43 protein-coding genes and 1 pseudogene (2 of these 44 running past the window's edge) are annotated in these 57,671 nt (G+C 41.7%); 26 read left to right on the top strand and 18 right to left on the bottom strand.

What is annotated here, in order from left to right:
* Positions 1-561 carry the start of a YifB family Mg chelatase-like AAA ATPase gene (locus ACQY1Y_RS08425; protein WP_430014369.1) on the bottom strand. 966 nt of this gene lie to the left of the window's left edge, so only the first 561 of its 1,527 coding nucleotides appear in the window; it begins with the start codon at positions 559-561; its stop codon lies off the left edge, out of view.
* 181 nt (positions 562-742) lie between these two features.
* Between ACQY1Y_RS08425 and ACQY1Y_RS08430 the strand changes: the two genes are divergently transcribed.
* Positions 743-1,084 carry a histidine triad nucleotide-binding protein gene (locus tag ACQY1Y_RS08430; protein ID WP_430014370.1) on the top strand — a complete coding sequence of 114 codons (342 nt, stop codon included), beginning with the start codon at positions 743-745 and terminating at the stop codon, positions 1,082-1,084.
* Between the two features lie 83 nt (positions 1,085-1,167).
* Positions 1,168-1,728, top strand: coding sequence for a retropepsin-like aspartic protease family protein (locus ACQY1Y_RS08435; protein WP_287233942.1), 561 nt, complete (start codon positions 1,168-1,170; stop codon positions 1,726-1,728).
* A 228-nt stretch (positions 1,729-1,956) separates the two neighbouring features.
* On the opposite strand, the gene hppD is transcribed toward ACQY1Y_RS08435, so the two are convergent.
* Together hppD and ACQY1Y_RS08445 are read right to left on the bottom strand one after the other, a co-directional pair.
* Complete coding sequence (gene hppD / locus ACQY1Y_RS08440) at positions 1,957-3,042, bottom strand: 4-hydroxyphenylpyruvate dioxygenase (RefSeq protein ID WP_430014371.1); 1,086 nt, start codon at positions 3,040-3,042, stop codon at positions 1,957-1,959.
* Positions 3,043-3,161: 119 nt separating this feature from the next.
* Positions 3,162-3,866 (bottom strand): SDR family oxidoreductase, encoded by a 705-nt coding sequence (locus tag ACQY1Y_RS08445; RefSeq protein WP_271992776.1) that lies wholly within the window; start codon positions 3,864-3,866, stop codon positions 3,162-3,164.
* 131 nt (positions 3,867-3,997) lie between these two features.
* Here ACQY1Y_RS08445 and sat point away from each other — a divergent pair, with 131 nt between their 5' ends.
* The 3 genes from sat (at position 3,998) to ACQY1Y_RS08460 (ending at position 9,305) form a co-directional block, all read left to right on the top strand.
* Positions 3,998-5,167 carry a sulfate adenylyltransferase gene (gene sat / locus ACQY1Y_RS08450; protein WP_430014372.1) on the top strand — a complete coding sequence of 390 codons (1,170 nt, stop codon included), beginning with the start codon at positions 3,998-4,000 and terminating at the stop codon, positions 5,165-5,167.
* Positions 5,168-5,515: 348 nt separating this feature from the next.
* On the top strand, positions 5,516-7,591 hold the full coding sequence (locus tag ACQY1Y_RS08455; protein WP_430014373.1) for a caspase family protein: 2,076 nt from the start codon (positions 5,516-5,518) through the stop codon (positions 7,589-7,591).
* Positions 7,592-7,667: 76 nt separating this feature from the next.
* The gene (locus ACQY1Y_RS08460; protein WP_430014374.1) at positions 7,668-9,305 is read left to right on the top strand and encodes a DUF6930 domain-containing protein; all 1,638 of its coding nucleotides are present in this window, start codon (positions 7,668-7,670) and stop codon (positions 9,303-9,305) included.
* Between the two features lie 212 nt (positions 9,306-9,517).
* On the opposite strand, the gene ACQY1Y_RS08465 is transcribed toward ACQY1Y_RS08460, so the two are convergent.
* The gene (locus ACQY1Y_RS08465; protein WP_430014375.1) at positions 9,518-12,610 is read right to left on the bottom strand and encodes a Calx-beta domain-containing protein; all 3,093 of its coding nucleotides are present in this window, start codon (positions 12,608-12,610) and stop codon (positions 9,518-9,520) included.
* A gap of 1,140 nt (positions 12,611-13,750) precedes the next feature.
* On the opposite strand from ACQY1Y_RS08465, the gene msrA reads away from it, so the two are divergent.
* Positions 13,751-14,413, top strand: a complete 663-nt coding sequence (gene msrA, locus ACQY1Y_RS08470) for a peptide-methionine (S)-S-oxide reductase MsrA (RefSeq protein WP_430014376.1) — start codon at positions 13,751-13,753, stop codon at positions 14,411-14,413.
* A 177-nt stretch (positions 14,414-14,590) separates the two neighbouring features.
* Here msrA and ACQY1Y_RS08475 read toward each other — a convergent pair whose 3' ends face one another.
* Positions 14,591-16,990, bottom strand: coding sequence for an ATP-binding cassette domain-containing protein (locus ACQY1Y_RS08475; RefSeq protein WP_430014377.1), 2,400 nt, complete (start codon positions 16,988-16,990; stop codon positions 14,591-14,593).
* Positions 16,991-17,186: 196 nt separating this feature from the next.
* Between ACQY1Y_RS08475 and sir the strand changes: the two genes are divergently transcribed.
* The 3 genes from sir (at position 17,187) to ACQY1Y_RS08490 (ending at position 21,595) form a co-directional block, all read left to right on the top strand.
* On the top strand, positions 17,187-19,124 hold the full coding sequence (sir, locus tag ACQY1Y_RS08480) for a sulfite reductase, ferredoxin dependent (RefSeq protein WP_430014378.1): 1,938 nt from the start codon (positions 17,187-17,189) through the stop codon (positions 19,122-19,124).
* A 129-nt stretch (positions 19,125-19,253) separates the two neighbouring features.
* Entirely contained in the window at positions 19,254-20,513 is a 1,260-nt protein-coding gene (locus ACQY1Y_RS08485; RefSeq protein ID WP_430014379.1) for a DUF262 domain-containing protein, read from the top strand.
* A 2-nt stretch (positions 20,514-20,515) separates the two neighbouring features.
* On the top strand, positions 20,516-21,595 hold the full coding sequence (locus ACQY1Y_RS08490; protein ID WP_430014380.1) for an MAE_28990/MAE_18760 family HEPN-like nuclease: 1,080 nt from the start codon (positions 20,516-20,518) through the stop codon (positions 21,593-21,595).
* A gap of 118 nt (positions 21,596-21,713) precedes the next feature.
* Here ACQY1Y_RS08490 and ACQY1Y_RS08495 read toward each other — a convergent pair whose 3' ends face one another.
* Complete coding sequence (locus ACQY1Y_RS08495; protein WP_430014381.1) at positions 21,714-22,643, bottom strand: NAD(P)H-dependent glycerol-3-phosphate dehydrogenase; 930 nt, start codon at positions 22,641-22,643, stop codon at positions 21,714-21,716.
* A gap of 276 nt (positions 22,644-22,919) precedes the next feature.
* Here ACQY1Y_RS08495 and ACQY1Y_RS08500 point away from each other — a divergent pair, with 276 nt between their 5' ends.
* Entirely contained in the window at positions 22,920-23,351 is a 432-nt protein-coding gene (locus tag ACQY1Y_RS08500) for an NUDIX domain-containing protein (RefSeq protein WP_430014382.1), read from the top strand.
* Between the two features lie 210 nt (positions 23,352-23,561).
* Here ACQY1Y_RS08500 and ACQY1Y_RS08505 read toward each other — a convergent pair whose 3' ends face one another.
* The 3 genes from ACQY1Y_RS08505 to ACQY1Y_RS08515 are packed head-to-tail and all read right to left on the bottom strand — an operon-like array spanning position 23,562 to position 26,447.
* Positions 23,562-24,779, bottom strand: a complete 1,218-nt coding sequence (locus ACQY1Y_RS08505; protein ID WP_430014383.1) for an ABC transporter permease — start codon at positions 24,777-24,779, stop codon at positions 23,562-23,564.
* A gap of 22 nt (positions 24,780-24,801) precedes the next feature.
* Positions 24,802-24,927 carry a hypothetical protein gene (locus ACQY1Y_RS08510; protein WP_430014384.1) on the bottom strand — a complete coding sequence of 42 codons (126 nt, stop codon included), beginning with the start codon at positions 24,925-24,927 and terminating at the stop codon, positions 24,802-24,804.
* Between the two features lie 35 nt (positions 24,928-24,962).
* On the bottom strand, positions 24,963-26,447 hold the full coding sequence (locus tag ACQY1Y_RS08515) for an efflux RND transporter periplasmic adaptor subunit (protein WP_430014385.1): 1,485 nt from the start codon (positions 26,445-26,447) through the stop codon (positions 24,963-24,965).
* On the opposite strand from ACQY1Y_RS08515, the gene ACQY1Y_RS08520 reads away from it, so the two are divergent.
* From ACQY1Y_RS08520 to ACQY1Y_RS08545, 6 genes are all read left to right on the top strand, one after another.
* Positions 26,389-26,535, top strand: coding sequence for a hypothetical protein (locus tag ACQY1Y_RS08520; protein ID WP_002740204.1), 147 nt, complete (start codon positions 26,389-26,391; stop codon positions 26,533-26,535). The two genes, ACQY1Y_RS08515 and ACQY1Y_RS08520, sit on opposite strands and share 59 nt — an antisense overlap.
* A 34-nt stretch (positions 26,536-26,569) precedes the next feature.
* Positions 26,570-27,451 carry a tetratricopeptide repeat protein gene (locus ACQY1Y_RS08525; RefSeq protein WP_430014386.1) on the top strand — a complete coding sequence of 294 codons (882 nt, stop codon included), beginning with the start codon at positions 26,570-26,572 and terminating at the stop codon, positions 27,449-27,451.
* A gap of 209 nt (positions 27,452-27,660) precedes the next feature.
* Positions 27,661-28,428 (top strand): hypothetical protein, encoded by a 768-nt coding sequence (locus ACQY1Y_RS08530; protein WP_430014387.1) that lies wholly within the window; start codon positions 27,661-27,663, stop codon positions 28,426-28,428.
* Positions 28,421-29,242, top strand: a complete 822-nt coding sequence (locus tag ACQY1Y_RS08535; protein WP_430014388.1) for a hypothetical protein — start codon at positions 28,421-28,423, stop codon at positions 29,240-29,242. The genes ACQY1Y_RS08530 and ACQY1Y_RS08535 overlap by 8 nt, the downstream gene beginning before the upstream one ends.
* A gap of 261 nt (positions 29,243-29,503) precedes the next feature.
* A complete protein-coding gene (locus ACQY1Y_RS08540) occupies positions 29,504-29,743 on the top strand; it encodes an antitoxin (RefSeq protein WP_002793069.1) in 240 nt (79 codons plus the stop codon).
* A gap of 9 nt (positions 29,744-29,752) precedes the next feature.
* Complete coding sequence (locus tag ACQY1Y_RS08545; protein WP_430014389.1) at positions 29,753-30,181, top strand: type II toxin-antitoxin system VapC family toxin; 429 nt, start codon at positions 29,753-29,755, stop codon at positions 30,179-30,181.
* A gap of 4 nt (positions 30,182-30,185) precedes the next feature.
* Here the strand turns inward: ACQY1Y_RS08545 and ACQY1Y_RS08550 are convergent, their stop codons facing one another.
* Positions 30,186-30,452 (bottom strand): hypothetical protein, encoded by a 267-nt coding sequence (locus tag ACQY1Y_RS08550; RefSeq protein WP_103111475.1) that lies wholly within the window; start codon positions 30,450-30,452, stop codon positions 30,186-30,188.
* 240 nt (positions 30,453-30,692) lie between these two features.
* A complete protein-coding gene (locus tag ACQY1Y_RS08555) occupies positions 30,693-32,789 on the bottom strand; it encodes a caspase family protein (RefSeq protein WP_103111476.1) in 2,097 nt (698 codons plus the stop codon).
* Positions 32,790-33,323: 534 nt separating this feature from the next.
* Here ACQY1Y_RS08555 and ACQY1Y_RS08560 point away from each other — a divergent pair.
* Entirely contained in the window at positions 33,324-37,097 is a 3,774-nt protein-coding gene (locus ACQY1Y_RS08560) for a CHAT domain-containing protein (protein WP_430014390.1), read from the top strand.
* Between the two features lie 154 nt (positions 37,098-37,251).
* Positions 37,252-38,013 (top strand): annotated as a pseudogene (locus tag ACQY1Y_RS08565) (CHAT domain-containing protein); the annotation flags it as partial.
* A gap of 259 nt (positions 38,014-38,272) precedes the next feature.
* Here the strand turns inward: ACQY1Y_RS08565 and ACQY1Y_RS08570 are convergent.
* Entirely contained in the window at positions 38,273-39,460 is a 1,188-nt protein-coding gene (locus ACQY1Y_RS08570) for a glycosyltransferase (protein ID WP_430014391.1), read from the bottom strand.
* Positions 39,461-39,758: 298 nt separating this feature from the next.
* Here ACQY1Y_RS08570 and ACQY1Y_RS08575 point away from each other — a divergent pair, with 298 nt between their 5' ends.
* The 3 genes from ACQY1Y_RS08575 (at position 39,759) to ACQY1Y_RS08585 (ending at position 44,639) form a co-directional block, all read left to right on the top strand.
* Complete coding sequence (locus ACQY1Y_RS08575; protein WP_430014392.1) at positions 39,759-40,982, top strand: NAD(P)/FAD-dependent oxidoreductase; 1,224 nt, start codon at positions 39,759-39,761, stop codon at positions 40,980-40,982.
* 30 nt (positions 40,983-41,012) lie between these two features.
* A complete protein-coding gene (locus ACQY1Y_RS08580) occupies positions 41,013-42,230 on the top strand; it encodes an S-layer homology domain-containing protein (protein ID WP_430014393.1) in 1,218 nt (405 codons plus the stop codon).
* Positions 42,231-42,413: 183 nt separating this feature from the next.
* Entirely contained in the window at positions 42,414-44,639 is a 2,226-nt protein-coding gene (locus ACQY1Y_RS08585) for a heavy metal translocating P-type ATPase (RefSeq protein WP_430014394.1), read from the top strand.
* A gap of 10 nt (positions 44,640-44,649) precedes the next feature.
* Here ACQY1Y_RS08585 and ACQY1Y_RS08590 read toward each other — a convergent pair whose 3' ends face one another.
* Positions 44,650-45,021 (bottom strand): four helix bundle protein, encoded by a 372-nt coding sequence (locus ACQY1Y_RS08590; RefSeq protein ID WP_430014395.1) that lies wholly within the window; start codon positions 45,019-45,021, stop codon positions 44,650-44,652.
* 194 nt (positions 45,022-45,215) lie between these two features.
* On the opposite strand from ACQY1Y_RS08590, the gene hemE reads away from it, so the two are divergent.
* The gene (gene hemE, locus ACQY1Y_RS08595) at positions 45,216-46,265 is read left to right on the top strand and encodes a uroporphyrinogen decarboxylase (protein ID WP_002739516.1); all 1,050 of its coding nucleotides are present in this window, start codon (positions 45,216-45,218) and stop codon (positions 46,263-46,265) included.
* Positions 46,266-46,411: 146 nt separating this feature from the next.
* The gene (locus tag ACQY1Y_RS08600; RefSeq protein ID WP_430014396.1) at positions 46,412-47,359 is read left to right on the top strand and encodes an NAD-dependent epimerase/dehydratase family protein; all 948 of its coding nucleotides are present in this window, start codon (positions 46,412-46,414) and stop codon (positions 47,357-47,359) included.
* 296 nt (positions 47,360-47,655) lie between these two features.
* Here the strand turns inward: ACQY1Y_RS08600 and ACQY1Y_RS08605 are convergent, their stop codons facing one another.
* The gene (locus ACQY1Y_RS08605; protein WP_272082123.1) at positions 47,656-49,383 is read right to left on the bottom strand and encodes an ABC transporter ATP-binding protein; all 1,728 of its coding nucleotides are present in this window, start codon (positions 49,381-49,383) and stop codon (positions 47,656-47,658) included.
* Between the two features lie 439 nt (positions 49,384-49,822).
* Entirely contained in the window at positions 49,823-50,368 is a 546-nt protein-coding gene (gene cysC, locus ACQY1Y_RS08610) for an adenylyl-sulfate kinase (RefSeq protein ID WP_002740078.1), read from the bottom strand.
* A 330-nt stretch (positions 50,369-50,698) separates the two neighbouring features.
* On the opposite strand from cysC, the gene ACQY1Y_RS08615 reads away from it, so the two are divergent.
* A complete protein-coding gene (locus tag ACQY1Y_RS08615; RefSeq protein WP_430014397.1) occupies positions 50,699-52,867 on the top strand; it encodes a transglycosylase SLT domain-containing protein in 2,169 nt (722 codons plus the stop codon).
* A gap of 209 nt (positions 52,868-53,076) precedes the next feature.
* On the top strand, positions 53,077-53,907 hold the full coding sequence (locus tag ACQY1Y_RS08620) for an energy-coupling factor transporter transmembrane component T family protein (RefSeq protein WP_016514550.1): 831 nt from the start codon (positions 53,077-53,079) through the stop codon (positions 53,905-53,907).
* Between the two features lie 9 nt (positions 53,908-53,916).
* Here the strand turns inward: ACQY1Y_RS08620 and coaE are convergent, their stop codons facing one another.
* Both coaE and purC read right to left on the bottom strand, forming a co-directional pair.
* Positions 53,917-54,498, bottom strand: a complete 582-nt coding sequence (gene coaE, locus ACQY1Y_RS08625) for a dephospho-CoA kinase (RefSeq protein ID WP_430014398.1) — start codon at positions 54,496-54,498, stop codon at positions 53,917-53,919.
* A 61-nt stretch (positions 54,499-54,559) separates the two neighbouring features.
* Complete coding sequence (gene purC, locus ACQY1Y_RS08630; protein ID WP_430014399.1) at positions 54,560-55,285, bottom strand: phosphoribosylaminoimidazolesuccinocarboxamide synthase; 726 nt, start codon at positions 55,283-55,285, stop codon at positions 54,560-54,562.
* A gap of 337 nt (positions 55,286-55,622) precedes the next feature.
* On the opposite strand from purC, the gene ACQY1Y_RS08635 reads away from it, so the two are divergent.
* Complete coding sequence (locus ACQY1Y_RS08635) at positions 55,623-55,919, top strand: DUF7219 family protein (RefSeq protein ID WP_151694659.1); 297 nt, start codon at positions 55,623-55,625, stop codon at positions 55,917-55,919.
* A 261-nt stretch (positions 55,920-56,180) separates the two neighbouring features.
* Here ACQY1Y_RS08635 and thrS read toward each other — a convergent pair whose 3' ends face one another.
* Positions 56,181-57,671 carry the 3' portion of a threonine--tRNA ligase gene (gene thrS / locus ACQY1Y_RS08640; RefSeq protein WP_430014400.1) on the bottom strand. 309 nt of this gene lie beyond the right edge of the window, so 1,491 of the gene's 1,800 nt are visible here — the last part of the coding sequence; its start codon lies beyond the right edge, outside the window; its stop codon occupies positions 56,181-56,183.

A 57,671-nucleotide genomic window follows, 5' to 3' on the forward strand; every position in this document is an offset into this window, starting at 1 on the left:
CGATCGCCCAAATTCCTCGGCAGCGTTAAAAGTCATCGGTGAATGGCGATCGGGTTCATTTAAGAAATTTACCACTTCCGATAGATGACGAAACCCATACACTTGTACGCCTTTGACCACGGCCGCTTCTTTGGCATTATCGGCGGGAACCACTAAACCCTTAATCCCCATTTTTTCGGCAGCGGCAGCAATGGGTAAAACCCCCGCCACGGGACGCAAACTACCATCGAGGGATAATTCGCCTAAAAAGAGAAAATCCCCCAATAAATCGGCTTCTACCTGTTCGGAAGCCCCTAAAATGCCGATACTAATCGGTAAATCATAAATTGGACCCTCTTTGCGGATATCGGCAGGACTTAAATTGATGACAATTTTGCGGATGGGAAAGGCAAATCCGGCATTTTTTAGGGAAGCTTTTACCCTTTCTTTCGACTCCTGCACGGCGGTATCGGGTAAACCCACCACGGCAATTCCGGGCAATCCCCCCGATACATCCACCTCTACCCCGATTTTAATGGCATCGATGCCGATAATTGCCGCACTCCAAACCCTTGCTAACATTTTGGCTCAAGTAAAAATAAAGTGAGTTCTTAGGAAAATGAAACAGGATGTTAGGCTAGTTTTCCGCATAAAAATGATTTTATCTGGGAATTTACCCTGAAAATCAGCCTATTTCTCGGGATAACCTAGCCAGAAAAGCTGAGAGCTTAATGGTATAGTTGAAAAAAAAAGCAATTTGTCTATGAGTGAGACTATTTTTAGCAAAATTATCCGGAAAGAAATTCCCGCCTCGATCGTCTATGAAGATGATCTGGTTCTCGCTTTTCGAGATGTTAATCCCCAAGCACCCACCCATATCCTCATTATCCCCAAAAAACCGATTCCGAAACTAGAGGAAGCCAGTGAAGGCGATCAAGATTTATTGGGACATTTGTTACTAACTGTTAAAAAGGTGGCCGCCGAAGCTAAATTAAGTCAAGGTTATCGAGTAGTGATCAATAATGGGGAACATGGAGGTCAAACCGTCGATCATCTTCATGTCCATCTTTTGGGCGATCGCCCAATGGACTGGCCTCCGGGTTAAACCCTCTTATTTTCCCGCATTTTTGGGGAATTATAGAGCTAGAAGCGTTTTTTTCCTGAGTCGGTCTTCTCGATGTTAAACCCATGAATAGGTCTCTTTCTGCGATCGCTTTGTCCAGCACCCTGCTGTTATTTCCCTTCACCCCCACGACTCTCGCTCAATCGCAATGCTTTCTACCAGAATGTTTTCTACTATGCTTTCTCCAAAGAGCAGATGGACAACACATAGATCTTAGCCGTCTCTGTGGCGGTTCATCTAGAAATAGGAAAAATTCCCCGCAAGTTTATCAGCTACCGATTCAACGCCGGGTTAAAGGCATTCCCACGGTGATGGTAGTTTTTAATCACCGTCACTCCTATGAAATGCTTTTTGATACAGGTGCTAGTGGCATCGTCCTCACCGATGCCATGGCGAAAGCGATGAAAGTCAAACGGGAAAGGAAAGTAATCAATAATACCGCCGGCGGTGTCGTTACTGGTTATCTTGGTCGCATTAATTTTGTTAAAGCTGGCGAGATGACTTTATATAATCAGATTGTTAATATTTCTCCCCAAATGAAAGGGTTAGGACTCTTGGGACAAACCTTTTTTGGTTCCTATGATGTCACGATCAAAAAAGATGTGATTGAATTACGTTATCGTTGATAAGTAGCTGGTTATAATTAAATTAAAAATGGATTTTAGGTTCGATCCCCCCTGCCCCCCTTGATAAGGGGGGTGCCGATAGGCGGGGGGATCCCCCCTGCCCCCCTTGATAAGGGGGGTGCCGATAGGCGGGGGGATCCCCCCTGCCCCCCTTGATAAGGGGGGTGCCTGAAAACTTTTAACACCTACCTACTTAGTCTCATGGGAAAAATGCTCGCTTTCCTGACTTTAATCTAAAGTTCCTCGCTGTATTTGCTCCCGTTCGATCGCTTCAAATAGGGCCTGGAAGTTGCCTTCTCCAAAACCTCTAGCGGCATGACGGCGCTCGATTAATTCAAAAAAGAAAGTCGGCTGGGAAAAAATTGGTTTAGTGAAAATTTGCAGTAAAGTCGGCTTTTCTAATAGGGAATAACTATTTTGTTCAAAATCAATGAGAATTTCCTGTTTTTTGATTTCTGACCATTCCCAATCAGCAATATTAAAATCTTTTTTTTGATAGTCAATTTGTTGATAATAACTGTTGGGAACTGATAGAAATTCTACTTTCCTTTCTTTTAATTTTTGAGTTAATCTTAAAATATTTTCTGTTTTTAAAGCAATGTGTTGAATGCCAGATTTTTGATTAATATCTAAAAATTCTTGAATTTGAGAACTGTTACTATCTGGTTCATTAATTGGTAATTTTAATTCAGTTTCGGGGTGAACAAGTACCTGGGAATAAAGACCAGAACGCTCCGTTTTAATAGTAAAAGTTTGCCTTTTTTTAAAGCCTAAATTTTCCTCATACCAATTGGCTGTTAACTCTAAATTTCCCTGAAAAACATTTAAAACTAAATGATCAATTGCCAGAATATCCTGATTATATTGTTCCTTGCTATCATACTCAATCAGATTAGGATCGGCTAAAATTGGCGTGATTCCCTGTCTTTCAATTAACGTATGTTTGAGATCAGCAATGCTAGAGATTTGACAGCTTTTTATCTTACCCCTAGCCAAAACAGTTTCCTGAATAAAAATATCCTGTTTAATTTTCCTAGCTAAACTGTCTAAATCCTCCACTTGAAAAGCTACATCCACCACACCTTCAGGATATTTACTTAAAAATTCCGCCACGGGACTAAGGGAATTTAAGGGAGAAGATAAGATAAAAATAATCTGTTTAGTTTTATCTTTTTGGATTCCATTGCCAACTATTTCCGTGTGCGTGTGGAGATTAACTAAACTTGCGATCGCCTGAAAATCCATCACCCGCACCAACCAATCTCGCCATTTTTTGGCCGATTCTACATAAAAATGAATATGATCAACAAACATAGATAAAGTCAAAAAAAGGTTTTTTTCAGTGAGCAGTAAACAGTGAAAATAAAACTCCGAACTTGCCACTTAATGCTATTCACTGATAACTGATAACTGATAACTGAAAAAGCTGACGACTAAAAAAAGAGATGACTATCGGGTTGAATATTAATTTCCATGGGGACGGCTTGGGGTTCAGCATTCATGGCAAAATAGATAGCATCAGCGGCAGTTTGAGCGGTTAACATTTTATTGCGATCAACTTTTAAACTCACCTGATCCCAAAAAGGAGTATCGACACCACCAAAATAGAATAAAGTCATTTTAATACCATAGCGTTTTAACTCATCGGCCAAACATTTACTAAAACCGACCACCCCGTACTTAGAAGCACAATAAGCGGCAGCCATAGCCATAGAATGCTTACCCAAAATTCCCACCACATTACAGATATGACCAGCCTTATTTTCCTTCATCACATTAGCGGCAGCCTGACAGGTATAAAAACTCCCCTTCAGATTGAGGTCGAGCATTTTATCTAAATCTTCCGGCGTGATTTTATTATATTGTTTCATCACACCGGCTCCGGCCGCATTAACCAACACATCCAACCGGCCGTAATGGGAGACAATTTTTGCCATCAAAGTTTCCACCTGAGTGGGATTGGTGATATCCGTCGGCACAATTAACGAGGGACAAGACAACTCACCAGCTAAATTAGATAAATTATCGGCATTTCTGGCCACTAATACGAGTTTATGACCATTAACAGCTAGTTTACGCGCTAAAGTGGCACCGATACCCCCCGTAGCACCGACAATCAGGACAACTTTTTCGCTCATAATTATTGATAATTCTTTACAAATCTTATTGTAAACTGTTCCGACTGGAAAATCATCGCTAGTCCCAACCCCTTGATTAAGGGTTAACCAACTTCTGATAGGATAAACCGTGACAATGTAAAGAAATTTTTATGACTGTACTGACCGAAGGAATCGCGCCCCACGGTGGGCAATTAATTAATCGTATTGCTACCGCTGCCGAAAAAGCCGAATTTCTGGCCCTAGCTGAAAAACTACCGCGAGTTTCCCTAGATGAACGAGCGCTTTCGGATTTAGTTATGATTGCTATTGGTGGTTTCAGTCCCCTCAAAGGCTTTATGGAACAGGACGACTACGAAAAAGTCGTCGATGATATGCGTCTAATCAATGGTTTACCCTGGGCAATTCCCGTGACTCTTTCCGTTAGCGAAGAAGTGGCGGATCCCCTCAAAGAAGGCAACTGGATTCGTTTAGATGACAGCGAAGGTAACTTTGTCGGAGTCCTGGAACTAACCCAAAAATACCGTTACAATAAGGCCCACGAAGCAGTTAACGTCTATCGTACCGACGACCAGAAACACCCCGGGGTAAAAGTCCTCTATGAACAGGGAGAAATTAACCTCTCAGGTCCAATATGGTTACTTCAGCGCGATCCTCATCCTCAGTTTCCCAAATATCAGATCGATCCTCTGCAATCGCGCAAAATGTTCCACGAAAAAGCTTGGAAAACGATTGTCGGTTTCCAAACCCGTAATCCCATCCACCGGGCCCACGAATACATTCAAAAATGCGCCCTAGAAGTGGTAGATGGTTTATTCTTGCATCCCCTTGTCGGCGCTACCAAAAGCGATGATGTACCGGCCGATGTGCGGATGCGTTGCTATGAGATCATGATGGATAAATACTTTCCCCAAGATCGCGTTATTCTAGCTATCAACCCCTCAGCTATGCGTTACGCCGGCCCCCGGGAAGCAATTTTCCACGCTATTATCCGTAAAAACTACGGTTGTACCCATTTTATCGTCGGTCGTGACCATGCCGGAGTCGGCGACTACTACGGAACCTACGATGCTCAGTATATCTTTGATGAGTTCGAGCCGGGGGAATTGGGAATCGTGCCGATGAAGTTTGAACACGCTTTCTACTGTACCCGCACTTCGGGAATGGCAACCACCAAAACTAGCCCCAGTTTACCGGAAGAAAGAATACACCTTTCGGGAACAAAAGTCCGGGAACTGCTGCGCAAAGGAGAATTACCACCTCCGGAATTCTCCCGTCCAGAAGTGGCTGCCGAATTAATCCGCGCCATGCAAGGATCTTGACATCCTCGCCGCCCTAAAAGTGCGGCGATTCCTAAACCTCACGATTTAAGTTTCTGCTTCAACCACCGTTGCATACCACGGTTAAAAAACCATGTACTGTCTTACACAAAGTCCACAGACTTTCGCTCCATTTCAGAAGCCCGATTCCGTGTGTCCCACGGTACGGTTCTGACTAAACGCTTCTTGTACTTGTTGCGCGCGACTTTTTGCCCGGACAAGCTTTTCTGAACGGAACTCCCTAAGCCGAGTTTTCAAGGTGCTGTCCGCCCACTTGGTTTTCGAGACGGTCTTTTTAATTCTAACGTAAAGCCGCCGTTCTACGGCGGGGTTTCCCACCCAAAATTTTCGATGAACATAACTAGGCGAGAATTGATCCAGCAGACAGGTTGGGGGTTGCTGACTTTGGCGATTAGTCAAGGGACAGTTAACCGTCATTTGGCTGCTCTCGCCGCCCCTAATCCCAGAAAATTGGCTCTTTTAGTCGGTATTGACCAGTATGGGGCGAATATTCCGCCGCTGCCAGGTTGTCTCACCGATGTGGAGTTACAAAAAGACCTTCTCCGTTATCGTTTTGGCTTTCAGGATGCTGATATAGTAACTTTAACGGGACAACAAGCCAGTGGAGAAGCGATCAAATCGGCTTTTTTAGAACACCTGATCGCCCAAGCCAAGGCAGGGGATGTGGTCATTTTTCACTTTAGCGGTTATGGCAGTCTTGGGGCCGGAAAAGAGGTTTTTATTACTGCTGATGGGGCAGAAAATGCTTTAATCAAGGAAAATATCCTGCTGATGGCTCGCTGTCTAGCTACGGATAAGTTTAGCTTGATTTTTGATAGTAGTCATCTCCCCCAACCTCAGCCCTATCTCGGTAATCTTCGCGTTCGTTCCTATCCCGAAACCCTTACTGATCTTAACCCCGCCGAATTAACTTTCGCTACCGATATTAAAACCCGTTTTAACCTCAAAAATAAGCCTAGTAACGGCGTTATTCTCGCTGCCGCTAAACCGGAGCAAATCGCCCTGGAATTGAGCGGTAATAGCCCCAATGCTGGCTTATTCACCTATGATCTCACCCAGTATCTCTGGCAAGTTTCCCCCAGTCCGACAATGGCGATCGCTTTTCCCCATCTCCGTAATCTCGTCGCTAGTCACAGCAGTCAACAACAGCAACCGGCAATCCTGACCAGTAATCAAAAAAATAATTCTGCCCCGCCCTATCATACAACGTCAGAAACGTCAAGGGGTGGGGCGGCAATTGTTACAAATCTTATTGATGAACGCACCCTAGAAGTCAATCTGGTGGGCCTGCCCTTAGAAATCCTGGAAAATTACGGAATTAACTCCTGTTTGAGCTTTATTGAGGCGACCGGGGAGGAAATCAGCCTACAAATTCTCTCCCGTCAGGGTTTAAAAGCCAAAGCGCAATTATTATCCCCGGCTGCTTCCCTAGAAATAGGACAGATTCTAGAGGAAAAATTGCGGGTTTTTCCGAGTCAAATCGGCTTAATCGTCGGTTTGGATAGTAACTTAACCCGAATTGAACGGGTAGATGCCACCAGTACCTTTGCCAGTTTGCCCGATGTGGCCGCCGTGGTTAACATTGGCGAACAAACGGTAGATTGTCTCTTAAGTCGAGTTGGTGGCGAAGAAACTGGCAATTATCAGTTATTATCTCCCAATGGCTCCCTAATTATCGGTAGTTTAGGGGCAGCCAACGAAGCAATTAAATCGGGAATCAAACGACTGCAATCGCAACTAGAAACCCTGCTGGCCTGCAAATTGTGGCACTTGTTGATCAATCAAGAATCCTCCGGTTTAGCCGTCATTGTCACCCTCGAAAGCCTCGATCAAACCTATATCTCCACGGTGCCAACTCAAAAAATTGCGGGTAGCAGGGGGACTAATACCGCTAAAAACGACTTAATTCTGCCCGTCGGGACGGAAATTCGCTATCAAATTGAGAATCAAGAAGAACAACCCCTCTACGCAATGATCCTTGTCCTCAACAGCGATCGCCAACCGCTTTTATACTGTTCCCATTCAGAAAACCCCGATAATTTCAGCAATTCTAGCCCATTAGCCCCCTTTGTCGTGGCGGCCAAAACCAAGGCCACCATCCCCAATGACCGCCAAGGGCATTGGAAAATTAGTCAACCCAAGGGCATCAGAGAGAATATACTGATCCTCAGTCGCCATCCTTTCCCGAAAACCTTGACCCTTCTCAATGCCACTCAAAGCCTCAAGGGAGAAGCCAGCCCACTGCTCACCCTGACTAACCCCCTAGAAATAGCCAGAGCTTTCTGGAGCGATCTAAAATTAGATTTAGGCTTAAAAATGGATAATTCTGGCAGTGTAATTGATGAATACGCCTTTGATCTGGCAACTTGGTCAGGTTTCCGGTTTATCTATCAGGTTATGGACTAAATCGATAGAATAATTCTTATGGAATCCTTGAAAAGAAAAGGTTAAAATCCTAACACAGCTACCCCTAAATTTCCCGATGAATCTTCTGCCCCGGACGACCCAAAGCCGCCTCAAAAAAATCCCACAAATTCCCAGCGTTTGGGAAGGAGATCGTCGTGCTTTATCCTTATCCGAGAGAATGCCCCGGGCCACCCTAGAACCAAATCAAGAAAGCGGTGGCGAGTGCGTGATCTGGGTGGACGGCAGCGAGGGCTGTGTACGCGCTATGGAAGTAGTTTCCCCCGAAACCGGACCAGAGGCCATGGTGAGAACCTTAATCCGCGCCATCGAAACACCGCAAAGTCCCGCCCGGCCAGCGAGACCGAAAAAAATTATCGTCCGCGATCGAGAAACACAGTTTTTTCTGCGTGGGGTACTACAAGATCTCGATATCACCATCGATTATGTCCCCAATTTGCCCCTGATCGATGATCTCTTTCGTGGGTTCGAGGAGTTCCAAAATAACCGTCCCCCGGCAATTCCCCCCGCTTGGCAGTCCGCTTTAGTGAAAACTGCTCACGAAATTTGGAAAGCTGAACCCTGGTCCTCTTTGGCTGATTACGATATCTTGGAAATTAAGATCGATCGCCCCGATTTCCCGAATCTTTACGCCTGTATCATGGGAATGCTCGGTCGGGAATACGGAGTCATTCTCTATCGTTCCCTAGTATCCCTCAAACAATTCCGGCAGGCCGCTTTAGAAGAAAAATCGATGGAAAGATTAGAAAAAGCCTTTCTTTCCCAAGATTGCTGGTTTTTAAGCTACGAATTGGCCGATGATGATGAGGACGATGATGAGGATGACTACGATCTGGCCTCGGCTGCCCCTTCCCAGATTCATCCAGTTTTCGGCAGCGTGCATCCCTACGAAGGTATTCGCCCCTACTTGGATGAAGAAGAAGCCATCACGGTATATTTGGCTTTAATAGCTCTGTTGCGCTTTTTTAAAGGCAATCAATCCGCTTTATCCGAAGAACCGATCGGAGAATTACAGCGTCGTTTTCGCATTCCCCTCGATCCCGAACAAGCAAAAGGGGAAACCGTGGCCGTGACGGTGGCTACGATGCCCGATCTATGTGCGGAATTTATGCAACTCTTAGAGGAGGACGACGATGAGGATGATGATGAGGAAGAATCCGTACTCAAGGAAAATCTAGTCCCTGATAATGCACATCTGAGTCTGGGAATGGTTCCCTGGCAATTATTAGATAAAATTCGCAGTCGTCCGAAAATCCATTATCAACCCCAATCCGTACCCACAAAAGGAGAGGGTTTCCCCGTGGTGATGATCCAGACCTCCCGACCGAAAGCCAAGGAAATTATCGAAAAAATCGAACAAGCTGGCGGTTTGGAGGCTATTGGTTTTAACCCCGGCGAAGATCCCCTAGAAGATACCCGTTATGATCTGGGGATTCTGAAAATGGCTAATGGGGACCTCTATCTCTTTGGGGAATTCGAGCAAGATGATCCCGACCACCGTAATGCTCGCCGCAATTGGCAAAAACGCATCAAAAATACCGAGGGTTATTGTGGTTTGATTATTGCCATGGGGGTAACGGGTTCCTCCTGCGGTAATCCCCAATTAAACGATATGTTAGCCCTCTACGAGGCAAAATCGATCGATAGTAAAGATTTAGACTTGGGAGTTTTGACTCTTATGCCTCACTTTGGTTAATTTTAACGGAGGCAGGGGGCAGAGGGCAGGCTTCGGGCATTACCCAAGCGCCTAAGAGAAGTTGTATCCCTAACAATGGAACAATCAAACTAGGGTCCCTGTGAGGTGAAAGTCTCATGCACGGTTCTGAAGGGGGGGGGATGGAGGCGACTCCATTCCCGACCCCTAACACGCCAGCTTGAGAAGATTCTTGTCACGCGATCAGGAATCCACTAAACAAAGAAGTTGGAAACAGTGATATTACCGAGAGCGGGTAATGTGCCGGTAATGCCTGTAACGTTAACCAGTAAGTCATTGGCATTTTGGAAACCAGCAACATTATCATTGACAATAATATAGGTTCCGGCTATCCCAACAGTGGTTACTCGAACCAGGGCCGCGCCATTAATACCAAGTGCTTGGTTTCCAGCTAAGGCACCATTGGCATCGGTAAAAACAGCATTCACGACGTCGTTTAAAGTGGTAGCCGCAGAATCGGCAGCACGACTAAAGGCAGCGGGGGCAGGCAGCACACCTCCTGCGGCACTGAGCAAATCAATTTTGTCGGAGCCGATCGCAAAATCAGTGATCCGGTCAGGGTTAGCGACAATAGACTGGGAAAATTGGAAGAGGAAGACATCGTTTCCTGCTCCCCCCGTCAAGGTATCGAGTCCAGCACCACCATTAAGGGTATCATTGCCCCCAGAACCGTTGAGAAGGTTATTGGCCGTGTTGCCCGTGATCACGTTATTACCTGCGTTACCAGTACCGTTAATGGCGGCTGTTCCTGTCAGTGTCAAATTTTCCACATTTGCCGCTAAAGTCGTGGTGACAGCGGCCGTGAGAGTATCGGTTATCGTCGTGGTAGCTGCCGTCTGCGTACCAAGAGCAGCATTAGTAGGGGAAGACAGAGTTAGAGTAAAGGTCTCATCTGCTTCATTAAGGGAATCATTGAGAATGGGAATATTGATGACTTGACTAGTAACATTAGGGGCAAAGGTTAGAGTTCCAATGGTGTCGGTGTAATCCGATCCCTCGGTTGCTGTACCGTTAGCAGTAGCATAGTTAACGCTGACGGTTTGGTTGCTTGCTTGGGAAAGAGTGACGGTGTAGGGGGCATTTTGAGAAGTGGTCAAACCCTCAACAATGGTCTGACTCCTGGGGTTAAGTGTAATCGTGGGTAATTGATAGTTGCCAAAATTAACATCAGTCAATTTTTCCCCTACTTTCAAGATCAAAGCGTAGGGGGTGCTAGGGGAGGTTTGGAGCCAGCCTGTTTGATTCACTTCTCGGATGGCATATTCTCCCGGTCCCAAGTTGGTAAAGCTGTATTTGCCGTTAGCGTCAGTAACTGTGGAAAGTTCCCAAGGATCTAGTGTTCCATTGGCAACACTATCAATGTAAATTGTCCAACCGGCTAGGGCTTTTTCACCTGCATCCCAGATGCCATTGGCATTTAAATCTTCCCATTTACTGCCTTCGATGCTTCCAAGTGGAGCTGCGCTTTGAAGTAGAGTTGCTATGTTTCCATTTTGAAATTCACTTTGCAGTGCCAAGTCCGCTGCCTGCTTTGCTCCCAGCAAGAAGGTTTTATCCCCCGTCACCAGAAAATCAAAAGCCGCCCCATTCAAAAACGCACCTTCCACAATACCAAATTCTCGTGCTATTGCGAAGGCGTTTGCCACTGCGTCGGGATTTTCTTTCGCTAGGGTTTCTAAGGAAATAAACTCCTTGGGAAAAGGGACAGGCTCGGGATCAGGTGTAGGCTCTATAATAACTATAGGTGAAATATCTATAGGTGATACAGTTGTGGACTTGGTCAATGTAGTCAAAAATGTGGTTGTTTGAAACAGAGATTCGCCCTTGCCAACTCGCCAACTGTCGGCAAACGTTGTATGTATTGTTTGAACAGAGGGATTAGGACCTAAGTTTGTGCCATCACGCAGAGCAAAATCATTGCTGCTATCACCATCGCCATTACCTAAAAGCCCTTGTAGCGAGCCAGCGCGATCATCAGAAGGATTGACAAAAACATCAACGTAGCTTCCATTGTCCGAGGCGATGACGACATCGTTGTCCTCGGCTGTGGAGAAATTACCGTCTAGTCCGGCATAGGTGAAGGTGTACTGATTCCCTGATCGCTGGATTCTCGTGTTACCAAACAATGCACTGCCGCCACTGCTTAGATTATACGTTGCTCCATCAACTTTTAATTCTTGGCCAATGGCAAGCTCTGAATCATAAACAAAAGTTTTGCCGTCTAGTCTGATCGCAAAGGCTGTATTAACAGAAACTTGAGCACCTGTGTACCAAGGTTTTTGAACGGTTTGCACTTGAAAATCATCAGTTAGAGACTTGACATAAATGAACGTTCCAACTGCTTGCAAATCATAGGGTTTGCCATCAAAGGTAGAAAGATGCACATCACCCCAGCCGTGGCCTTGACCAACTACCGGGCGGGAGGTAAAAAAGATCGAGAAATCTTGACCTGTAGAAACCGGAACAGAGCCGAGTGTACCATTAACGAAAACATTAAAACTGGTGTCCCACGGGGAAATACTCCACGATGGAAGATAAATTTGCTCTATGTACTCTACAGCACCAGCGCCAGTGATCAAATCCACGCCAGCGCCACCAGCAACAGCGTCAGTGCCGACAAAGCTAGACCCACCAAACCATGCGGCATTAAACGCAGTATAAATCGTGCCTGTGGTCGTTCCTTGTAGATAAACATCTAAGTTGGCGTCTGTATCAGTAGTGCTAGGTGTTCCCGTCCAGACTAAGGTAACTTTAGCAGATGAACTGGGACGGCGAGATATCCTGCCCAGGTTTACCGATATGCCCCGGAATGTATCTTCTGCTAGAAAATAGCTTAGAGATAGGTTGCCAAAACTTGCGTTTCCTAGGGCTTCTGCAAAGGTAAATGCACTAGGGTTTAAGCTATTTGGAGGAGGCAATGGACTGGTATTGGCTATATCTGTTGGTTCCCAGAGATTTGGATTCACTGAGCCAGAGCCATTTTGTGATGTGTGTATAAGTAACCCTTTTTCTGTGGAATCAAGAGTTCTAATAACGGTATCGTTTACGGCAGCAGTATATGGGGCTACGGAGTTAACGCCACCAAGTGAATTGCCTGCGATCGGTGTGTAAGGTGTATTGGTCGTCCAGGTGGCCGAGAAAAGTATATCTTTAAAGCGAGATCTGAAGTTAGGCCACCAGAGTGGTGAAAATGCAGTTTTTGCATTTTCATAGAGAAAGTTATCTTTATTGTCTTGAACCATTAATAGGTTTTGAGACCACAACAAATTCAATGGTGTAATAGGCATAGTGGTAAAAGTTTTGAACGCTTCATACACCACAGCTTAATCGTTCGCCTGCGCCAAATCAATAAGCAAAAATACTGAATTATCTGTAGCAGAAATGTTGAATTTGTACATAAAACTTTACATACAAACTAATAAGAACAGGCGTTCGCTTAGAGAGATTAAATTTCCCTCTTGGGATAAAATTAAGTTAACATAGCGCAGTTTATTAAGTAAAGTATTCCCATATATTTGAGGAATTTGCCTAAACTGTAAAATCTAATATACGATTAATATATAGCGGTTCTCGCATCTGTGCGGCACACTTAAACCTTTGCTGATTAAGCTGTTCAGGATCGGGAATGTACCTCTTGTGAATCAGAAACGCTATAGAACCAGTTTCAGTATCTAGGAGCATCACTAATTTCATCTGATGATAGGCCGACATCCAAAACAATTTGCTGGTCAAAGTCGAGCGAAGTGGACTCTGATCTAAGCCGAAAAGTCGAGACGTTGAATCGATAGCATATATTAGTTCGTGATTTAAGCTTAAATAAATCTGATTAAATGCTTGATAATCTCGGTTTTTACTGGCTTTAGAGAAAGTAGATAAGTCCACAGCTATCCCTTGATGATTTAGTCGAAAAAACAAATCTCGTAAGCTGCCGAGACTTTTATCGAAAATTAGATAAAGCCAGATAAGTACAAAGAGCCTTGTATTGAGAACAGAATAGTCATTTTTCGGTAGTCTTTTTAAGATTGTCTTGACAATTTATGCAAAATATTTTATCGTATAACTGATAATAATTATTGTCAGTTATATGCAACTATAATATCATATTTTAGTTGCTTTTTTGCTTTATAAAGCTATCATTCAATAGTTATGTATTTCTGTATGGGGGAAGTCCAGTTATTAAAATGAGGCGTTGCTGATTTGAGATATGAATCTTCTTTTCTGGTATTTTTAAAACCTAGAGCCAAACTAACTTTTTCATCTGATGCACAGTTGGCATTCATACCTTGATTCAGCAACGCCCAAAATCCCAACTCAGTAGATTGACAAAAATTGAGCTGCAGCCTCGGTTCTGATCACCGATCACTGAAATCCCTAAAATTAAGCGATAATGTAAAGTAAAGTCAAACTTTCTGGACGAATTATTTATTATGGTGTTATTCGGATTCGGCAAAAAAGTAACTTTGCCCACAGCAAGGGAAGCACTACCCGGGCGATCGGAAAAAATGCCCGTACCTAGCACCCACTACGTTAACGGTCATCCTTTGCAGCCCCCCTTCCCTGGCGGTATGGAAAGCGCAATGTTCGGTTTAGGCTGTTTTTGGGGAGCAGAGCGGAAATTTTGGCAATTAGAAGGAGTTTACACCACGGCCGTGGGTTATGCGGCTGGTATCACCCCCAATCCCACCTATCAGGAAGTGTGTACCGGCATGACTGGGCATAATGAAGTGGTCTTAGTGGTCTATGATCCCAGTGTGATTTCCTACGAACAACTGTTAAAGGTTTTCTGGGAAAGTCATAATCCCACCCAAGGAATGCGTCAGGGTAATGATACGGGAACTCAGTATCGATCGGGTATCTATACTTATAATCCCCAGCAAAAGCAATTAGCGGAAAAATCTCGATCGATCTATCAAGAAGCTCTCAATAAAGCGGGCCATGGTCAAATTACCACGGAAATTATCGACGCACCTGAATTTTATTATGCTGAAGTTTATCATCAGCAGTATTTAGCGAAAAACCCCGGCGGTTACTGCGGTTTAGGGGGAACGAAAGTGGAATGTCCGATCGCTCTTGATCTGAAGTTAAATTAAGTAGGGTTAGGAGTCAGTTATCAGTTATCAGTTATCAGTTATCAGTTATCAGTTATAATTTAGAATGTAGGTTCGGTTGAAGCATGAAACCCAACCCCCGATTATGTTACGCTACCGCTAACCCATCCTACCAATAATTGTGCCTCCCTACTTATCATTTATCATTCATAATTTAGATCATAAAATATCTTTTCTTTTTTGCAACCAATAGGTAAGGAGAAAATAAATAAGGGAATGAAGAATTAAAACTCCCCAATTCAATAACAAATTATTGATAGATAATTGATAAACTTGATTGACATCCTCAAAGGGTAAAGGGATATTAAAAGTATTTTGTTCTTTCGCTTCTGCAATCATAGCTTCCACCTCTACTAATACCCCGTAGGCAGCAATTGACCAGCGACTAATCATCAACCATGATAGATATTTCCCCAGACCTTCTAAGCTAAATAATACCCCAGCAAAGATAATCTGAGGGATTAAAATTAAAGGTAAGGCACTATTTGCTTGGGTGATATTATTAACGCCAGCAGAAATTAACAAACCGAGATTAATCGCCGCAAATATAGTTAAAAATGTGGTAATAAAACAACCAATTAACCAGGTCATTAACTCCGGCTGCGGGTCAGTAAATCCCCAAAATATCACGCAGGTAATTACAATTGTTTGCAGAAAAACTAAGGCTGCTAAAACCAGAATTTTTGAGAATAAATAGGGTAATAATCCCAGATTAACTAATCTTTCTCGCTGATAAATGGCTGATTCTTTGACAATTTCCTGTAGGGAACAGGCAAAACCTACCCACAATTCCGCGCAGGTAAAAACAAAGAGAGTTTTTAAGGCTAAAGTTGCCGATTCGATAGCCTGATCAAAACTGGGATTATCTCTCAAAAATAAAGGATCTTTGTCCCCTAAAACCATGGCCATTAAAAAAATTCCGATCGGGGCGGTTAATAGGTATAAAATTAAACTAAATTGATCACGGATAATTAACTGGCTATAGCGTTGACATAAAACCTGTAGTTGCGACCAAAAAGATTGTTGAACCTGTTGCGGTTTACTATGATTTTGCTGAAATATTTTAGCGATTCTTGCTTCAATATTATTTTTGTAGTAGTCGGATTGTTGGAAACGTTGGCATTCTTGCTCAACTTTTTCGCTAGTTTCCAGATGAATATAAATATCGGCAAAATCCCCCTGAGGTAAAGAGAAAAAATTTAAGGCCTCCCCCGGAGAACCAAAATAACATAAATTGCCTCCTTGACCAAGAAAAACTAATCGATCGCAGAGATTGATATTATTAGTAGCATGGGTGACTAGGAGAATTGTTCTGCCTTCTTTGGCCAATTTTGCCAGCAATTCCATCATCTTTTTATCTAAACCGGGGTCTAATCCCGAGGTGGGTTCATCTAAAAAGAATAATTTGGGATTAGCTAATAATTCTACCGCAATACTCACCCTTTTTAATTGACCACCGCTTAAGTCTTTGACTAAAGTATTTCTTCTTTCTAATAATTCCACCTGCTGCAGGGTTTTCTCGATCACTTCTTGGCAATTAAGATCGGGAGGTAGCCTTAATTTAGAAGCGTAATATAACACTTCTCCCACGGTTAAATCCCTGTGAACGATATCGTATTGGGGAACATAACCGATTTGGGTGCGATAGATATTAAAATTCTGGCGCAGCTCTTCCCCATTCAGATAAACAGTTCCCGAGGTGGTGGGTTCAATTCCTAATAAAGTCTTTAAGAAAGTCGATTTTCCCGCACCACTTCCCCCGACAATCGCCACTAATTGACTCGGTTCGATCGGTAGGGAGATATGATTGAGAATTATCAACGGTCGTTTCTTTTTATCCCGCACCATCCTGACGATATTTTCGGCATCCAGACGGATATTATCCCCTGTATCTAGTAAAACTAAGTCATCTCCCTGCAAACGAAAACTATAGGGTCCGATTCTCACCGTACAACCATTAGTTAAAATGGCACTACCCGATACTTTTTGTCCGTCGATAAAGACTCCATTAGTGCTTTTGTCGTGGAGAATATAACGATTTTGGTTATCGCTATCGATAATCGCGTGTTGTCGGGAAATTGTCGGAGCTTCTAAAACCACAGTGGCAGCATTATCTCGTCCTAAAACTACACTGCGATTGCTTAGGGAAACCGATTTAAAAGCTAAAGGTGGGCTTTTTACCTGTTGGTTAGGATGATAATAGGTAATCTTGACCGAATTTTTGACATCTTGACCGATATTAATCTCATCCCCATTTCGTAAAAGATAGCCCTCTTTGGGAGTAATGACGCGATTATTGATAAAAAGTTGATTGGAACTAGGATTAGTCCCGTCTCCATCGTAGATATAGTAATCATCTCCCTGACGACGAAAACAAGCTTGGACTCGACTCACCACCGTCCAGTGTTGGGGAACAACTAAATCCACCTGTTGACCATCCCGTCCCAATTTATAATTAGGACGACTCAGATTAATAGAAGGGAGAATTTCCCCCTGATTGTTAAGAATAATGTAGGGTTCTTGACTAATAACCGTTTTAATGTTAAGAGAATTGGTCATAAAAATTTGATCGGTAGATGGCGTTCGCGGGGGACGGTAAGAAGTTAAGATAGAATTAATGTCTCGATCGCTACTGTTAACCTCAGAGTCTGGAACGAACTCTAGAGATCATCTTAGTAAAACTTCTTAGGATCGATCGAGCTTGTCTAAATTCCTATTCCTAAGACCTATCCACAGGTTATCGTGCTGTTAGACGATGGTTACAACTCCTATTTCTCCTACCGCCAAGGTTTCTAAAGTCGAAGGTATCAAAGAACGCAGTAATTATCTACGAGAACCTTTGGCCAGTGAACTCCTCGAAGATACAACCCATTTTACCGATGCGGCGGTGCAGATCCTCAAATTTCACGGTTCCTATCAACAGGATAATCGCGACAATAGAGCCAAAGGTCAAGAAAAAGACTATCAAATGATGTTGCGTACCCGCAGTCCGGGGGGGTTTATTCCCGCGCAACTATATCTTACCCTCGATAGTTTGTCCGATCGCTACGGTAACGGCACTTTACGCGTGACAACTCGCCAAGGCTTCCAATTACACGGCATTTTAAAGAAAAATCTCAAAGCTACCCTCGGGGAAATTATCCGCAGTATGGGATCCACTTTAGCGGCCTGTGGTGATGTTAACCGCAATGTCACTGCACCGCCAGCCCCCTACAAAAATCGCCCCGAATACGGCTATGCTTGGGAATATGCCAATAATATCGCCGATTTGCTCACTCCCCAAACTGGAGCCTACTACGAAATTTGGCTCGATGGCGAAAAAGTTATCAGTGCAGAAGAAGCGCCGGAAGTCAAGACCGCGAGACAAAAAGATACAAATGGGATTAACAAAAACGATCCCATCGAACCGATCTACGGTCAACATTATATGCCCCGTAAGTTCAAGATCGGTGTCACCGTACCCGGGGACAACTCCATCGATATCTACACCAATGACATCGGTTTAGTGGTGATTACCGACGCAAACGGTCAATTACAGGGTTTTAACATCCTTGCGGGGGGTGGACTGGGAAGAACCCACAATAAGGAAGAAACTTTCCCCAGAATGGCCGATGCGATCGGTTATGTGGACAAAGAAAATGTGTACGATCTGGTAAAAGCGATCGTGGCAACCCAAAGAGATTACGGAGATCGCGGCGATCGTCGTCATGCCAGAATGAAATATATCCTCGAAGAATGGGGAGTAGAGAAATTCCGCAGCACTGTTGAGGGTTATTTCGGCCAAAAAATTGCCCCCTACCAACCCCTCCCCGATTGGAAATATCAAGACTTTTTGGGATGGAATGAACAGGGAGACGGAAAATTATTTTTTGGTCTTTCTGTGGAGAATGGCCGGGTTAAAAATGAAGGCAGTTTTCAGCTAAAAACCGCCTTAAAAGTGATTATCGAGCGTTTTGAGCTACCCATGCGCTTGACGGCTAACCATAATATCATTCTCTACGAAATTGAACCCAAGGATCAGCAAGCGATCGAGGCGATCCTGAAAGAACACGGAATTATCACTAATCCCGCCGAAATTGACCCTTTAACCCGTTATGCCATGGCCTGTCCCGCTTGGCCCACCTGTGGATTAGCGATTACTGAGTCAGAAAGAATTTTACCCAGCGTGATTGAACGCATTCGCACCCTGCTTAATCGCTTAGGATTAAGCAAAGAGGAATTTGTCATCCGCATGACAGGATGTCCCAATGGCTGCGCGCGTCCCTATATGGCAGAATTAGGATTTGTGGGTAGCGCTCCCAATTCCTACCAACTCTGGTTAGGGGGAACAGCCGATCAAACTCGACTAGCGCGCCCCTATTTGGATAAAATGGCGATCGATGATCTAGAAAAGGTCTTAGAACCGATTTTCGTTTACTTCCAACAGGATCAACAAAATAACGAAACCTTCGGAGAATTCTGTCATCGAGTCGATTTCCCTGCTTTACAAGCATTTTCAGCCACCTACACACCTAAAATGACCGAAACTACTACCACTGAATCAAAACCCAAACGCGTGCGTAAAAATCAAAACCGTGTCAGCGTCCCCGATGATATGTTTGTCCGTCTCAAGGAAGCTTCGGAAACGGAAAAACGGCCAATGAATCAAATCATCAATGAGGCGCTAGAGGCCTATTTTAGCCAAAAATCCTAATCAGTTATCAGTGACCAGTTATCAGTGACCAGTTGCCAATTGAAGAGAATTAACTTTTGAGAGTTATCTGGGAAGATTACCAATAACTCTTGATTCTCGTATATATCCTCAGTCTATGCTTAAAAATGAATGAGGGAAGTCCAGTCATATCAATTTGTACGCCTCTGGTGGGAAATTATGACAATCTCACAAACTAAAACAAATCCTTGGCAAAAACGTTCCCGAAAGGATGTTAAAAAATTATCAGATAATGAAATTAATGAAAAATATGAACAAGGTGAACGAAGAATATTATTAGAAATGAATCGAGAAAAGTTGCCTAGTTTTGCTGAGTCTTTAAATAAACCTAACTATGTGAAAAAGCGTCCTTTCTATCAGAGACGGGATCGCTGGGACGCACAAAAACAATCGAGACTAATTGAATCTTTTTTGATGAATATTCCCGTACCTCCTCTGATTCTCTATGAAACTTCCTATAACTCCTATGAAGTAATGGATGGTCAACAAAGAATCACAGCAATTGAGAATTTTTATAATAACAAATTAAAATTAACAGGGTTAGATATCTGGCCTGAATTAGAAGGAAGAACCTATGAAAGTCTTCCTGCAAAAATCAAAGATGGTATCAATCGACGAGCCATTTCAACTATAGTTGTTATTACCGAGTCTCTATCGGATCCAGAGGAATCTTTATCTTTAAAACAACTGGTTTTTGAACGCCTCAATACAGGAGGTGTATCTTTGAGTCGCCAAGAAATAAGAAACTGTATTTACTCTGGGAAATTCAATGAACTTTTATTAAAGCTTTCTGAGAATACTATTTTTGCTAAAGCTTGGGATATTCCTATTAATGATAAAGAAGAACTTAAAGAAAATGGATTTTATAAAAAGATGGAAGATGTAGAATTAATCCTCCGTTTTTTTGCCATGAGGGATATTGATCAATATACTGGTAATTTATCTAAATATCTGGATAATTATATGATGAAAAAAAGTCTTAATTTTTCCGACGAGAATATCCAAGAGTTCGAGCAAGTATTTAACCAAACTATAGAGTTAGTATCTAACATTTATCAGGATCAGTTATTTAAGCCTTTCGATAGTAAAACCAAAACACATAAATCGAAAGCTTATAAAGTTTACTATGATGCAGTGATGATCAGTTTCAGCAACCATTTATCTGATTATCAAGAATTAATTACTAGAAAATCAGCGATAATTGATGAAACTATCAGCTTATTTACTCAAGATTCCCAGGGAATTACTCATCAAGATAAAAAATTAAAAAAAGGACTTTTCACCGGAGAAGGGGATACCAAAGATGATATTAAAGCTCGTATTCAAATTTTTGATTCTCTGATTCAACGAGTTCTTAAGCAGAGTATTTGAGAATGTTTGAAGGACTTTTAAATAACCTAAAGGATGAGATAAAGACCATTCGATCAATAATTAATATCAGTGAAAAACTTAGAGAAATTATTGCGGATAATCCTTCACAACTCAACACAGAAGACTTAAAATATCTTCAAGCAAATGCTCCTTTAGGAGACAAGTGGCTAGTTAACGATCATTGTTCATCTATCACAAGGTTATATGCTCTTTACGAAAATTTTGTCGAAAATCTAGTGGGAGATTGGATTATTTTGCTGCCTCAATTATATAGTTGCTATCAAGATTTACCTGAATCTGTAAGAAATAAGCATCAGACTGGTTGTGCTACATTACTGGGCAATGAAAATAAAAGAAATCGCTTCGATTCTCTTTCAGAGAGGGACATTATCAAAAATTTATTTGATACTGAATACAAAAATACAACTAAATATAATCTCACATCAGCTGCTTTTTTGTTACATGAAGCTAATCTGAGAAAAGATCAATTAACCAGACTTTTAGTCGATGCTGGCATATCTGCAACTGATTCTTGGCAATGGATAGAAAATCATAAAAAAGTTAAGAATTTTATTGACAATAATAGTAGGGGTAGTGTGGAAAATGAATTAAAGAATTTTATAGAACTTCGTAATAATTCTGCTCATGGTAAAGAAATAGATACCGTTCTTAATGCCAATGAGTTACTACAATTATGTGATTTTGTCGAAGCTATATGTCAAGCTATGAGTGAATTAGTTCTTTATTGCTTTGTTGATAGGAAGAAAAAGATAGGAAAGCTTCAAAAGCTCGGTGAAATTGTCAATTGGTATCAACAAAAAAAAGCCTGTGCTATCAAAATATCAGATGAGCCACAGGAACCCAATAAAAGACTAGAAGTCGGTAAAAAAGTTTTTTTAGTCAGTGAAAATAAAAAAATATGTCAAAATGCTATTATTGAAAGTATTCAAATTAATAAAAATGGCAAAAATACCCCTCGCCGAAGAATTCCAATCAGAGAGATAAAAGATTCTGAAATAGGCTTAAAATTTGACAAAGAAAGTCAAAAAGGATTAGAAGTTTATTTAGTTATTTCGGAATGATTGAAATGAATATAGCGTTTCTGGTAAAGGTGAATTATAACCAGATTTGGCATCATTTCCCCACTCCCCAACCCCCCACTGATTACTGTTTACTGCTTACTAAAAAATCTCTTGTCTCTTAATCAAATTCTGCTTTTAAATCCCGACGCATTAATTCATAAACGGCAACTTGGGGAGAAATTTCCCCGCGCAAAAGACGATCAACTTGACAGGTAATCGGTACATATAAATTTTTTTCTTGGGCAATTCTCATCAAAACTTCTGTGGTATTTATTCCCTCGGCAGTTCCCTCTAATTTCGCTAAAACTTCCGGCAAAGATAAACCTAAAGCTAATTGATAACCCACTTGATAATTGCGGGATAAAGGACTATTACAGGTAGCTAATAAATCCCCTAAACCCGATAAACCGAAGAAAGTTTCTTGACAACCTCCTAGACAAGTTCCCACCCGAATTATTTCCGGTAAAGCGCGAGTTAATAGGGCAGATTTGGCATTAGTACCTAACTGTAAACCATCACAAACCCCAGAAGCGATCGCCATGACATTTTTAAGAGTGCCACCTAACTCTGTTCCCAAGGGATCGCTATTCAGATAAACCCGAAAAGATTCCCCAGATAATAATTTTTGTAACAATATTGCCGCTTTTTGCTGATAACTTGCTACCACCGTCGCAGCGGGTAAACCTTGATTAATTTCTTTAGCTAAATTGGGACCAGAAAGAACCACAAGGGGATTAGCGGGAAAAGCTTGATTCCACAGATGAAAAGGGGTACGAGTGGTGATTGGCTCTAATCCTTTAGTGGCGGTGACGATAATTGTGGAAGAATTTAATGGTAATTGCTGTAATTGTTCGATCGTGGGAACAACTCCTTTAATCGAAACTGCTGAAATAATTACATCAGTATCTGCTATAATAGCCCCTAAATCTTCCCCAGTATGACGAGACCAAACCCTAACAGTTAAGTGATTACGTCTAGCCAAATTAGCGAGAGTTTGTCCCCAAATTCCCCCACCTATAACCGTAATTTTCTTGGCATTTTCTAACAACTTTTATTCTCCTCCTTATTAGTGATCCCTGATCAGTGACTGGTTAGAAAAGATTCGATTTTAAGGTTATGAGTCTTAAATGAAATTATTGACCGATTACTGATAAGTAGGTAGGTGTTAAAAGTTGTCTGATCCCCCCTTATCAAGGGGGGCAGGGGGGATCCCCCCGCCTATCGGCACCCCCCTTATCAAGGGGGGCAGGGGGGATCAGAGGCAAAATCTATCTTCAATTTAATTATAACTACTTACTTAACTGTTCACTGATAACTGAAAAAAATGACACCCTATCGCAATCCTGCCCCCACTGTTGATATTATCATCGAACTGATCGACTCGCCCCACCGTCCGATCGTACTAATTGAGAGAAAAAATCCGCCCTTTGGCTGGGCAATTCCGGGGGGATTCGTGGACTACGGCGAATCGGTGGAAACGGCGGCAATTCGGGAAGCTTACGAGGAAATCAGCTTGCAGGTGCAGTTAATCGAGCAATTTCACGTCTATTCCGATCCTAGCCGCGATGCACGTCAACACACCATTAGTATCGTTTTTATCGCCACGGCAAAAGGAAAACCGATCGCTGCCGATGATGCCAAAAAAGTCGGGATTTTTCATCTCTGGGAATTCCCCCAAGCTTTATGCTTTGATCACGATCGCATCCTCAATGATTATCGTCGTTATCGGGATTATAAAATCCGTCCCACACATTAGACCTCTTGTAAAAATAAAAAATTGTTGTTAGGGTTAGGAGTCAGTAGCCAGTAGTCAGGAGTCAGGAGAATTAAGAATAAATAATAATCAATTAAATGGTCTATTTACAGATTTAAGGAAACGTTAAAAAATTAAGCTAAGGCGCATTTTAACCGCCTATCCTGAGATTAGCTGAATCTCCCCCAATCCCTTTACTAATGCGCGGGCAGCTTATACACTTCTGAGGGCGACAATCGGCTCCAATTTAGAGGCACGATAGGCGGGAAAAACGCCGAAAAAGAGACCAATACCCGTGGAAACGCTCAAAGACAGGGCGACGGCGGTGGCGGAAACAGTGGCAGCCAGGGGGGAGAAACTGGAGACAAGAACGATCGCTCCCGCACCGACGAGAATACCAAGCGCACCGCCAGCGATGGAAACGAGAGTTGATTCAATCAGGAATTGTAAGAGAATATCCTGTTCTCTGGCTCCGATCGCTTTTCTTAGTCCGATTTCCCCAGTTCTTTCCGAAACCGAAACGAGCATAATATTCATTACCCCGATACCACCGACAATCAGGGAAATACCAGCGATTAAAGCCAAAAGTAGGGTTAGACCCTGGGTAATCGTGCCGAAGATTTCGATCATCTGTTTAGCAGTTTCGACGCGAAAATCATCCTCAGCGACGATTTTATGGCGTAAACGCAGAAGATTCTGGATTTGGAACTTAGCGGCCCGGATTTCCTCCCCCGATCGCGCGGTGAGACTAATCCAACTCAACTCGACACCGTAGGCAGAGGTTTTGCCCACCAGTTGCGAGTTCATGGTGCTAAGGGGAATAATCAGCATTTCATCCTGATTATTGCCAAAAAAGGAGCCTTTCGCCTCTAAAATCCCGATCACCTCAAAACTGAGATTTTTGATCCGCAGCTGTTGACCGAGGGGATTTTGGGTGGGGAAAAGTTGCGCTACCACTTCACGGCCGATTACCGTTACTCGTTTGTTGCGGGCTAGATCGATATTATTGATAAAACGACCTTTTTCTAGGGTAAAATTGCGAACAGAAGCGTATTCTGGGGTGCTTCCCGTCACTAGAGCCGTCATGTTGCGATTACGATAGGAAATCAAGAAACGAGCGTTTATTTCTGGGGCGACTTCGGCGACGGTGGGAACCTGTTCGGCGATCGCTTGAGCATCAGCTAAAACCAGGGTTTTCGGTAAATTAACGGTGGTATTGCGTGCTTGTCGCGACCCCGGCACCACAAAAATGGTATTGGGTCCCAAGTTAGCAAACTGGTCATTGGCTAAGGTTTGCGCCCCTTGGCCAATACCGATCATGGCCACCACCGAAGCGTTACCGATGATAATTCCTAACATGGTCAGGCCGCTACGCACTTTATTGGCCCCTAGGGTAGCGACGGCCATTTTTAAACTTTCGATGATAAACATATCAGTTATCAGTTATCAGTTATCAGTTAGATAGTTGTAGGGTTTTGGGGTTTTGGGGTATTAGTTGAATTCCCCCATTTCCCCATTCCCCCATTCCCCCATTTCCCCATTCCCCCATTCCCCCATTTCCCGAATCCTGACCTAGCATAAAAAAGACAATTTAGGAATACTTGTTAAAGAAAATTATTGAGATTTTTGATTAGTTTTTGAGGTATCTTCAGCCCCTTCGGGGAGATCGATAAAGACCTTTTCTCCAACTTCCAAACCTGATAAAATTTGAGTTTTATCGTCTAAGACCAAACCGATCGAAACGGGTTTAAAACTGGGTTTATTTGCGGCATCGGGAACTAAAACCCCTGACTTGCCTTCCCGGGTGACAATGGCGACAGTCGGCACGACCAGAGCATTATCTAACTGCTGGCCGACAAAAGTTACATCTACATTCATTTTTGATTTGAGTTTGTCCCGTCCCGTTACCAAACCGATTCTGACCTCAAAAGAAGTAACATTATTCTCGATAATTGCTTCGGGAGCCACAAGAATAACTCGACCTTCAAAGACTTCTTCAGGAAAAGCATCGGCGACAATTCGCACTGGTTGGCCGCGCTGCAATAAACCCACATCTACTTCCGGCACTTTAGCAATCACTTCCAATCCCGATGCCAAGGCGATAATCGAGGTGGAAGTGGCGGAAGCGGTACTAGAGGCCGAAGTGGTGGGAGTGACAAAAGAACCCTCAGTGGCGTATTTTTGGGTGACGATGCCATCAAAGGGAGCAGTAATAACCGTATCGCGGTATTGAATCTTAATTTGCTCTAAACTGGCCCTAGCAGCTGCTACAGATGATTCTAGTCGAGCCAGCTCGGTTTCTTGGGTTTTTTGGCGTTGTTCGAGGGCAAATTTCGCTTCTGCGATCGCTGCTGCCGCTCGGATCATTTCCTGTTCAATTCCGGCTACTTCTGGGGAAGCGGTTTTATCCGCTTGTTCCAAACGGCGGATCGATTCGTCTAAATTGGCTTTAGCGTTGAGATATTCATTGAGGACAGCATCAAATTGGTCTTGAGCGATCGCCCCTTCCCGGACTAAATTTTCATTGCGTTTAACCCGATTTTCTGCTAGTCGAAACCGGGATTGGGCCGCTTGTACCTGAGCTTGCAGCTGGTCTAAATCTTTCGGAATTCTTTCTTTGGCCTGAGCTAAACGCGCTTCTAATTGCTTATAACTGGCCTGGGCCTGATAAAATCGGGCTTGTAATTGCCGGATATCTTCCGGAATACTGCGTTTAGCCTGTTCCAGACTGGCTAGAGCTTCCCGTAGATGCGCTTCTGACTGCATTCCTTGGGCATATACCTCTAAATTATCCATGACGGCGAGGGTTTGTCCCTTTTTAACGATCATGCCCTGATCTACCAATAATCGCACTAATCGGCCAGGGTTTTTCGGGCTAATGTTGACACTTTGGATTGGTTCCACCCTACCACTAGCTTTAATTTCCACAGCGAGGGTTTCCCGTTGAGCAGGAACGGTCATTTCCGCCAATTCTACGCCAGGAGGAGGAGTTTGCAACAAACGATAAGAAACCACTCCCACCGCCAGAAAACTACTAGCCATGAGTCCGAATATCCAAAATAGGGGGCGATTTGATTTTCCCAACACGGTTATTGCCATCGATCAGCCAAAAGTTAATTGGTTATATACTAACGTCTCTAGAGTTGCCTTTGTTGTTTCTTTAGCCAACAACTCCCAAGCGAGATAGACTGATTAAAAAAGGCCTATCCCAGGGGTAAACTGTGCCAAAACTTCGATTAATCATTTCTTTGCTCATTTTTTTCGTCGCTGGCAGCCCGCCAGCTTTTTCCCAAGCGCTACTCCCCTACGCCATCGAACCGGAGTTAGAACAGATGGAACAAGCGGGAATTGAAATGGCTGAGGATGCTATCCAATTAGCTCGTTTTCGCCGTACCGATGCAGCCCTCGGACGGGCTAGGTTAGCGGTGCAGTTGGCCCCCCATCTCTATCAAACTTGGTTTATTCTCGGTAGTTTATATCTGCAAGACGATCAGGTACAACCCGGTATCGAGGCATTAAATCAATCTTTGTCCCTTGCTCCCGCCGATGCCCACGCTAATATTAAATTTTCTCTCGGTAGTGCTTATTTTCAGAATCAAGATTACCAGTCTGCTATTGCCCAGATTGAAGCGGGTTTGCAAATTAAACCCGATGTCTCCCCCGCTCTTTTTGATCTCGGTAATTCCTATCTCAAGTTAGCACAATATCCTGATGCGATCGCAGCTTACGAAAAGGCTGTTAGTCAAGATAAAGATTTTTGGCCGGCTATTAATAATATTGGTTTAGTTAAATACGAACAGGGTGATAAGGAAGCCGCTCTTAAAGATTGGCGGGCCGCTTTGAAAATTGATCCTAAACAGCCGGAACCTCAGTTAGCTATTGCGGTGGCTATTTATAGTCAAGGAAAAACTGAGGAGGGCATCAAATTAGCTCAGGCCGCTCTCACTAGCGATAGTCGTTATGTCAGTCTGGAATTTTTAGGGGAAAATCTCTGGGGTCAACGTCTTCTGCAAGATACGGAGAAAATGTTTAATCATCCCCAAATGAAAGATTTTATCGCTCGTTTGCCACAACCAACCCCAGAAGCGGAGGAAGAAAATTAAGCTGATAGCAGCAAGCATTAAGATAACCCCTTAGTTAATTGGCTAGGAATTCTTGAGGCTTGCTCTAACTAATTAGGGCTGGCTGAATATCGGTAGCAGCTTTGCTAAAAAATGGTTTTGGGACTTTATTAGCAAAACAACAAATTTTTTGCCGCAAACCCCACATACAGTACAATTATTACAGTTAAGGGTTTGAAAGGCCTAGGATGATGGCAAAGCAATCAAGGGCAATTGCGGTGACAGAACATGATAATAAATGTCCTGAATGTCTGCACTTGGAGATTTCGGGAGAACCCGTTGCGCCTGAGTCGAAGGGACTTTTTTCGCTTTTGAAAAAGTCTGAACCAGAGGCGTTTTCCCTATCGGTGCGGATTATTTTTAATCAGCAGTGGCTTGATTTTCGCTTTGGACGGGTTAAGTTTGGTTTGCGGGGGGGAGAGTTACGCTTAAAACTGGAGAATGGCCAAATGCCTTCTGAGTTGAGAAATGAAGCGTTGAAAAAGATTTTAGCAAGGGAATTAGAGATTGAACGTCAGTTAGGAGGAGAACAGGAAAGCAAGTCTCAACTAGAAGGCTCTATAACTCCTGATTTATCGAAAGCAAACTTAAAGGGAGTTAGAGAAAAGCGTCAAAAAGAGTCCCAGGGGGATAAGTTTCAGCTTAAAATAGCGCAAATTAGTCACAAGGGAGCAAATAATCAGCCTGTGTGGGTGTTCGAGAATAGGACAGGTGAGCCTGTTTTGATTGGGGAATTAGCGGATTCCCTGGGTAAAATGTTAATTGCGGGTGTTCCCTGGAGCGTTGAAGCGACATTTACTCATGAAATGCGTCAGGTTGTGATTACGGGTTTAGAAAATTTATTTAGAGATGATATTTCTGGACACAAATTAAACGTATTTGAGTTAGCAGTAGCTAAGTTATTTTTAAAGCATAAAACCCAACCCTATCTAAGTCGTCAGGTATTACGTTATGAGTGATGCAGATTTTATTCGAGAAGTTGAAGAACTGTACCTGCGTCTTGCTAATGCAGATACAGATGATCTGGTTGAGTTAGCTAAACTTGCGGGTTTAGACCCTAAAACAGATTTAGCCGACTCTGTTTGGGTTCCCTATCCCAGCTTTGGGGAATTTCGCCAGAACACCTTAGCGGCGGCGGTGCTGACAGATTATCTAGAAGAGCATGGGATAGAGGTAGATGCTGCGGCGGCTGATAATGCTCAAGTGGTACTACCCAAGCTAGGTAAACTAGAAGCTGTATTGATTCCTCAAGACTCTGGTGAAGAAATGTTAGATTTAAGCCAAATTAGGGTCGAAATTGACCTAAATCCGGCAACTCTAGCCTATATTTTAATCGAGTTAGGGGAAGGAGGAGCTTGGTTAACTGGGGTTCTGTTGAGTTCGGACCTGCGTCAGGATTTCCCAGAAGGCGGTGCGGTGTCCTTGGCGATGAGGAAACCTATATCGGCGCTGTGGGAGGCTTACCGTCGGTGGGAAAACTGTCAGCAAATCATGGCGCAGTATATCGATAAACAAGGCTGGTCAGTGGAACAGCGATCGGAGGTAATCACAGTGTTAAACTGGGTATTGGACTATCGGCAGGACTATGAGCGTCCGACGCTATTAGGGGACTTTTTAGCAGAGAAGGCCAACGAGAATCATGAGAATTTTAAACCCTTAGTCTCGCGTCCGGAAGGGGTAAAGGAAGCAACGCCTGAGCCGTCTTCAGAGGGTGCGGTGGACTGGCTAGAGGTGGCGATGGATTTGCTTGATGAATTGGGAAAATGTATTTAAAAATAATAATATCAGAATGTAGGGTGCGTTGGGGGTACGGGCGAAGCATTCGGATAGGAAATCTAGGGTTTCAGTAATAGGTTATTGTCCGAATGCTTCGCCCCTACTCAATCATCTAACAATCCGTCGTAACGCACCACATCTATCATTAATTTAACTACTACTTGGTGCGTTACGCTATCGAAGGGCGCACCCTACTAATACTGTTCCCTGTTCCCTGTTATAAAATAGTAAGGTGATCATTAACAAAGAGGTCAACAGATGCAAAACTTACGTCAGGTTTCTTTACTAACAAGTGGACAAGAGCAAGTCTTAACTATTCCTCCTGAACTTGCCTTATCAAGCACAGAGGTTTTGTTACGCAAAGAAGGTCATCGCTTAATCATTGAGCCGATTTCTTCCGGTTCTCTAATTTCTTTGCTGACTACTTTGCCAGACATTACAGACAATTTTCCTGATATAGATGAAGGGTTGCTTCCCCTTGATGACATTACATTTTAGTACCACCCAATGACCTATCAATATCTGCTTGATACTAACATCCTATCACATTTGATCAGGTATCCCCAAGGTCAGGTTTTCCAGCATATTGTGGATGTGGGCGAAGAAAGCGTTTGTACGAGCATCATTGTGGCGTGTGAATTAAGATTTGGAGTGGTTAAAAGTGGTTCCTACCGTCTGGTACAGCAACTAGAACGCATCCTTGAGTTCTTGACAGTTTTGCCATTAGAATCAACTGTAGATAAGCACTATGCCCTAATTCGTAAACATTTGGAGCAAGCAGGAACCCCAATCGGTCCAAATGATTTACTGATTGCTGCTCATTCTCTAGCGCTTGATCTGACTCTTGTTACCGCAAATACTCGTGAATTTGAGCGTGTGCCTGCTTTGAAGTTAGAGAATTGGTTGATTGATTCTGTAATAATTTTGGGGGGATAATTTGTCATAAATGATCTTGCTGATGGTGGTTTTGGATATATTCTGCCACTACTTTTTTGCGGTTTTCTCGCAATGATAAATCAGGTGGAGCATTTTCTAAAAGATGCTGAGGATGACCTCCCCGGCGTTGTAATAAAGTTTTACGCGGTTTTAAGCTTTGCCAATGTTCGTAAATGAGTTTTTTCAGAAGTTCTTCTGAGCTAATATTCTCTTCGGAAATGATGTCTGCTAGATAGTTCTCGGTTTCTCGATCTAGATTAATCGATAACATTGTTACTTCATGGGATAAATCAATATCTTTGATTATAGCTTAAAATCCATGATCGCACTCACCCCCCATCCCCAATTGAGTTTGCTAGAGAAAAATTCGGGGTACGGGCGAAGCATTCGGATAGGAAATCTAGGGTTTCAGTAATAGGTTATTGTCCGAATGCTTCGCCCCTACTCAATCATCTAACAATCCGTCGTAACGCACCACATCTATCATTAATTTAACTTTAATATCTAATCTTTAATCCCTAATCACCGTCACTTTTTTTTGTGTTGTTATCCATTTTTGACTAGGATAATTAGCCGGTTTTAAATTACGAATAGAGCTACCATTTTCATTAATAGTAGTTAGTAATACTTCCAAGGGGTTTTTAGCTTCTTCTAAATTTCTCAATTGCTTAGAAAAATGTGGCTGATCTAAACAAGGTAATTCTAACCAACGAAAATTAGTCGGATCAATAGTCGCAAAAGCTTTAATAATATCTACACCTTGCTTAAATCCTTCAGGAAGACTGGTTTGAAGTGTAATAATATCTTCTTGTCCTGGTTCAAATTCTTCAAATGAGCTAACTTCATCAGATGGATATATTTGAGAAATACTCCAATCTGGCTGTAAGACTAATAGAGTAACATTGAGACGTTTCGATGAATTATTTTTAATCCTCACAATAAACTGTTCATTAACCTTTATGTTTAACATATCACAAGGATTATGTAAGTCAGGACGGATTCCTGGTTGAAAATCGGGAGGAATTTCAAATAAATCGACTTGTAAAGCTTTTTTTAAAGGATTGAGTGAATCATAATTATTCAGTTCGTAAATTCCTTGATATTTTGCTAAGTGAATGAGACGATTAATGAGGGTAGTCGTAGCATTATGATCATTAAACTTTAGAACAGGTCTTAGATTAATTTTTTCTGTTCCTGAGTCCCAGATTTCATATTCTCCTGATTGATTGATAACTATTTGATAATGAGCATTTTCATTCTGTAAAACTAAATCTAACCAATTGGTTTCAGCTATTTTTTGATTAATCGTTTCTAAAAATGGTTTGAAATTGATACTTGAAAAATGGTAAGATTCTAAAAAAAGTAAGCGAACTTTTCGGACTAGGCTAATAGAGTTAGGATTGAGAAGAACCGCTTGATCTCCCTGAGTGATTTGTCTTAGCTGTTGTGGTTGCTCAGATAGAGGCTTAATTATAGCCCAAGAGGATGTTGCTCCCAAACTGGTAATATCAGCGATCGCTAATCGTTTTTCAATGTTAGTAAAATCTGTTCCTGACGGATAAACAGCTAACTGAGAACCCTGAACTAACCCATGTACTTGTCCCCCATTAATTTTAATTTGTTGTTGTTCCTCCTTCACCTCCATTATGGTAACAGCTTGATGTATAGGTCGTTTTTCATATCCAAATACTAAGCGGGTTCCCTCGCCAAATAACATCGGTGTTTGTTTGGAAAACTGGCTGTTAATTTTTGCTAAAAGATAGTCATAAAGAACTTTGTAGGTTAACTCTGGATTGGGATGATCTAAAAACTTTAATAACCAATAAGTCAAGACTCCATTACGTTTATTTTCCTCAAAGGTATACTCATAAGCAGACTCAGAGGGACGACAAGCTGCAAGTAAAACATATCCCTTTGCATCAGGTAACATTCCACCATTGACGGCAAGGTTTCGGGTAGGTGTTGGGCTGAGTTTTTGCCAAGCGGTGATTAATTCTTCTCTAGACGCAACTAAACTCTCACTGGATCGAATGGTCGTATCAATTGCGTTAATTCCTCGAATTTCTGTTTGATTTCCTCTAGTAGCCCCTCCTGAATGACAGCAATCTAGGACAAGTGTAACAATAAGTTGGCGATTGACTAAATTTTCCAGTAGAAAAGCTAGTTCAATATCCCGAATGTATCGGGTGTTAGGATTGCCAATATTAGTAGGCACTAGAGCTTCATCAATACCATCTTTTCCTTTAACCTCTGGATAGAGGGTAGTGGCGCGTCCTCCATGTCCTGAGTAGTGAATATAGACGCTGTCCCCCTGTTGTGCTATGTTAGCAAGCTGCTGAAATTTGGCTACTATATTTTCATAAGTGGGTAACTGTTCTGGTGGTTCAATAGGGTTATTGAATGTGTCCTGAGAAGCAGTAAGCTTGAGTATATTGTCAGACGGTAGTTTAAGTTTGTGTTGAAGAAACGCTTCTACCTGATTAATATCTCGGACACATCCTTTTAAGTTCTGATATGAGCTTCCATCTGGGAGTTGATTGGGCGGATAGTGGTCAATTCCGATAAGTAGCCCATATAATTGTGGAGATTTTTGTCTTGAATCTGTCATAGTAAGGTTTGCAAGGCTCTCTTGGTCTTTAGCAATTATAAAATCAAATCTTGACAGAGGGACAGGCTGTTTAAGATATTTACGTCACAGGCTTTTTGGATCATGGAGCATTCGATCAAAAAAGTTCGGTAAGGGTCAGGTCCTACAAAAATCAAAAATCAGTCAAGCCCATGCTGTGTAATAATTTGGTTTAATTATAGCAAAATCCTCCTTCTCTGGAAATTCGCATGATCGAAACGCTGAAAGTTTTAATTTTCGTGCTTATTGGGAAGGAAACTGTGAATTTGGCAAGTTCTGAGATTTTATAAGCCCCTCTGTGACTGTTTGAGGCATCTGAATCCTTACAGGTCGAGGTAGCTCCTTGACAATTTTGGAGAAGTTGAATATAATAGCATCCACATAATGGCTCTCTTGGGTTTTGTCTGTAAAATGTATCATTTTAATAGATTTTGAGAGGAAGCCAGATTTTTCTGGTGGCTAAAAAGCCTTTTCTAATTCAACACTACTGACGGATTAAATCCGTTACATAAAAAAATGATTCCTAAGTTTTGGTCAAATATAGGTGGAATTATTGGGATAGCTGTATGTGGGCTGATCTCGATTTTTGCTCAAAGTTTTTCAATATCTCATGCCATTTTGTTGGTAGCTGGGATTTTAGTTTTTATTGTTCATTCTGTTGAACTCATCCCAAGATTTAGAGAGGTTGTTCTAACAAAAAAAATAAATAGCTTACTTAATTTATCATCAATTTTTAATTTAGGGTTGATTCCCTTTTCTCTTCTCTTATGTTACTATCAAATCATAGGCTGGTTATCTCGAAATTGGTATGATATTTATACTGGATTCCATGGGAATTATTCTATTCTGATAATGATGAGTGTCCCATTTGTTGTTTTACAGGTGCTTGTTTACTTATATATAGGTATGTTTGAAGCCAAAGGGGAGTTTCATTGGTCAAGAGGTGAATATCTGCAAGCCCTTAAAGTGACCAACAGTAACATTGAGCGGTGTAAGTGGGTTTATGGCCAAAAGCATTATAATACATCGACATTTATTTTTAACTTAGCTACTGTTTATCAAGAAATTGGAGAACAAGATAGTATAGATGTAAGGAGATTAGAAGAAGCCTTGAATAATTATACTAAAAGTAGTTTAGGTTATCGTAAAGATATATTAAAATTCTTATTATATATAGAAAAAAGATTGGATTTAGCTAATTTTTATATTTTGAGAAATAATGAATTGTATGGAAAACAGTATTTAGAAGAAACACTTCATGTGGTTCAGAAAGCATCTAACAATAAATGGTTGTCTCTCTTTGTTAAATTCGCTGTTATTTCGAGCTTAATTGGTCATTATATAACCCTTAATAATATAGATGATTGTCTAAGATTGATCTTCAACAAAGAAACAATAAAAGTTGAAAATGAGATTGAAGAAACTTTAACGCACTCCAAAAATAATTTATTAAAAAATATTTTATGCAATCCTTTTATAATGAGTTTTAAGGAAATAATTATAGCTTTAACATTAATTCTTCCATGTATTTACCCTTATCTAGATGAGAATGGAACTATTAGCGAACTATATATGTTGATCGTTCTTATACCAACTTTCCTACTTGTTCATATTCTTAATTGTTACTGGGATATAGCATATTTTGAATATCGTTTGAAAGTTCAGTTATTTTCACAATTTTTGAGTTGGATACAATTCAAAAATAACTTGGCTTCTATCGGAGAAAATGCTTCATTAATTGAGAAACAATATCAAAAAATTTCTAGATTTATACAAAAAATATCTAAAACTAAATTATTGTTTTCAGAGGCAATTAAAACCGTTATTCTTGCTGAATTGTATGTAATAATAGCTGAGTTAAAATTGAATCAAATTTCACATATTAATTTGTCTTTTCATGTTGCAGATGGAATGATTTATCCATCAAAAAAAATAGCCGAATTTTATCAAGAAGCCATAGAAAACTATGATAAAGCTCTCAGTTTTTATGAAAAAATTAATCACTCAAATATTGCCGAATTAAACATCAATTTATTTGGTGAGCCGAGCAAGCTTTCTGACAGCAAAATGATTTTCAAAAAACAACAATCTATGTCAGAAAGATATCGTACAGGCTACGCCGAATGTCTTATAAACAAAGCTCTAGCTTATGCAGAGTTACAGGGTCTTAATGAGGCAGAACCAATAATTACTGCAAACTTTTCTAAAGCAAAGGATGTGTTAGAAATATCAACTAAAACTAGCTCTATAGATAGTTATTATTTTCAGTCTCGATTATCTTTATATGCTCAAGCCTTAAATAAATTAGGTTGGCTCTACTATGGTTTAAAAAGGTATGAAGATGCAGAAATTAAATATCAAGCAGCAGAGGAAATCTGTAACAATTTAGTTTCAATATTCTCTTTCGATTCGTTTTTATCGCCTAAATATTTGCTTGTTTTAAATCAAACATGGCTAGAAATAACGAAAGGCAATGCAGCTGTAGCTCTTAACAAGCTTAAAGAGAGTCAACAAAAGTTTGAGCAACTTGCTTGGCTAATGATTTCTATAAGTAATGAGAGAGTAAGGCTAGATTGTTGGATTCCGGTTCTTAAAGGTTGTGTATATCTTAGATTTAGTATTATCAATCGTTTTTTGCTTGGAGATATCTCAGAGATTAAGACACTCTTTGAAATTATTTTACAGGCTAAAGGAATCAGTGCAGAAATTCTAGCAACTCAGAAAGATAAACTTTTAGAAAAGAAATATTCAAGATTGCAGTCCCAACTTAAGCAACTTAGATTACTCCGCAAACAAATTGCTCATAAAGAAATTAATGGTCTTGCACCATTAGAAACTATAGCTGATTTTGAGAAGACTTTAGAGCTATCTTATCAAGAAAAAGAAAAATTAGAACAACAGTTAGCTGTTGAGATTCCAGAGTTAAATTTAAAATTAAAACTCAAAAATGTAACTTTAACAACAATTAGCAAAGCTCTTCCCAAAAATTATGCTTTGGTTGAATTTACCGTGTTATATGATTCAATAGAAGCGAAGGAAGTCAGAGAAGAATATTCTGATAATCCTCAAATGCTTTTAGAATATCAACCCTACTTTCGTTATGTAGCGTTTGTTTTATCATCGGAAAATCCTGAGAATGTTCAGATGATTGAAATAGGAGGAAGAGATCGAATTAACAAGATGATTGCCAACTTTAGGTCTTCAATTATAGGAGAATATGAAGAACGTAACTTAGAGGTTATTTCTTCTCAAAAAAACGATAAGAAAAAGCAAAATAGCAGAGAAAGTGGAATTGCTTTGCGTAAAGCTGTCTTTGATCCTTTAGTAAAAAATCTTGGAGATTGTCAACATATATTTATCTCACCTGATGGAGACCTAATGCGCTTACCTTTTGAAATTTTACCAACAGATAATGGTCAACGATTAATTGACAATTATTCTATTAGTTATCTAAGTTCGAGTAAAGATATTCTGCGTTTTGGCTTTAAAACTGATAGACAAGCCACAGATGCAATCGTCATAGCTGATCCAGACTTTGATTATGGTCTAGGTCAACATTCATTGGCAATAGATAAAGAACTAAATTCTTCTGGAAGACAATCTCGTGATTTGGATTTAGAGAAGCTAGAATTTAAAAGACTAGATGGAACTCGTCAAGAAGGAATTGAAATTGCTTCTTTGCTAGGTGTAGAGCCTTGGTTAGCAGAAAAAGCAGTCAAAGAAAAACTAGAATCTATTACCTCTCCCCTAATTTTACATATTGCAACTCATGGTTTTTTTGTAGAAGATCAACCAGAAACATTTCATCAAGAACAATTATTGAGTGCAGGTAAATCGCCAATTACTCAACAAGAAAATCCTTTATTACGTTCAGGTTTAGCCTTTGCAGGAGCAAATTGGAAACAGAAACAGTTTCGTCCTCCTTCAGAAGTTGGCAATGGAATTCTAACGGCTGAGGAAGTTTCTAACCTAGACCTTTCAGAAACAGAATTAGTGGTTCTTTCTGCTTGTGAAACAGGGTTAGGAGATGTTCAGACAGGAGAAGGAGTTTTTGGGTTGAGACGAGCCTTTGTCTTAGCAGGAGCAAAAACACTGGTCATGAGTCTCTGGAAAGTTCCCGATCAACAGACACAAGAATTAATGACAGAATTTTATCGTCGTCTGTTGTGGGGTGAAGGACGTGGAGAAGCTTTACGCAATGCTCAGTTAGAAATGAGAAAAAAATATCCTGATCCTTATTATTGGGGTGCTTTTATCTGTCAAGGCGAAATCAGTTCTATTTTGCGTTAAATGTCTATACCTAAACTTTTCTCATATAAATATACTGGTGAATTCACACAGCTAAAATAGTGTAATAGATAAGCTCAACTAAGGAGATCAATCATGGGAAGAGGTAGGCGAGATAAAGTTCATCTGACAGTCGAACAAAGACAAAACTTTTAACAAATCAGTCGCAGAGGATTTGCCCTATACTCCCCTAGAGTGTGAGTGGGTCGCCCAAACCTGGAATGTGCCTCGCCAACGGCGGCTACAGGGGCGCACTGTCACCCCCGACTCTTATCTGCAATTGCTGAAACAAGTGCAGGCTTTGCTCTCCAGCCACCACGCCACCAGCCGCCCCGATGATCCCCTCAACTCCCACCTCGTCCTAGACGGGGAGCAAAAAGTCACCCTCCGGGATTTACTTAGTCCCCTGTGGCGTTTTCCCGAATTGTTGGAAGTGTTTCTCTCCTGTTGTGAAACCGGTCTCAGTTTTGCCACTTCCCGAGATGAAGAGGGAAAGCTGCGACCGGAATTACTGGACGAACCCCTCAGCTTAGGTACAGGCTTTCTGCTGGGGGGCGCTCGTGCTGTGATTAGTAGTCATTGGGCGGTGGCTGATCTAGCGACGGCGCTGTTTTCCCGGGAGTACCATCGCGCACGGCGGGCCGGAGAGGAACGTTTAACGGCTCTACATCAGGCTCGTCAAGCGTTGCGGGAGACTTGCCAAAAAGACTGGCGGGACCGTTTGACAGCCGATTATCAGCAGGCTTTCCAGACTTGGCAACAAATGCGCCAAACTAAGGACCCGAACGTCAATACTGCTGGGGCTAATTATCAGAAAATCGGCGAATTGATCAAGTGGCTTGGCAATTTTGCTCCCGACGCAGTGCCTTTTCAGGATTATCGTTACTGGGGGGCGTTCTATTGTCTGGGACTTCCTTAAAATTATGAATTATTTCCTTGTTGCAAGCGGGCGAAGCATTCGGATAGGAAATCTACGGTTTCAGCGATAGGTTATGCCCAAATGCTTCGCCCCTACTTTTTCAGCAATCTCTAATTAAGTAGATAGGTATTAAAAACTTTCAGATCACCCTGCCCCCCTTATTAAGGGGGGACTAAGGGGGGATCGGCACCCGCCAAGGGGCAGGGGGGATCAAGGGGGGATTAAAGGCAAAATCCATTTTTAATTTAATTATAACCAGCTAATTAGGATAAACTCGCCCTTTCCAACCTCCCCCTTGACCGCGCCAATAACGCAGGGCAGAATCCACAGTCATTAAACTATAAAAGAGGGCAATTAGGGGTAAAGTTAAAGCCCGCAGGGGGGATAATTTATATAGTCTTAAAGTCGGGCTATAGGAAAGGGCTATTAGTAATAAAGTGACGGTGCTAATTATGATAATTGATGTTTCTTTTAAGACCAATCCCCAGATTAAGCCCAAGGGCGCGGCTAAATAGGTTAAAAACATCCCGAAAATTGTGCCAATTAACCAAAGTGTTGAGTAATTTAGTTGCGTAAATGCGGTGCGGGCTACCATATTCCAAATGCTTGCTAAATCGGGATAGGGACGGAGACTATAGGTGCTTTCTGTTAATCCTAACCAGATGGAACTCTCGTTATTTTCTGGGTGATTTTGCAGATATTTTTTAACCGCAATCGCCAAAGAACAATCATCAATTAAAGCTTGTTTAAGAATCTCAATACCGCCAATTTTTTCTAGGATATCTCGGCGAATTAAAATGCAACCCCCGGCGGCGGCGGCTATCGGGGAATTAGGATTATTAACTAGGGGAAAAGGATAGAGTTTCTCGAAGAAAAAAACAAAGGCAGGAATAAGAAATTTTTCCCAAAAACTGTCACAGCGTAGCAACACCATCAGGGAAACTAAAGCTTGTTTTTCCTGTACTGCTTTAGTTACTAATTGGGTTAAATTATCTGGTGCGTGGGCAATATCGGCATCGGTGAAGAGAAAATAATCGGGAGCGAATTTCTCGGTAGCCTCTTTTATTCCCTGTTTCATTGCCCATAATTTACCCGTCCATCCTATCTCTAAAGGCTGTCCAGAAATAATAGTTATTTGTCCAGATTTATGAGATTGATCAGCAATTTCTTGGGCAACTTTTCCAGTGCCATCACTGCTTTGATCGTCAATTAAAATAATGGAAAATTCGCCTTGATAATCTTGGTTAAAGAGGGAAGCTAAACTGATGGGTAAAACGTCGGCTTCGTTTCGTGCGGGGATAATTGCCGAGACTTTTGGATAATTTGTTAAGGGAGAAGTGACAGGATTAATTTTTTGGTTAGATAGCCAAAATTGTCCCCTGGCTAAGATTAAATATAACCAAATTATTAGCGATAGGAAAGTAACTAATAATAAGAAAAATGTCATAAGCTGGTGGCCTTTCGATGAGGGAACAGGGAATAGGTTAAAAAGAGTAAGTAGGTAGGTGTTAAAAGTTGTCAGACACCCCCCTTATCAAGGGGGGCAGGGGGGATCCCCCCGCCTATCGGCACCCCCCTTATTAAGGGGGGCAGGAGGGATCGAACCTAAAATCCATTTTTAATTTAATTATAACCAGCTACTTATCAAATTTAGATGCACAACAGCTTCATAAGTTTGGGGTTTAACAGAGGGCATTTAGGGTAAAATAAAAGCAAGTTAGCAAGATTAGGCGAGGGAGTAAATCATGGATTATGATGTCGTAATTATTGGGGGCGGACCGGCGGGAGGTCACTGTGGTAGATTATTAAGTGAAAAAGGTTATCGTGTGCTTTTAGTGGAACAACATTCTAGTTGGCAAGATAATAACTTTTCTAGTGCCGCTTCTCCCCTAGAAATTTTAGAACAATTCAATCTCCCCGAAACCGTAGTGGCTAGGTTTTGGAAAAATATCGAAATTATCTCCACTAGCATACATCATTTTTGGTCATCAGTGCAACCTTTAGGGGTAGTTTTTGATTTTGCCAAATTGCGAGAGTTTTTAGCCGCAGAAGTGCTGCGTTGGGGGGGAGAAGTTCGTTTAGTTTGTCGTTATCTGAAATATGAACAAACGGAGAATCAGCTAACTGTTTTCTTGAAATCAAAAGGCGAGGAAATCGAGACAGTTACTACTCGTTTATTGGTTGATGCTACCGGATACGCTAGAGCAGTTATGTATAAATATAGACGAGAAAAACCTGATTTTTTAAAGGGGGTAGGTATTGAATATTTAATTGCTGTGCCAGAAGTAGATTATCAAAAATATCAAGATAATTTAGTATTTTTTATCGGTCATAAATGGAGTCCTAAAGGTTATGGCTGGATTTTTCCTATGGATAATCAGCAATTAAAAATAGGAGCGGCTTGGTTAGAGGGAGAACATCCTTATATTTCTGAAGTTAAGCCTTTAAAAAGTTATATTATCGAGATAATAAAAGACTACATGAACTTAGATAATTATGATCTAGTAGAGCAACACGGTTCCATCGTGGAATATTCCTCTGGACTGCAAGATATTTACTATAAAAAACCAAATATTATCGCCATAGGTGATGCAGTTTCAACTATTAATGCTTTAGGATGGGAAGGTATTCGCCATGCTATGAAAGGAGCCGAAATTGCTTGTCAATACATGGAAGAATATTTACAGGGAAAATCGAGTAATTTTGCCGCTTATCAACGGAGGATGCAAGAATATTTTCAACCCAAATGGAATTTATCTGCTCGCCTCAGTCGCAAAGTTTATTTAAAATATAGTGATGCGCGTATTGATCAAGGATTATCCTATCTCAAGCACCTTTCCACCCAGGATATAATCGACTTTTTATTTTACTACAAATTTGAAAAATACACAAAAGGGTTAGGAGGATTTCTGCTGGGGAAATTACGTCAATGGTGGCGCAAAATTTTTCCTAGTCAAAAACCTGAGTAAATAGGCTAGGATAAAGCTAAGGAAACAATATTGGTAAAGACCGTGAGTAAGTTTATTCGCTACAGTACAATTATCACTCTGCTGGGCATTTTAGCAGCCTGTAGTGGCAATCCTGCCCTAGAAAATCGTCTGGCTGCCGATCCTAATCTACAAACAAATCCCATACCAGAAAACTCTCCTAATAACAGGCAATTACCCGCAAATTTTCCCGCAGAAATTCCTCGATATAGTCAATCAGAATTATTATCCGTGCAGACAAATCCTGATAATACTGGTGGACAAACCCGTTGGCAATCCAACGATCCCAGCAATGCGATCGAGGCTTTTTATCAACAGGAATTAGTTAATAATAATAATTGGGAAATTATCACTCCCTTTTCTGGGGAAGGAGTTAATAGTACCCTAACGGCCCGTCGAGATAATTTAGAGTTAACTATCACCATAACTGCCACTTCTCCCAATACCGAATATAGCCTCGATTATCGTCCAATAGGAACCCCGATTGCTTCCCCTAGTCCCTCCCCTAATCCCTCCCCTATTTCTTCCCCCTTGCCAAATCTTAATCCCACCAGTTTTAACGATCTCGAATCCTTACCTAATCCCTTAAAGAGCCACATTCAAGACTTAGCTAAATTAGGAGTATTAACAGGTAATAATAATCAGTTTAACCCTAATAATACCATAACGCGCCGAGAATTTGCTCGCTGGTTGTTACAGGCTAATAATGCCATTTATGCTAATGTAGCGGGTAAACAAATCCGTTTAGCTACTCCCAATAGTTCCCCAGCTTTTAGTGATGTTAAAAATAACGATCCCGATTATATTTATATTCAAGGATTAGCGGAAGCGGGGTTAATTCCCTCTCCTTTAACGGGAGATAGTAGCGCCCTTTTATTCCGTCCCAATGCTCCTTTAACCCGGGAAGATTTAATCGCGTGGAAAGTGCCATTAGATATTAGAAAAGCTTTACCGAGTGCCAATCTTGATACGATTAAAAATACTTGGGGTTTTCAGGATACCAATAAAATTAACCCGCAGCTGGTGCGCGCTCTTTATGCCGATTTTCAAAATGCCGAACAAGCCAATATTCGGCGAGTTTTTGGTTTTACTACCCTATTTCAGCCAAAAAGACCAGTAACTCGCGCTGAAGCTGCCGCTACTTTATGGTATTTTGGTTTTCAGGGTGATGGTGTTTCTGCTGCCGATGCTGTGCAGGGTCAAGATACGCAACAGAGTGGGGTTAATTGAAATTTGTCCATAAAAATTAAGGGTGTGTTAGGAAAATACAAGCACTCTTTTTGACATTTCTTCATATCTATTCAGAAAAATTAACAAAGGATTCTTGACCCGGCAGCTAGGGGAATATTTTATGCTAAAGATATAACTCTGCTGCAGGGGATTTTCTTGCTGACTTCCGCTGCTATTAACATTATGACCCATCAAACTCTCAAACTCGCCGGGATGAGTTGCGCTGGTTGTGCTGATTCGATCGAACGGATAATTAAATCTATCCCCGGAGTGATTCGATGTCAAGTTAATTTTGGCATGGAACAGGTGGATGTGGACTATGATCCCAAGCGTACCGATCTTAACACTATTCAAGCAAAAGTTAGGGATGCCGGTTTCCAAGCTACACCGATAACGGAAATTAATCTCGAATCCAGGCCAGAAAAAGAACTTCTCACTAAACTATCGATCGCTATTGTTATTAGCATTATACTTTTTATCGGTTCTTTGCCGATGATGACGGGTTTATCTCTATCTTTTATTCCCCACTGGTTACACGCTCCCTTATTACAATTAATTCTCGCTACTCCCGTCCAATTTTGGTGTGGTCAAAGTTTTTATAAAAATGCTTGGAAAGCCTTTAAAAATCGCACTGCCACCATGGATACTTTAGTAGTTTTGGGAACCAGTGCCGCCTATTTTTATTCCCTGTTTTTAACCTTCGGGAGCGATTTTATCGAAAAACAGGGGTTTAATTCCCATGTCTATTACGAAGCATCCGCTATCGTCATTACTCTGATTTTACTCGGTCGTTTCCTCGAAAAACGTGCCAGAAAAGAAACGGCCGCCGCTATTAAACAATTAATGAGATTACAGGCAAAAACTGCTAGGGTAATTAGGGAAGAACAGACGCTAGATATACCAATAGAAGAGGTGAAGGTAGGAGATATAATTTTAGTGCGTCCGGGAGAAAAAATTCCCGTCGATGGCATAATTATCCAAGGCAGTTCTAGCATTGATGAATCGATGGTGACGGGGGAAAGTTTACCCGTGCGAAAAACCGTCAATCAACAGGTAATCGGGGCGACAATTAATAAAACCGGTAGCCTACAAATGCAAGCGTTACGAGTGGGAAAAGATACGGTTTTAGCTCAGATTGTCCGATTAGTGCAAACCGCGCAAGCATCAAAAGCACCTATACAAAGATTAGTCGATCGAGTGACCGCTTATTTTGTGCCGGTGGTGATGATTATTGCCGTAATAACTTTCCTATTTTGGATTCTCCGCACGGGTAATCTCACCCTCGCTTTGATTACAATGGTGGAAGTCCTAATTATCGCTTGTCCCTGTGCGCTAGGATTAGCTACACCCACCTCGATTATGGTGGGAACAGGACAGGGAGCAAAACAGGGAATTTTAATTAAAAATGCCGAAAGTTTAGAATTGGCCCAGGGTATTACTACTATTGTTCTCGATAAAACGGGAACTCTCACCCAGGGGAAACCAACGGTGACGGACTTCTTGACTCGCGAGGGGGTGAGGGATGGACGGGAATTATCGCTGCTGCAGTTAGTCGTATCGGTGGAGAATCATTCTGAACACCCGCTAGGAGAAGCAATAGTTAGATATGGGCAGTTAAATCAGATTAAAACCCTAGAAGTAAGCGAATTTGACTCAATAACCGGGTCAGGAGTGCAGGGAAAAGTCGGGTCAGATTTCGTGCAAATCGGGACACAACAATGGTTAGAAAGTCAAGGGATCGAAACAAAAGTTCTTAAAAAAGTCGCCCACGATTGGGAATGGCAGAAAAAAACCGTGGCTTGGATAGCGGTTAACGGGCGTTTAGAGGGAGTGATCGCCATTTCCGACGTTTTAAAACCTTTTTCTTCCTTAGTGGTCGCCAAGCTCAAAAAAATGGGCTTAGAGGTGATGATGATGACGGGGGACAACCTCGAAACCGCAGAGGCGATCGCCAGCGAGTTGGGTATCCGGCGCTTTTTTGCCGCACTCCGTCCCGAACAAAAAGCCGAAAAAATCGAATATTTGCAGAAAAAAGGGAAAATAGTCGCCATGGTTGGAGATGGTATCAATGATGCGATCGCATTGGCGCAAGCGGACTTAGGTATTGCCATTGGCACGGGGACCGATGTAGCGATCGCTGCAAGCGATATAACCTTAATTTCGGGAGATTTACAGGGAATTGTGACTGCTATTGAGTTAAGTCGGGCAACAATGGGAAATATCAAAGAAAATCTCTTTTTTGCTTTTATTTATAACCTGATTGCCATTCCCATCGCTGCCGGAGTCCTCTATCCTTTTCTGCTCAATCCGATTATTGCCGGCGCTGCCATGGCTTTAAGTTCCCTTTCCGTGGTGACGAATGCTTTACGATTGCGTCGAGTTCATCCCAGGGTGGGGAGTGGGGTGTAGGGTGTGGGGGTTATTTATTTTCAAGGGCACGAATCAAAGTTAGCAGGAGTCGGACCACTGATTCACATTGATTAAGAATAGGATTGACGCTCTGAGGGGAAGCTAGTTCAACTCTTTGAGAGATTAACCAATGAGTCTCCAACTCTTTGAGAGAACCTTGAGCTATGTACAAAAATTGGATGTATTCTCCCCTGGTTTTGCGTCCATACCCCTCGGCAATATTCGCTGCTATTGACACCGAAGCTCGGCGAATCTGTGTTGTCATCCTATAAAGCTCTTCTTTGGGAAAAGTTTTAGTGAGACGATAGCAACTTTCAGCTAAATTTACGGCCTCCTGCCAAACTCTTAAATCTCGGTAAGATTGAATTTTTGAATCCGCCATAGATTTTATCAACTTATCCCTATAGCCTACACTCTACACCCTGTCTCAACCCAAAAGATTGTACTACAATTTCCAGTACCCAGTTTCAATGCAAAGAGGGATAACTTTCGTTAACAATTCTTAAGGAAAAACCAGAAAAATTAGCTGTACGGGGGATGATACCGTAGAAAAGGCAATAGAATAATCATCCTGATATGACTGACTCCCCTGAAATACCTTATTTATTACGCGCTGCCAAAGGAGAAATCTTACCCCGTCCTCCCGTGTGGATGATGAGACAAGCAGGACGTTATATGCAGATTTATCGGGAATTGCGGGATAAATACCCCAGTTTTCGGGAAAGATCGGAAAATGCCGATTTAGCGATCGAAATCTCCCTGCAACCTTGGCGTGCTTTTCAACCGGATGGGGTGATCATGTTCTCCGATATCCTCACTCCCCTAGCGGGAATTGGTATTCCCTTTGATATTATCGAAAGTAAGGGGCCGATTATCGATTCTCCCATTCGTACTCAAGCGCAGGTGGACCAACTTAATCCCCTCGATCCCGATCAGTCTTTACCTTTTATCAAAACGATTTTAAAAACCCTACGTCAAGAGGTGGGAAACAAATCCACTGTCCTCGGTTTTGTCGGAGCGCCTTGGACTTTAGCAGCATACGCAGTGGAAGGGAAAGGTTCTAAAAGTTATTCTGTGATTAAAGGTATGGCTTTTTCGGAACCCTCGGTACTGCACCAATTTTTAGATAAATTAGCGGATATGATTGCCACCTATGTCCGTTATCAAATTGATTGTGGGGCGCAAGTGGTACAAATGTTCGACTCTTGGGCGGGTCAATTAACTCCCCAAGATTACGATGTTTTTGCCTTACCCTATCAACAAAAAGTAGTTCGTTTGGTGAAAGAAACCCATCCCGATACACCGTTAATTCTCTACATTAGTGGCAGCGCCGGCGTTTTGGAAAGAATGGGTAAATCGGGGGTTGATATTATTAGCGTCGATTGGACCGTGGATCTGGCCGAAGCGAGACAGCGTTTAGGTAAATCGATGATGGTTCAAGGTAATATCGATCCGGGGGTTTTATTCGGTTCCCAGTCTTTTATTCGCGAGCGGATTATTGATACTATTCGTAAAGCAGGTAATCAAGGTCATATTCTTAATTTAGGTCATGGTGTTTTGGTGGGAACTCCTGAAGATAACGTGCGTTTCTTCTTTGAAACCGCTAAAGGATTTAGTTATCAATAAAGTTACTCAGGGAACAGGGGATGGGGAAATGGGGAAATGGGGGGATTCAACTAATACCCCAAAACCCTAAAACCCCAACACCGGTTTTTACTTTTTACTTTTTACTTTCACACTGTCCCCTAAATTCTGCCGTATCAATTAAAATAATGAAAAAGATATTTCTAACGGGTGTGAGTGGCTGTATTGGGCATTATATCGCCGAGATTTTACTGGAAAATCCCGACTATGAATTATATTTTTTATTACGTAATCCAGAAAAGTTAAAATTTAGTTACCAAGGGCGATCAAATGTTCATATACTTTTAGGCGATATGCAAAATATTGGGGTATATGCCGAGCTTTTAAAAACAATGAATATAGCGGTTTTAATCGCTACCAGTTGGGGAGGAGAGGAGGAAAGTTATCAAATTAATGTGGTAAAAACTCTAGAATTAATTAGTTATTTAGATGCTCAAATCTGCGAGAAAGTCCTCTACTTTTCCACTGCCAGCATTCTCAATCAAAATAATCAACCTTTGCCCGAAGCTGGGGAAATAGGAACTAATTATATCCGCACTAAATATATTTGTTATAGTAAATTTGCTCACCTAGAAATCGCCGATAAAATTATCACTTTATACCCCACTTTTGTCTTAGGTGGTGACGAAAATAAACCCTATTCTCATATCTATGGGGGTTTACCGGATGTGTTGAAATATATCGGTTTAGTGCGTTGGTTTCAAGCTGATGGCAGTTTTCATTTTATCCATGCCAAAGATATAGCTCAAGTGGTGAATTATTTAATCGAAAATCCCGCACCAGAAAGCAAAATTGTCCTAGGCAATCAACGCACAACAGCTAACCAAGCAGTGGAGGAAATCTGTACTTATTTAAACAAAAAAATCTATTTTCGCATTCCTTTATCTTTAACCATTGCTAACTTTTTTATCAAAGTTTTTAACTTGCAGATGGAAGCATGGGACCGTTTTGCGATGAATTATCGCCACTTCACCCACATTAAAACCTATACTCCTGCTGATTTTGGTTTAAAAAACCATTGTTCCACCCTCGATGATGTTTTAACCCTGCGAGGAATTCCTCGAAAAAAACCCTAAGTAGAGGGGACGGAAAAATATGTGTAATTAATTCTGTCTGGATACTTACAGCGTTTCCCTAAAGATGAAGTCTAACCTAATTCCGCGACTGACTCCCCAAAACGAAAACTTCCCACCTCACCATTAAGATAACTGCTCTATCGGTGATTCTTGAATTAGTACAAGTGTATGAACAACCGCGTGTAAGCATCCCACCGAAAAACTAATGCGCGGGGGGTTTGGGGGGTTCTACCCCCCAAAAACTTGGCTTGAATGATAAAATCAGAAATAATGCCCAACTCTTAACGCCAAATAGACTAATCTTGAAATTGTCTAGCATGAAATTGAGCGTAACGACCATTAAGATTTAATAACTCCTCGTGATTACCCACCTCGATAATTTCACCCTTTTCTAAGACTAAAATACGGTTAGCTTTTCTGACAGTTGCTAATCGGTGAGCAATAACAAATACCGTGCGCTCCGTCATAATTCTTTCTAAAGCTTCCTGCACTAAAGCTTCCGATTCCGAATCGAGCGCTGAAGTCGCTTCATCTAAAATTAAAATTCTCGGATTAGATAAAACCGCTCGCGCGATGGCGATTCTTTGTCTTTGTCCACCCGATAAATTAACACCCCTTTCTCCCACATAGGTATAGTAACCCTGGGAAAGTTCACCGATAAATTGATGAGCGTTGGCGATTTTTGCCGCTTTTTCCACCTCTTGCAGATTAAAATCTCCCTGGCCAAAAGCGATATTTTGGGCTATAGTACCAGAAAAGAGAATATTTTCCTGCAAAACTACCCCAATTTGTCGCCGGAGACTTTTTAAAGTCACATCACGAATATCCACCCCATCGATTAAAATCTTGCCGGAAGTGGGGTCATAAAAACGCAATAAAAGATTAACTAAAGTGGTTTTTCCCGCTCCCGATGCTCCCACTAAAGCAATCATTTCGCCAGCGTGTGCAGTAAAATTAATATTTTTTAAAACCTGTCTGTCCTCATTGTAAGAAAAATTTACTTGACAATATTCAACTTCTTTGCTGTGGAGTGGCAGATTGATCGCATTCGGTTTTTCGGTAATTGTTGGCAAAATAGCTAACAATTCAAAAATCCGATCCATGGAGGCTTGACCCTGTTTAAATTGATTATAATTACTGGTAATATGGGCGATGGGATCGATTAACATTGCCACCGCCGCCACATAACTAACAAAGTCAATTCCAGTTAAATTCTTTTGGGAAATTTGCCAACCAGCGAGAAAGAATAAAAAGATGACACCGAGAGCTTGTAAGAATCCCACCACGACGTATTGTAAAGCTTTGGTGGATTCTGATAGGTATTGAGCGCGGCGATTTTCCTCCGCTTCTTGAGCAAAAAGCTCGGTTTGATAATCTTCAGCGGCAAAAGCTTGCACCACACGAATACCGCCAAAAACTTCGGTTAATAACGAAGAAAGATTAGATATTTTCGCCTGAGCGCGACGAGCATATTGTAATAATTTTTCACCAAAAAATCCCACCAAAACTCCTAACAAAGGAGCGATAATAATGACAGCGATCGTCAATTGCCAGTTAACAATAAACATATAGGCAAAGACGACAATTAACTGTAAGGCTGAGGGAATAAAATCATGGAAAAATTTGTTAATTACTTCCCCAATGCGATCAATATCTTCCGTTAAACGATAGGATAAATCACCAGTTTTTGCCGTTTCAAAGTAATTTAAGCCGAGGGTTTGCAGGTGTGCATAAACTTTTTTTCTTAATTCCAGGGCAATTTTTAAAGAAGCTTTTGCCATCAGGGAATCTTGCCCATACTGAGACATTCCCCGCAGTAAAAAAACCACTGCCCCCACCCCCGAAAGTGTCGCCAATGCCTGCACATTTCCCTCACCGATATATCTGGCCATTTGTCCAGCTAACCAAGCTAAAATCGGCCAAAATACCGTAAATCCGATCGTACAGATAAACGCCAAAATAATTGTTTGGGTTTGGGGACGGAGATAGGGAATGAGGTTCCAATAACTAGAGCGAGATTTCAAAATAATTTAGCACCTTTAAATATTAAGTATTCCTGCAAAATTAATTTGCTAGTCGAGACAGTTATCAGTTATCAATTATCAGTTATCAGTTATCAGTTATCAATTATCAGTTATCAGATTTAAGTTTTAAGTGAGCAGTATTAAATAGAAGTTTCCTACTGTCTTTTCACTGTTTACTGTTTACTGTTTACTGTTTACTGATCACTGACTACTGTTTACTGTTTACTGTTTACTGTTTACTGATCACTGTTTACTGATTACTGTTTAGGCACTCTTGCACTTTGGCCAGAGGGTTAGGGAGAGGTATAATTAACCTTGCTTAGGTACTGAAGAAAAGGAGATTAACTAACAAATTTGCCTAAGGGGTTAATCGGGGTGTAGAGACGTTTTTAGTCCACGTCCCTACGATATTTTCCAATAATACAAAGTTATTTTGTGATCAAACCGCCACAGCTTGATGAATGTAGCCTAATTCCGTCAATTTGTTCCAGACTTTGGCGACACTTTCCTCTAAAGTCTCTAAATCAGTGCGGCATTCCACTTCCGGGTTAAAAGGTGGTTCATAGGGATCATCAATTCCCGTAAAAGACTTGATTTCGCCAGCACGCGCTCTTTTATATAATCCTTTCACATCGCGATCCTCACAGACGCTTAAGGGAGCATTCACGAAAACTTCGACAAAACTCCCAATTTTCCCCCGTACTTCCTCGCGAATCTCACGATAGGGAGAAATAGCCGAAACTAGGACAATCACACCGTGACGGGTGAGCAAATTAGACACAAAACCAATGCGACGGATATTTTCATCGCGATCCTCTTTACTAAATCCTAAACCTTTGGTGAGGTTCGTCCGTACTATATCGCCATCGAGAACTTCAATGGAATAGCCTTCAGCGATTAATTTTGCCTGTAATGCCTCGGTAATCGTGCTTTTCCCCGCACCGCTCAATCCCGTTAACCAAACCGTCACGCCGCGCTGTTTCATAGTAATCATTAATAATACTTAAATCCTGTTTAGCGTACCATATCTCAGGGATCAGTGATCAGGAGTCAGGAGTCAGGAGATAGGAGATAGGAGTCAGGAGTCAGGAGTCAGGAGTCAGGAGTCAGGAGATTATTTTATTTATTCTCCCTACACCCTACACCCCACACCCTACACCCCACACCCTACACCCTACACCCCACACCCTACACCCCACACCCCACACCCCACACCCCACACCCCACACCCCACTTCCCCAACCTGATTGAAACAAACAACCTGTCACCACGATCACTGATAATGTATGTTGAGTTACTGTCTTGAATTAAGGTAATGTTTAAGAAATTCCCCCCTCACACCCCGCTCATTCTTGGACTAGGTTCTGGGGTTGCGCTTTTTACTCTCACCAGTCTCTTTCTCTTTCACCCGAAAATTCTCGCTTGGCTCGATCGCAATAGTGCTTCGGTTCCTAGCCAAGATCCTAACCAATCCTCTGCCGTAGTTGATAGCGCTTCCTTACCACAAACCGAGCGAGATGTCAAGTTAAAAGATGTTGCTGATGCCAATGCGCCCTCTTTAGAGCGTAGTCGCGCCCGCTATCTCTTGGCTATGGATTTATTGAGAAAATATGAAGGCGGTCCGGCTTTAAAACAATTAGAAGGCTTAGAAAAACAATATCCTGTCCTCGCTCCCCAGATTCTCCTCAAACAGGGACGCGCCTACGAATTAAGCAATGATAGTGAAAGAGCGCGAGAAATTTGGCAAAAATTACTGGAAACCTATCCCCAATCGCCCGTAGTGGCGGAAGCTTACTACTCTTTGGGCAAATACGACCCCAGTTATCATGAAAAATTGCTCAAGGAATACCCCCGACACCCGCGCACTTTGGCTTTAATTCGCCAACGTCTTCAAGAAAATCCCGATCAATTTCCCTTATGGTTGCAGTTAGCCAAGGCTAATCCTTTTGATCCTACCCTCAATCAGGCCCGCGATCGTTTGGTGAAAGACTACGCCAATCAGTTAACTCCGGCGGATTGGGCAATGATTGGGGCGGGTTATTGGCAGTCGGGATTGTACGAAAAGGCCTATAAAGCCTACGCTAAAGCCACTCCTAGCCCCGAACAAGCCTATCGTTACGCCCGCGGGCTACAAATTGCCAAAAAACTGCCAGAAGCTCGCATCGCTTACCAAAAATTAATTAAAACCTATTCCCAAGCCCCAGAAACCGGTTTAGGATTACTGCGACTCGCCCAAATTTCTCCTAACCGCGATGCCGTAGCATATCTCGATCGCATTGTCAAGCAATTTCCCGATCGCGCCCCGGAAGCTTTGGAAGCGAAAGCCAAATTACTCAACTCAACTAATGCTCAGGCCGCTAGTCAAACATGGCAGACTCTATTAAATAAATACCCAAAATCCGACGAAGCCGCCGATTATCGCTGGTTAATGGCCCAAAGAGCTGCTAAATCCGGTGATTACGCCAAGGCGTGGCAGTGGGCGCAGCCAATTGCGGTTAATAATCCCGATAGTCAAACTGCCCCGAAAGCGGCCTTTTGGGTGGGAAAATGGGCGCAAAAACTGGGCAAAAACCAAGAAGCAAAACAAGCTTTTACCTACACTATTTCTCGTCATCCCCATTCCTATTATGCTTGGCGCTCGGCGGTTTTATTAGGTTGGGACGTGGGGGATTTTACCACTGTCCGCTCCTATAATCCTACCACCGTCAAACCCGCCACTCGTAACGATCCCCCCGCCGGTTCGGAAGCTTTCAAGGAATTATATCGAATTGGTGAAGATACGGACGCTTGGAATCTCTTCCAAGCAGAAATTGTTGATCCTTGGAATTTAACCGTTGACGAACAATTTAACCTCGGTGTCTATAAACTCTCTCGCAATCAAAATTTAGAAGGAATTAACCTGATTTGGCGCTTGCGAGAAAGAGATACCCCAGAGGAAAAGGAAGCCTGGAAAGTCCTGCGACAAAATGATAAATACTGGCACGCTTTATTCCCTTTCCCCTACTACGATAGCATCCTGCAATGGTCAAAAGATAGACAATTAAATCCCCTGCTAGTGACGGCTTTAATCCGGCAAGAATCCCGCTTTGAAAAAGAAATTCGTTCTCCTGTGGGGGCAGTGGGATTAATGCAAATTATGCCCGATACGGGGAAATATATCGCGGGTAATACTGGCAATAAAAGTTATTCTTTAACTAATCCCGAAGATAACATTATGATGGGGACATGGTATCTCGATTATACCCATGGCAAATTCGCAGGAAATTCACTTTTTGCCGTGGCTAGTTATAACGCCGGACCTGGGGCAGTTTCTAAATGGAAACAGCGTTTTGATTTTAGCGATCCCGATGAATTTGTCGAGAATATTCCCTTTAGAGAAACTAAGGGTTATATAGAATCGGTGTTTGGTAATTATTGGAATTATCTCCAGATTTATAACCCTGAAATTCAAGAGCAAATGAAGAGAGTTGCTAACCCTTCCTAGGGGATTGATGGGGATGGGTAATTAACTCATTCCCTTAAAGTTATAATTAAATTGAAGATATATCCCCCCTTAATCACCCCTTAATAAGGGGTGTGCCGATCCCCCCTGCCCCCCTTAATAAGGGGGGTGCCGATAGGCGGGGGGATCCCTATAAGGGGGGCATCTGACAGTTTTTAACACCTAGCTACTTACTAACTTTTTTCCTAATTATGCAATCATTTAACTGGCAAACCGTCGATCGAGATTCTCCTTTTACTCGCCTAGATTTTCGGACAAAATTAACCATGATGATCGTGGTTACTCTTATCGCTTTTACTTGGGAAAGTCCCCTCGCTGGCGGTTTGCTAACTCTTATTGTCGCTTTAGCTTGTCTCTGGGCTGGGGTAAAATGGTCTTATCTCCTCACCATTTTAAAATTCATGGCTCCTTTTTATCTATTCTTATTAATTACCATGGGATTTTTTAATGTGGAACAGGTAAAAGCTTTAACAGGAAAAACTGAATTAACTCCCTTATTAACTGTCGGTTCTGCTCAAATGACTGTGGAGGGAACCCTCTACGGTTTAAATGTGATCTTTAAAACTCTCACCATGGTTTTAATTATTCCCCTCGCTATTTTTACCACTGATATAAATCAGATGATGGTGAGTTTAACTAAAGCCAGAATTCCCTACAAAATAGTCTTTATTTTTTCCTCTACCCTGCGTTTATTTCCTCTCCTAGTAGAAGAATCTCGATCGATTATTTCTGCTCAAAGATTACGAGGATTAGCAATAGAAAAAATGGGTTGGCTGCAAAAAGGAAAAATTTACGCTTCTATCGCTGTACCTTTAATTTTAAACGCTATGGCTAAATCGCAAAAATTAGAGGTAGTTCTACAAGCTAAAGCTTTCTCTGGTGATCCCGATCGCACATTTTTACAGGAATCAATCTTAACCAATAAAGACTATTTATTAATTATTGGCTTTCTATTTTTATTGGTTTTGGCAATTATTCTCTATGTAAAATTCGGGGTGGGAAAATTTGCCTGGTTGTTTTAAGATTAATCCCTATTGTATAGCTCGATCGATCTGGGTATATAAAGCTTCTAAATCCCCGGAATTGTCCAAAACAATATCAGCTAAGGCAATTTTTTCGGCTAAAGGCATTTGATTATTAATCCGAGCGATCGCTTGTTCCCTAGTTAAGTTATTTCTAGTCATTAAGCGTTGAATTTGTTGCTCGAAACTGCAAGAAATCACCCAAATCTCTGTGACTAAATGGGTTAATTTGGCTTCAAACAATAAAGGGATAGAAAAAACAACTATCGGGGCTTCTAACTGCTCTAAATGCCGATTAAAACATTCTCTAACGTAGGGATGAATCTGACTTTCTAACCAGATTTTTTCCTGGGGATTATTAAAAATAATCTCTCCTAACTGTTGGCGATTAAGAGAATTATCCTCAGTTTTAACTTTTCTGCCATAACGCGCCAAAATTCTCTCTAAAATTGCCGAACCTTTTTCCACTGCTTCCCGGGCATAAATATCCGCATCAAGGACAGGAATTTTGTAGATATTTTCTAAATAATTGGAAACCGTGGATTTACCACAGGCTATTCCCCCTGTTAACCCGATAATTCTTCTTGACATAAATTATTAAATTGCTAATCTCAATTAAGGTGCGTTACGCGCTCGCTAACACACCCCACAGTTATAAACTCTCTATCTGTTGTAAAACTCTTGCTTGTACTTGTTGATAGGCAGTTTCCACATCTCCTAAATCGCGACGAAAACGATCCTTATCGAGAATACGCGCTTGGGCATCCTCTTGGGTTTTATCCCAGAGACGACAGGTATCGGGGCTAATTTCATCACCTAGATAAATTTTGCCCGTTTTATCAACTCCAAATTCTAACTTAAAATCGACGAGAATAATCTGGCACTTATCAAAAAATTCTTGTAGATATTGATTGATTTTCAGGGCTAAATCTCGTAACTGATTGACTTGCTCCTCCCTGGCAATATCGATCACTTTTATGCGATCGGTTGTTAACAAAGGATCGCCTAAAGCATCATCCTTGAGGTAAAATTCTACAAGAGGAAAAGGCAAAATTTTCCCCTCCTTTAATCCCGTTTGCTTGCACAAACTCCCGGCGGCGATATTTCTGACTACTACCTCCAAGGGAATGATTTTAATCGCCTTGACGCGCATTTCCCTAGAACTAGGGCGATCAATATAATGGGTAGGTATTCCTAGGGATTCTAACCATTGAAATAGGGCAGTGGAGACAGTACAGTTAATTTCCCCTTTGCCAACAATTTGCCCGCGTTTTTGGGCATTAAAAGCGGTGGCATCGTCTTTGTAATAAGTAAGGAGAATATCGGGATCATCGGTTTGATAGAGAATTTTGGCCTTGCCTTCATAGAGTTTTTCCATAGTTATCATCCTCGGCAATTGATAAACGAAAATCGATGGTTAATCAGATAGCGGCAGCAGCAAATTTTGGCGATCAACCTAGATAAAAAATTTAGATCATCAGGGAGATGATTGTTGAGAAAAAATAATGTATAATTGCTGCTTAAAGATAACTGTCAACATTTTGCGACCGAATCTTAACCTATAACCAAAAAGTGTCACGATTTAAGTGTCAATTTTTGGCAAATCAGCCAAGTTTTTACTTAAATCCTCAATCATAGCCAACAACTGATATTATCTCCCATTACCATTACCGAAAAATCTAAAGAAATTCCGCAAAATTACCCGCCATCGCCCTATGAACCAGAATCCTCCTAACGATGATAACCCGAATCTCCCCGATCGCCGCAAGGAGGATTTTCTCTATCCTCGCGCGCCCTACTATGGGGAATTTAAGCCAGAAAACTTGCTATTTAACGCCAATTTACAGGAATTTGCCCAAAAAGTCAGTTTTATTTGTAATCTGGAAACGGGGGGCAAAATCAGTTCTCTAGAAGCCTACCAAAAAATTAAAGCCCTCTGGAAAGACTTAAAACAGAGCAAAAAAGGACTGGGGATTGGGGAAAATCCCTTTAAAAAAGATGATGATACCTAAAGGATAATCAGGAAAAATCGGGTGCATCTCAATTTTGTAGAAATATCTATATTACAGGGCGCACGCGGTGCGCCCCTACTATTGGCGCAATAATATTATTGTAGGGGCGAATTGCATTCGCCCTCTTTGAATAACTGCTGCTGCTCACCATAAGTGAGAGAAAGTCACAAATATCAGATGCACCCGAAAAATCTCCTGGGTTGATCAAAAATACTGGGACAGAAATATTTTCTGTCCCCATAGAATTAGATGAGCAAACGCTTAAAAATTACCGTGATTTTGGATGGCAGTTTCTAATTTTGTCACCACTTCCTCGACGCTAATTACCCCTAAATCGCCCGTGGCACGGGTGCGAATACTTAAACTATTACTTTCCATTTCTTTTGCCCCCACCACTGCCATCACGGGAATTTTTGCGGTTTCAGCATTGCGAATCATTTTACCCAAACGTTCGCCACTGGTATCGGTTTCGGCCCGAATTCCTAACAACTGCATTTTCGCTGTCACCTCTTTAGCGTAATCCAATTGACTATCACTAACCGGTAATAATCGTATCTGGACAGGGGCTAACCAAAGAGGAAAATCCCCCGCGTATTCTTCGATTAAAATACCGATTAAACGTTCCAAAGAACCAAAAGGTGCGCGATGAATCATCACCGGACGTTTACGATTACCATCTTCGGCAACGTATTCTAATTCAAAACGTTCGGGTAAATTATAATCCACCTGTACCGTTCCTAACTGCCATTCTCTTTCGAGGGCATCTTGGAAAATAAAGTCTAATTTTGGACCATAAAAAGCCGCTTCTCCGGGGGCTTCAAAATAATCCATCCCCAAAGTTTGCACCGCTTTTCTAATCGCCGATTGTGCCTTTTCCCAAGCTTCATCGGAACCGATATACTTATCCGATTCGGGGTCACGAAAACTCAATCGCGCCTTAAAATTCTTTAATTGTAAACTCTTAAACACCGTCAAAATTAAATCAACAACGCTTAAAAATTCCTTGTCTAATTGTTCGGGAGTGACAAACAAATGGGAATCATCGACGGTAAAACCGCGAACTCTAGTTAACCCTCCCAATTCTCCCGATTGTTCGTAACGATAAACTGTCCCGAATTCAGCCAAACGCATCGGCAATTCCCGATAGGATCTCAAATCACTTTTATAGATTTGAATATGAAAAGGACAGTTCATCGGTTTGAGGACAAATCCTATTTCCTTACTAGCAGATTCCTCATCGTCTGCCATCATGGGAAACATATCTTCTTTGTACTTTTGCCAGTGACCGGAAATTTTAAACAAATCGACGCGAGCAATATGGGGAGTAACTACGGGTAAATAACCGCGTTTTAACTGTTCTTTTTTGAGAAAATCTTCTAACAAAGAACGAATTAAAGTGCCTTTCGGTGTCCATAAAGGCAACCCCGGCCCGACAGAATCAGAGAAAATAAATAAACCTAATTCTTTGCCTAATTTGCGATGATCCCGTTTCAGTGCTTCTTCCTTACGGCGCTTGTATTCGGCTAATTGTTGGGGATTTTCCCATGCCGTGCCGTAAATGCGCTGTAATTGGGCTTTATTCTCATCCCCACGCCAATAAGCACCCGCTACCGTCTCTAATTCGATCGCTTTCGGCTCTAGTTCACTTGTATTGCTTAGGTGCGGACCGGCGCACAAATCCCACCAAGCGTCACCAAGATGATAAAGGGTGATGGGTTCTTGAATTCCCGCCAGAATTTCCAGCTTATAGGG

It is taken from the genome of Microcystis ichthyoblabe FBCC-A1114 (assembly GCF_050500245.1).
In the GTDB taxonomy this organism is placed as follows: domain Bacteria; phylum Cyanobacteriota; class Cyanobacteriia; order Cyanobacteriales; family Microcystaceae; genus Microcystis; species Microcystis ichthyoblabe_A.

Excerpts from the sequence above, each read along its gene's own strand:
- ACQY1Y_RS08430 (WP_430014370.1), top strand. The coding sequence starts at position 743 with ATGAGTGAGACTATTTTTAGCAAAATTATCCGGAAAGAAATTCCCGCC.
- ACQY1Y_RS08435 (WP_287233942.1), top strand. The coding sequence starts at position 1,168 with ATGAATAGGTCTCTTTCTGCGATCGCTTTGTCCAGCACCCTGCTGTTA.
- hppD (WP_430014371.1), bottom strand. The coding sequence starts at position 3,042 with ATGTTTGTTGATCATATTCATTTTTATGTAGAATCGGCCAAAAAATGG.
- ACQY1Y_RS08445 (WP_271992776.1), bottom strand. The coding sequence starts at position 3,866 with ATGAGCGAAAAAGTTGTCCTGATTGTCGGTGCTACGGGGGGTATCGGT.
- sat (WP_430014372.1), top strand. The coding sequence starts at position 3,998 with ATGACTGTACTGACCGAAGGAATCGCGCCCCACGGTGGGCAATTAATT.
- ACQY1Y_RS08455 (WP_430014373.1), top strand. The coding sequence starts at position 5,516 with ATGAACATAACTAGGCGAGAATTGATCCAGCAGACAGGTTGGGGGTTG.
- ACQY1Y_RS08460 (WP_430014374.1), top strand. The coding sequence starts at position 7,668 with ATGAATCTTCTGCCCCGGACGACCCAAAGCCGCCTCAAAAAAATCCCA.
- ACQY1Y_RS08465 (WP_430014375.1), bottom strand. The coding sequence starts at position 12,610 with ATGCCTATTACACCATTGAATTTGTTGTGGTCTCAAAACCTATTAATG.
- msrA (WP_430014376.1), top strand. The coding sequence starts at position 13,751 with ATGGTGTTATTCGGATTCGGCAAAAAAGTAACTTTGCCCACAGCAAGG.
- ACQY1Y_RS08475 (WP_430014377.1), bottom strand. The coding sequence starts at position 16,990 with ATGACCAATTCTCTTAACATTAAAACGGTTATTAGTCAAGAACCCTAC.
- sir (WP_430014378.1), top strand. The coding sequence starts at position 17,187 with ATGGTTACAACTCCTATTTCTCCTACCGCCAAGGTTTCTAAAGTCGAA.
- ACQY1Y_RS08485 (WP_430014379.1), top strand. The coding sequence starts at position 19,254 with ATGAGGGAAGTCCAGTCATATCAATTTGTACGCCTCTGGTGGGAAATT.
- ACQY1Y_RS08490 (WP_430014380.1), top strand. The coding sequence starts at position 20,516 with ATGTTTGAAGGACTTTTAAATAACCTAAAGGATGAGATAAAGACCATT.
- ACQY1Y_RS08500 (WP_430014382.1), top strand. The coding sequence starts at position 22,920 with ATGACACCCTATCGCAATCCTGCCCCCACTGTTGATATTATCATCGAA.
- ACQY1Y_RS08505 (WP_430014383.1), bottom strand. The coding sequence starts at position 24,779 with ATGTTTATCATCGAAAGTTTAAAAATGGCCGTCGCTACCCTAGGGGCC.
- ACQY1Y_RS08510 (WP_430014384.1), bottom strand. The coding sequence starts at position 24,927 with ATGCTAGGTCAGGATTCGGGAAATGGGGGAATGGGGGAATGGGGAAAT.
- ACQY1Y_RS08520 (WP_002740204.1), top strand. The coding sequence starts at position 26,389 with ATGAGTCCGAATATCCAAAATAGGGGGCGATTTGATTTTCCCAACACG.
- ACQY1Y_RS08515 (WP_430014385.1), bottom strand. The coding sequence starts at position 26,447 with ATGGCAATAACCGTGTTGGGAAAATCAAATCGCCCCCTATTTTGGATA.
- ACQY1Y_RS08530 (WP_430014387.1), top strand. The coding sequence starts at position 27,661 with ATGGCAAAGCAATCAAGGGCAATTGCGGTGACAGAACATGATAATAAA.
- ACQY1Y_RS08535 (WP_430014388.1), top strand. The coding sequence starts at position 28,421 with ATGAGTGATGCAGATTTTATTCGAGAAGTTGAAGAACTGTACCTGCGT.
- ACQY1Y_RS08540 (WP_002793069.1), top strand. The coding sequence starts at position 29,504 with ATGCAAAACTTACGTCAGGTTTCTTTACTAACAAGTGGACAAGAGCAA.
- ACQY1Y_RS08545 (WP_430014389.1), top strand. The coding sequence starts at position 29,753 with ATGACCTATCAATATCTGCTTGATACTAACATCCTATCACATTTGATC.
- ACQY1Y_RS08550 (WP_103111475.1), bottom strand. The coding sequence starts at position 30,452 with ATGTTATCGATTAATCTAGATCGAGAAACCGAGAACTATCTAGCAGAC.
- ACQY1Y_RS08555 (WP_103111476.1), bottom strand. The coding sequence starts at position 32,789 with ATGACAGATTCAAGACAAAAATCTCCACAATTATATGGGCTACTTATC.
- ACQY1Y_RS08560 (WP_430014390.1), top strand. The coding sequence starts at position 33,324 with ATGATTCCTAAGTTTTGGTCAAATATAGGTGGAATTATTGGGATAGCT.
- ACQY1Y_RS08570 (WP_430014391.1), bottom strand. The coding sequence starts at position 39,460 with ATGACATTTTTCTTATTATTAGTTACTTTCCTATCGCTAATAATTTGG.
- ACQY1Y_RS08575 (WP_430014392.1), top strand. The coding sequence starts at position 39,759 with ATGGATTATGATGTCGTAATTATTGGGGGCGGACCGGCGGGAGGTCAC.
- ACQY1Y_RS08585 (WP_430014394.1), top strand. The coding sequence starts at position 42,414 with ATGACCCATCAAACTCTCAAACTCGCCGGGATGAGTTGCGCTGGTTGT.
- ACQY1Y_RS08590 (WP_430014395.1), bottom strand. The coding sequence starts at position 45,021 with ATGGCGGATTCAAAAATTCAATCTTACCGAGATTTAAGAGTTTGGCAG.
- hemE (WP_002739516.1), top strand. The coding sequence starts at position 45,216 with ATGACTGACTCCCCTGAAATACCTTATTTATTACGCGCTGCCAAAGGA.
- ACQY1Y_RS08600 (WP_430014396.1), top strand. The coding sequence starts at position 46,412 with ATGAAAAAGATATTTCTAACGGGTGTGAGTGGCTGTATTGGGCATTAT.
- cysC (WP_002740078.1), bottom strand. The coding sequence starts at position 50,368 with ATGAAACAGCGCGGCGTGACGGTTTGGTTAACGGGATTGAGCGGTGCG.
- ACQY1Y_RS08615 (WP_430014397.1), top strand. The coding sequence starts at position 50,699 with ATGTTTAAGAAATTCCCCCCTCACACCCCGCTCATTCTTGGACTAGGT.
- ACQY1Y_RS08620 (WP_016514550.1), top strand. The coding sequence starts at position 53,077 with ATGCAATCATTTAACTGGCAAACCGTCGATCGAGATTCTCCTTTTACT.
- coaE (WP_430014398.1), bottom strand. The coding sequence starts at position 54,498 with ATGTCAAGAAGAATTATCGGGTTAACAGGGGGAATAGCCTGTGGTAAA.
- purC (WP_430014399.1), bottom strand. The coding sequence starts at position 55,285 with ATGGAAAAACTCTATGAAGGCAAGGCCAAAATTCTCTATCAAACCGAT.
- ACQY1Y_RS08635 (WP_151694659.1), top strand. The coding sequence starts at position 55,623 with ATGAACCAGAATCCTCCTAACGATGATAACCCGAATCTCCCCGATCGC.